We start from the raw sequence: 56,283 nt of genomic DNA on the forward strand, positions 1-56,283 counted from the left end.
ATTACAAGGCTCAAACTAATGATCTCAGGTAGTCCGTGATTGCCAGACAACCATTCGACATCTTTTAGACAATACATCACGAGAAGAGCCATCACTGCGGGTGGAAGATAGCGCCCTAGAAATAGGACGACAGGATGCTGCTGGTTGTGAAAAAGAACAAATGGAAGTGCTCTGGTTGCAAAGGTAGCAGCGGCCATCGTTGCGATAAATCCAATTAAGTACATTATGTCCATGGCTTCAGCCTATATTTCATTAGCAGTAAAGCCAAACTTAAACTAAGTGATACGAGCAGCATGTTTTGCGGTGTTGCTAGCCAAAGTGCTAGTGCGCCACTAACAAGAGCGATTGCAAAAGGTGCGAATGATTTCACTGATTTATACTGTTCGATCACCAGTACCATAAACAAGGCTGTTAAGGTGAATTCAAGGCCTTGTGTGTTGAAGCTAAGTTGCTCGCCAATAAGAACGCCGAGTGTACAGCCTATCACCCAATAGCTTTGATTAAGCGCCGTGATAATTAATTGCAGATCACTGATACTTTGCTGTGTAACGTCTTTATCGCCTTTCATTGAGGTTAACAGGGAATAGGTCTCGTCTGTCAGGCCAAAAATTAAATACCATCGCCGCCAACCTTTTACTTTGAATTCCTGTAGCAGAGATAGCCCATAAAAAACATGTCGAGAGTTCAGAAGCAGTGTTGTAACAGTGACTTCAATCAATCCCGCTCCCGCTGCAAGCAAGCCAACAGCCATGAACTGTGCAGCTCCAGCAAAAATAACAATGCCCATAATGCTTGCGAAGTACCAGGGGTATCCAAGCTCCGAAAACAATACGCCGAAGGCCATGCCCATAGGGACGTAGCCAAACATAACGGGAAAGGTTTGCCTCACGGCAATTTTAAGTTGTGGTGTCATAGCTCAGTGTAGATATGCGCATAACGATTTGCTGCATGTTGAATACTAAACCCATCAATAAATGAAGGCGCTTGTTGTGCTATTTTTCGCTGCAGTGTTGTATCCGTTTTGATGCGTAATATGGCATTGGCCAGTTGTTCAGGTTCAGCTATATCTACGAGTAATCCATTTACTTCTTCGTGAATCGCGTCGGGTATCCCGCCTGCACGGCTCCCGATAACAGGCGTTCCTGCCAAGGTCGCTTCAAGTAGTACTGAACCCATGCCCTCTGTATGAGATGGCAGAACCACGATATCTGCAAGGGCAAACCACGTTCCCATATCATTTTGGCGACCAACAAATTCTACATTGAGTGCGCCATCCGCTTGTGCTTCAAGATAATGGAGTTCCGGACCGTCACCTAACAGACAAAAGTGTATATCTGTTTGTTTTCGTAGACGCTTTGCCGCCGCGATAGTGATATCAAAGCCTTTGTGCTTATAGAGTTTGGCAGCTTGAATAACGATGAATTTGTCTTTGTATTTGCTCTGAAGTGCTGCGAGAGCATGCTCATCAATTGGGTAAGCAACAGGCGAATCATTCACGACGTTGGTGCGCGCGTCGGGAAATTGTCTGGAGACGATGTTTTCAACGGCATGACTTACACAGACAATATTTGATGCTAGTCGGTAAGCAAGGCTTGATATCCATTTATCTTTGAATTTATTGTCGATTCTTCTTGTGACGATGTATGGCGTGCCAAATATTAGCTTTTGAATGAGTGCCCAGTAAATGGCTTGTCCTTCATGTACATGCATGACGTGCATATTGCTAGTGGCATCTTTGCTATGCCCAGTCAGGTAATGGCTTACCTCTATAACTGAGCATTCCAATGCTTTACATGCATTCGAAAAGGGGGAGTTTTTTTTAGCGACAACGTTAACGTGATAGCCAAGGCGAAGATGCTCTTTGATTAGCAAAATTGTCTGGCTTTCGCCCCCGCTGAAGCCGCGAGCAAGATTAACGTGGCAGATGTTCAAGCGCTTTTTCCATAAGTGTTGGTAAAGCGCGTAGTGTACTCAGACTTTTGAATAGACCCAAGTTTGATTTCGACCGCCTTCCTTACTTGCATAAAGTGCGTGGTCTGCTTGCTCTAACCAAGCTTTGTAATCCATAAGGTTGGGATCGGCCTGACTAATACCGAGGCTGATCGTAAATTTGATTTCTTGTCCGTCATGCGTCACGACACATTTTTCGGCTGATTTTCTTAAGCGTTCACAAAAATAAACGGCTGAATCTGAATCAGTATTTTGAAGAATAACTCCAAATTCTTCGCCGCCATATCGACCAGCGATATCTGTTTTTCTTAAATTGTCACGTACGAGCGAAGAGACCTTACGAATCACAGCATCTCCGGCTTGATGTCCGTAGGTGTCATTCACCTTTTTGAAGTGATCGATATCTAGCATGACAACGGAACATTCAGTTTTATAACGTGTGTAACGGGCGTACTCTCGAACAAGGCATTCTTCCCAATAGCCACGATTGTAGAGTTCTGTCAGTCGATCTGTGCGGCTAAGCATCTGTAATTCATCGTTGGCTTTTTCAAGAGCTTTACGGTTCGCTACGATGTCGGTGACATCGTAAATAATGATTACAGCTTGATTGACGCTTCCGTCCAAAGAAACTAGCGGTGATATGGTGATGTTTTGGTACATGAATTTCTCAGTACCGGTAATTGGTCGATAATTAGGGAACTGAAATAGATAAGGACGTTGTTCCCATGTCATAAATGAACGGTTTTTTAACGCAAATACCGTGTTCACTTTTTGTCTTAGCCAATCTTCTGGAAGATCTTTAAATTCTTCGAACAGGTTTTTATTGCGTAGCTTGTCAGAGCTGACTCCGCTGTGGCTCTCCATAAAGCTGTTCCAGACTTTTACATTGAACTGTTCATCAATAACAACTAAGCCGACATCCACGGTTTGGACCATGTCCATCAACCAATGGAATTCTTTCATTTGTTCGAGTGCTGCTTCCATATTCTTAATTCAGTAGGTAGTTGATTTGCTCATACAGTTTATCGAGCGAATCTTCAGTGAAGAGCAATAGCAGGTCACATGAGATGTTGTGGTTTTCGATGCTGTAATTAATTTCAATAGCCAGCGTTTGCTTCCATTGGTTTGAATTCTTGCCAATCAGTTCGTTGACTTGAACGTGCTGACCCAGCACTACCGGATGTCCTTGGCTAAAGATGAGATCGATTTGTTCAGCCAGACCATTAATGCAGGCTCCGCTTAATATGCCGGCCATTTCCATTAGCAATTCAAGTTCTGCCTTACTATCGATCTCGCCCTGAAAATTCAGAAGGCTTGCCATGTCCTTAAAGCAAGAGTCGTTGAAGATGAGCAGCGACTCTCCAGAAATGCCTGAACCAATAAAGCCTTGGCATACAGCCGAATAGCTGGATGTCTCTTCGGTATGAGCCAGAGCCATTTCCAGTTCGCCAACATCAATGATGTTAACGTTAGGAATAGGTAATTTTACAAATACGTTCAAATAGCGAGCAAGAAGATCCGCGGCTTGCCCCATTGCGACGTTGCTAGCCTCTTGCATGTATTCGCGATAATCGATGCTAGTGATGCTGTTGATTGCATCTTTGACGTTCGGATTTGCGGATGCTTCATTGGCTGTACGATAAAGCCCAAAATCTTCCAATAGGCTGATTAATTGCCCTTGGTCTATTGGCTTTTTGAGAAAATCGATCGCTCCCAAGCGCTTTACGCGAGCATTGGCCTCAGGCTGAATATCGCCCGATACAACAATGCTCATGCAAGGCAGGTCTAGCGATGAAATCATCTCGAGTGTTTCATAGCCATCCATGACGGGCATATTTAGATCGATAAACATGACGTCTGCTTCACCCGCTTTTACGAGCTTCAGCGCCTCTGCTCCGTGCTCTGCAAACTTCACCTCAATATCCCAGTCCTCAGGGAGTGAAGCTGCCATTTGCTTACGTGCGAGTTTTGAATCGTCACATATTAATACTTTTGTGGTCATCAGGCGTTTTTGTCCTTATTCATTTGCCTTTAGTTCAGTAAAGATCATGGTTTACGTCTCTTCAAGTGCGGATTAGAAAAGCAACACGTATACTGCGCATAAATTTGGAGGGTATATGAAAAATTGGCGAGATGTCGTGCAGGCACAAATGCTTTTTGCGGGTCGGTATGAGAAACAAATTGCTGCAATGAATAATGTAAGTAGCGCGGATCGTAAGCTTATTTACAATGGCTATTTGATGTCCTTAAGTACGGCATGGCAGGCATGGTTGAACGAGTGGTCTGAGCTTCTCTCTCCCAAGAACAAAGTGAATACTATCCAAAGTTGGTCAGAGTTTCTGTCGATCTACAGTAATGTAGCGTCTGTTAGCGCCTTCGTTGAACGAAGTCGCGGTCGCGAGAGCTGGGAAGCTGGTTTTATTGATCTAGATAACTTTGATCAGCGTGAGGTTCTTGTGTGTGTAGATGCTTGGGTGTTGGCTGACAAAAAAACTGCCGAGGCAGCTCAGAACGACGGGTTGATGGGTGATCTTTCCGTCACTCAAATTGACGTGCGAGCTCTCTCGTTAAAAATGGGTGTAGCAGACGCCTCGCAAATGTTCGGTGAGTTGAAGCGATTCATCTCTGATGTGCGAGAACAATACGCCGAGTATTAATTAAGGTCTTGTTTTTTAGGCGTCCTGCTTAAATACAAGCCGATGATGATCACGCTGCAGGCGATAAACTGCGTGTGGTTGAAATATTCCCCTAAAACTAGAAATGCAATGATAACAGTGAATACTGGAATCAAGTTGATGAAGGCAGAGGCTTGAGTAGCAGGTACTCGCGTCAGAGAATAATTGTATAAGCCATAGGCGCCGATCGAAACGATAATGCCAAGATACATCACGGCAACAACGCTCGTTGTACTAATGGTTTCAGGTAAAGGGACGTACATCGCAGGCCCAAGAAAGAAGATTGCTCCAACCCAAGATTGCAGAGCTGTGAGAAAGAGAGGGGAGTAACGACTCACTAAATGCTTCACAGCTAAGGTATACACGGCAGCGCAAACCATCGCTAACAATTCGTAAAAGTTACCTAACATCGGATTAGGGGCTGTCTCTGAGCTATCTCCAGCAACACTTAAAATAATCGCACCGACAATGGCGATGGCAAATCCTAACCAAGTTCGAATATGCAGACGTTCGTCGAGAACAAGGTAAGCGCCAATTGCAGTCAATAAAGGCAGAAGAGATGTTACAACGCCAGCTTGAGATGCTGTCGTGTTTTGAAGTGCTAATGATTCAAATATGAAATAGAGGCAGGGCTCCATTATCGCCATCATTAATAGTAGCTTCCAGTCACCTCGTTGATAGTTTAGACGCCCCATCCAACGCAGCATGAATACGAAAAAGACACTGGCCAATAACATTCTTCCAAATAACACTTGGGCAGGATGTAGCTCTTGAAATGTTATTTTAAGCGCTATGAATGAGCTAGCCCAAATCAACATGGCGAGAGTTAAGGTAAAGATCGCGATATTGGAAGACGGTTTAGTTGGCATATTCGGCCCAAATGTAAGCGTTAAAAACTATGGCGAGATTATAGGTAAGCTATTCAGGCCCTGAAGAAGAAATATTGTTATTTCTTTCAATTTAATAAATTTTATATTTAATGACGCTTTGATCCTCTCAGAGCATAGAGAGCCTATGTCTCCCTGTGATACCATTCATCGTTAATGAAAACAGATTTGTGGAGTAAGTGTGAGTACTGCAGATAGTTCTTTCTTAGAGATTGTTCAGCAAGACGATGGTGAATTTGTTTTAAAACGAATCGATGAAGAAGGCGCATTAGTAACGATCCAGTTTTCTGAGGAAGTTAGTGAGTACTTGCGTGAGCATTCTGTAGAAGTTGCAAAAGCGATGATCGGTGCCGGTGTTCAAACCGCAAGCGTAAAGTCAAAAGCTGCATACGAAGCGCAGCAAAAAGAAGAAGTCCCTTCAACAGTACATTAAACTCAACCCATTTTTTGAGCGCACAGTAAATTATCCATAGTGCGCTTTATCTCTATATGTAATATCTAGTTTGTCATGTTTTCTATCTACTTCTGACTAGAATTCCGTGACTATCACCCTCAATCGATGCGCGTTCAAGCTGTTCAAAAAACTCGTTGTTGATGCCTTTTGTCCATAAAATAGCTGCATGGCAGGTACCCATTGCTAAAGCTTTTTGACATAGCGCATCACCGGATATTTGCTTGTTTGATCGAAGAACGATTATTTCATTGAGATCTGTTTTTCGTTCAGATTTCCATCGATGCAGTAGTTCGCTAGGCGGATCTATTAATGCGAGCCAGCGTTGTTCTTGATTCAGCTTTGTAAGCATAGGCAATAGCATTTGAACACTATCTGCTTTTGACTTCGCGATAATAATCTCTGTTACGTTCGCTTCTTTTTTTGCGCTATTTGGAGCGTCTATTTCAATAAACGAAGTATTAAGTGCCTTGTCGTTAAAACCTAGATCTTGTTGGATGTATGCTTCATTCATTGGATTGTATCCTTTCTGATAACGCCAACGGCTAAACCTTCAATTGCGAGCTGCTGTTCTTTCAGATCAACAACGATTGGTTGAAATTCTTCATTCTCAGCATGCAGTTCTACAGTATGTTTGTTTTTGAAAAAGCGTTTTACGGTCACTTCATCTTCAATTCTCGCAACAACGACTTGGCCATTTTTAGCTTGCTCAGTTTTATGTACAGCTAATAAGTCGCCATCGAGTATCCCTATGTCCTTCATACTCATACCTCTTACGCGTAAGAGGTAGTCAGCTGAGGGATTGAAGAATTCGGGTTGCAGGGTGCAGTAATCTTCGATGTTCTCTTCACCTAGAATCGGATTACCTGCAGCTACTTGGCCAACAATAGGTAGGCCATCATTCGCCGACTCATCTTGAGGTAGTCGAATGCCGCGACTAGCACCTGGAACAATCTCGATAGCGCCTTTTTTTGCAAGTGCTTTGATGTGGTCTTCTGCAGCGTTCGGAGATCGAAAGCCGAGAGCATTTGCGATTTCTGCGCGTGTTGGTGGATAACCTGTTTCATCTACGTAGGTTTTTATCAGAGCGAGCACTTCGCTTTGTCGTTTGGTGAGTTTTTCCATGTCAATTACCGCAATTGGGTTATCTGTTTTTATATCCAGTATCTGTAAATGTATACAGTGTTATTTTGTTTGTAAAGTTTATGGATAAATCTTTTCCAAGACTTGCTCTATTCGCAGATCGCAATTGCGGGCAGAATTCGCCCAATAATAACAAGTTTGGTGGTGTCCATGATTTTGCGCAGAATTGCCTTCGTTTCAGCTTTTTTTCCTAGCGTTGCGTTTTCTTCTTTTGAAGCTGAATTAGGTGTCGAATGGCGAGGCTTTTCGGAATCTGGATTATATGGACAAGATAAGAGTCAAACCTCTGGGCGTTTAGAGCTGGGCTACGATGGAGAGGTCCTTGGCGGTGATTACGAAGTATTACTTTTTGGACGTTATGACAGGAATGACGACGAGCGCAGTCATGCTGATTTGAGAGAAGCTGCGTACACATACATAGGAAGCAATTGGTCGCTAAAAGCGGGCGTAAGCAAAGTGTTTTGGGGTGTTACTGAGTCGCTGCATCTAGTCGATATTGTAAACCAGACTGATGGTGTAGAGTCAGTCGATGGTGAGGATAAGCTTGGTCAACCGATGGTGCAGTTCTCTTCAGAATATGATTGGGGGACGATCGATTTGTTTTGGTTGCCCTATTTTAGAGAGCGTACTTTTAATGATATAGAAGGGCGTTTGAGTTTGCCCCTGCCAATTGAATTGGATCATGCACAGTACGAATCAGGCGCTGAAGAGAATCATCAAGACTTTGCCGCACGTTATTCGCATTACATCGACGATCTTGATTTCGCGATTTCTCATTTTTCTGGTACTGGGCGAACGCCAATATTGGCGCCGAATAACCCGATGGCGCCTTCTGCTTTTGTTCCATTTTATGAGCAGATCGATCAAACGGGTTTGGAACTCCAGTATATTTATGAATCATGGTTACTAAAGTTCGAAGGTATTTCAACGAAAGGAATCGATTCTCGTTACTCTGCCGCCGTCGCAGGATTTGAATACACGCAGGTTGGGATCTTTGATAGTTATGCAGATTTGGGTTGGATTGCTGAATATTTATACGATGATCGTAAGAGTGACAGTCGCATAACGTTTGAGCAAGACGTGTTTGTTGGATGGCGTTATGCGTTTAATGATGAAGACTCATCCGAAATACTATTGGGCGGTATTCTTGATCACAAAACTCATGAACGTATCTACTCACTTGAGGCAAGCCAGCGCCTCACAAGCGATGTAAAGCTTTTTGTAAATGCTTGGGTCTTTGACGGGAAACCTCATTTGACCACTGATCCAATGGATATCCTTAATGCAGCGACCGACTCCTCGCAGAAAATGAGATTTTTGCAAAGTGAGGATCATGTGCAATTTGAACTCGTGAAATACTTCTAAAAAAAAGTGCTTGGTAGGAGGCTTTTGAAGCAAAGGTTTCACATTTTTCAGGAAAGGTCATAAACTTCGCCTATAAGTGAAAAATAATGTAAACGATGAACTTACTGTTATGTGTCTTAGCGATAACATAGTGCGAGGTGTCAAGTGATAGATGTATTAGTGGTTGATGACCACGATCTTATTCGCGCAGGGATCGCACGTATGTTGCAGGATGACGTATCCATAAATGTGATTGGTGAATCTGACTCAGGTGAAAACGCCATCGACTCAGCTCAATCACATAAGCCAGATGTTGTGCTTATGGATATCAAAATGCCCGGTATAGGGGGCATTGAAGCCACGCGACTTATTAAGAAAGTCAGTGATGACATCAAGGTTGTCGTCGTCTCTGCATTGACAGATTCCCCTTCAGCACAAAGAGTCCTTGATTCTGGGGCTTCCGCTTATGTATCGAAGAATAGCCACATCAGTGAAATGATTAAAGCCGTAAAGAAAGTGCATGCGGGTGAGCGTTACATTAGCCCTGATATCGCACAAAATATGGCTTTAAATGAATCCAGCAATGATCCGTTTAGTGAACTATCCTCTCGTGAAAAGCAGATTGCTGAGATGATTATGGAGTGTCGTAAGGTTCAAGAAATTTCGGACGTGTTGTGTTTGAGCCCTAAAACGGTTAACTCCTACCGTTATCGCGTATTTGAGAAACTTGGCGTTACCAGTGATGTAGGTCTAACGCTCATGGCAGTAAAGCACGGATTGCTAGAAGTCGATGCCACAGAGTAGTCAAAGCGCAATCGCGCAGCCATTTGACGCTAAGAACTTCCTTAAAAACTTATCAACTGCCCCAGGTGTCTATCGAATGTTCGATGGTGCTGGGCAGATCCTCTATGTTGGCAAGGCCAAGAATCTAAAAAAACGCGTTTCTAGTTACTTTCTTAAGAATGATCATGCGCCTAAGACTCGCGCGCTGGTCTCAAAAATTCAAAATATTGAAGTCACTATTACGAATAGTGAAACAGAAGCTTTGATCTTAGAGCAAAATTTGATCAAAAAGCTGAAACCTCCCTACAACATTTTGCTGCGGGACGATAAGTCTTATCCGTATATCTATTTGGCGACCGATAAAGAATTTCCTTCACTGAGTCTTAAACGCGTTAGGACGAAAGGCAAAGTGGGGCAGTATTTTGGGCCTTTTCCGAATGCGCATGCTGTCCGTGAGAGCCTAGGGCTTCTAGAGAAAATATTTAAAGTTAGGCAGTGCCAAGAATCGTTCTATAAAAACCGATCACGTCCTTGTCTGCAATATCAAATCAAACGCTGCAAAGCGCCTTGTGTTGGATTAGTTGATAAAGATGAATATTTGCAAGACGTTCATCATGTCACGATGTTTTTGCAAGGCAAGAATCCAGAACTTCTTCGACAGTTAATAGATGAAATGGAGACCGCTTCTGAGGACTTGAGGTTTGAAAAGGCGGCAGAACTGCGAGATCAGATTCAGCACCTTCGCCATGCGCAAGAGAGCCAGAGTGTTGAATCAGGAAGTGCAGATCTAGATGTGGTTGCACTGTCTGATGGCCCTGGTGTTTCGGTTTTTTCGATGCTTTTCGTCAGAAAGGGCCGAATTTTAGGGCACAAAAACTATACCCCTAAAATGCTCTTAGACGAGAGCAAAGAAGAGCGGCTTCAGTCATTTATAGAGCAGTATTATGTGGGTTCTGGTGCCGAGAAAGACTTGCCTTGCGAAGTTATTTTGCCCTTTAAATGCGCGGATGAGACGATGATGAGCGAAGCCGTTCAAAATGTTGTCGGGAAAAACATTCGGTTTGCGCACAAAGTGAAGACGATTCGAGCTCAGTGGCAAAAGTTGGCACAGACAAATGCTGACAGCGCCTTAAAAACCTATTTATCCAACAAAGAAAATGTTTTTCATCGTGTTGATGCTCTAAGAGCGCTTTTAGAATTGCCAGACATGCCAAAGCGTATGGAATGTTTTGATATTAGCCATAGTTCTGGGGAAAAAACTGTAGCGTCTTGCGTTGTGTTTAACGATCAGGGGCCGCTAAAGTCAGATTATCGCACCTTCAATATAGAAGGGATTGAGCCTGGAGATGATTATGCAGCGATGAAGCAAGCTTTGTCGCGGCGATATCGAAAGGTGAATGAAGAGCCTAGTAAGCGTCCGGATATCATTTTTATAGATGGTGGCAAAGGGCAGTTGAACATGGCAATAGACGTGTTAAATGAACTGAATGCCAGCGACATTTTATTGCTTGGTATCGCCAAAGGAGCAACACGTAAACCAGGTTTTGAAACCTTATTTATTCCTGATGGGCAGGGCGGCCTTAAAACGATACAATGCGCGTCAGATGAACCTAGTTTGCATCTGATGCAGCATATTCGCGATGAAGCCCACCGATTCGCAATAACAGGTCATCGCAAGCGAAGAGATAAGAGCCGCAGGCAGTCTCAGCTTGAAGGGATTGATGGCGTTGGCCCAACGAGACGGCGCTCACTGATCAAATACTTTGGCAGTGTGCAAGGGATTAAAACAGCATCGATTGAAGAAATAGCCAAAGTGGATGGCATTAGTAGCAGTCTAGCGGAGCATATATACCTTAGTCTGCACGGTGATTGAGTAGAGAAAAAATGAATTTGCCGAATATCCTTACGCTATCGCGTATTGTTTTGATTCCCGTTTTCGTGATCGCTTTTTACCTTCCTTATGATTGGAACTATTACGCCTGCGCAGCATTATTTTGGATTGCTGGCGTCACCGATTGGTTTGATGGCTATCTAGCACGTAAGTGGAATCAAATGACGCCATTTGGAGCGTTTTTGGATCCGGTTGCAGACAAACTGATGGTGACGATTTCACTTGCCGTGATTATTGAAGAGTTTGGCGTATGGTGGATAACGATTCCTGCAATTATCATTGTAGGGAGAGAGGTTGTCGTTTCTGCTCTCCGAGAGTGGATGGCGCAACAAGGTAAACACGATAATGTGAAAGTTGGATATATAGGCAAAGTGAAAACAATGTGCCAAATGAGTGCGATTTTCTTTTTGCTGATTGGTGCAAAAATTGAAGCTTCATTCTGGTTTGGTTACGGTTTGATCGTTATCGCAGCAGTCTTAACTTTGTGGTCAATGGTTCAATATTTAGCCGCTTCTTGGGGAGCATTATTCGCAAACGAAAAGTAATTAAAATTAAGTGCTTAAAGGTGCTTGACTCCTTAATTTGATTCGTTAATATATGCGCCTCTTCGCAAGGCAACAGCCTAAACGCGATAAAAGTTTTACGCGGGAATAGCTCAGTTGGTAGAGCACGACCTTGCCAAGGTCGGGGTCGCGAGTTCGAATCTCGTTTCCCGCTCCAAATAAAAATGCCTCGGAAACCCCGAGGCGTTTTTGTTAAAAGGGCACTATAATACACGTGCTTTTTTAAGTAGCGCGACTACAAAGCGCTAAGTACGATTGCACGACCTAAGGTAAAAAATGCTCTGGATGCAGCAATCCTTGCTCATCGAAAGCACTTAAACACCTTACAAAATGTGGCGCGTTAGCAAAGCGCTGAGTACGATTGTACGACCCAAGGTGAAAAGTGCACTGGATGTAGCAATCCTTGTTCATCGAAAGCACTTAAACACCTTACAAAATGTGGCGCGATAGCAAAGCGGTTATGCACTGGATTGCAAATCCACGTAGGCCGGTTCGACTCCGGCTCGCGCCTCCACTCTTGATGTATAAGAGTTGGTAGCCCCCCTGCCCGGGTGGCGAAATTGGTAGACGCAACAGACTTAAAATCTGTCGTCCTTCGGGACGTGCCGGTTCGATTCCGGCCCCGGGCACCATTTTTCTTTTGTTTCCTTTTAGTTGTTATTCTGTATGCTCTGCGATTGCGGTTTGATTGGAAGCATTTCTGTTTTATGTTCCGTACAATTTCTCTTACTTCGATTGCATTACTAGCATTTGCTGGAAATTCAGTCTTATGTCGCATGGCTTTTACCCCAGCATCGTCGGCCGATATTGATCCAGCTAGCTTTACCGCAGTGCGCCTGATTTCCGCTGTGATAGTGTTGTTTCTTATTTTATCTTTTAGTTCAAACAAACGTGAGAGAAAAGCCGAGGGCAATGGTCTCGCGGGCGCGATGTTGTTTGTCTACGCAGCGGCATTTTCTTTTGCTTATACCTTGTTGGATACCGGTACGGGCGCGTTGATTTTGTTTGGTAGTGTGCAACTTTCAATGATTCTGATCGCCTACTTTCGTGGTGAGCGCTTATCGGGTTCCGAAATTTCCGGATTTTTGATCGCTTTTGCAGGCTTAATTTACCTTATTCTTCCAGGGGCGGGAGCACCGTCCTTATTTGGTTCTATTTTGATGAGTATTTCCGGCGCGGCATGGGGCGTGTATTCATTGCGTGGTAAGAATTCGACAGATGCTCTATCTGATACATTCTTCAACTTTTTACGCACTCTCCCCCTCGTCGCAGTGTTGCTAATTAGTGGTGTTATTTTTGGCTCTTTGCAACTTAGCGCTGAGGGGCTGCTCCTAGCAGCTCTTTCTGGGGGGATCGCCTCAGGTCTGGGTTATACGATATGGTTTTTGGCTGCAAAGCGTTTGAACACCAGTCAGTCGGCTGCGGTTCAGTTACTGGTTCCGGTTATTGCTGCTTTTTTTGGACTAAGTTTATTAGATGAGGCAATTACTCAGCGTCTTGTTTTATCTTCGTTATTGATCTTAGGTGGAGTATTACTTGTCGTGATCACACGAGGTTTAGCTGCTTCACATTAACCATTTGTCTTTCGGATTTGCAGGTTAAGTCTCGAGTCTGGTTTAAGCTTCATTCGTACGTTTTTATTAGTAAGGTATGTTTATGTCTCGTGTCGAACTCGATTATCCAAGTCCTACTCACTTTTCTAGACAACTTGCTGTGCGCATTAGTGACATCAATTACGGAAACCATTTAGGGCATGATGGGATGATCACCATGCTTCACGAAGCGCGTGTTTTGTTCTTTCGTTCATTTGGGTACGAAGAGTGGGACGTTGATGGTGTGGGGACGCTTCTTGCTGATCTGGCTATTACGTATAAAAACGAAGCTTTTTATGGAGACTTGCTCAATATAGATATCTCAGTACAAGACATTGGAACTAAAAGCTGTCAGCTCTATTACAAAATGACGCGTGTTTGTGATGAACAGAGCGCTCCGCGCCAATTGATTTCAATCGCAAAAACTGGCGTTGTGTTCTTTGACTTTAACTTACGCAAAACTGCTTTGGTCCCTGATGCTTTTAAGGCTTGTCTTGATGAGTGCTTGAAGTGATCAGTAAAACAAGCTAGTTGTAACGCATGCGACTAATAGTTGATAGGGCAGTGAAAAAGTATTTCTGTTTCAACTCCAAGTCTCCACAATAATTGAGAACTCAGTGAGTTCAATCGTCAAGATTCTTCGCTAGTTAGTACTTACTCATATATATCAGTTTTAAACTCTGATGCCGCCATCTACATCGATAATACGACCGCTCAAGTAATCATTTTCGAAAATATAGGCTGCCGTATGCGCGATTTCATCAACCCGCCCCATACGACCTAACGGAATTAAATTCGCGACTTTATTGAAGGCTTCTTCAGGCATGAGATCCGTCATTTCGGTTTCAACAAAACCCGGTGCGATTCCGGCAGAACGAATGCCATAGCGGGCTAATTCTTTAGCCCATGTTACAGTCATTGCCGCGACACCTGCTTTAGCTGCACTGTAATTTGTTTGACCAAAATTACCGGCTCGACTTACGCTTGAAATATTAATAATGACGCCACCAGAGCCTTGCTCAACCATGCTTGCAGCAGCTTCGCGTCCACATAAAAATACACCGGTGAGATTCACGTCGATCACTGCTTGCCACTGGGATAATGGTAATTTCTGAACCTCGTCATCATTAGTTTTGACCATCAAGCCATCTTTGAGAATGCCTGCATTGTTTATCAAACCATCTAAGTGCCCAAAATCTTCTTTTATCTGCGAGAATGTCTGCACAACCTCATGCTCTTGAGCCACGTTACATGCATAGCCTTTTGCATTCGGTAGTTCTTTTACTGCGTTATTAGTTGCTTCTATATCCAGATCAATTAGCGCAATGAGTGCGCCTTTTTCTGATAGTAGTTTTGCCATCGCGAAGCCTAGTCCGCGTGCCGCACCGGTGACGGCAATTACTTTATTCTTTATATCCATAGTTCTTAATCGATCGAATTTAAATTGGTGATGGTATGTTACTACAGCGAGCATATTGTACGCCTTGATTTTTATATACCTATAAGTCGATCTGATAGCTCATCGTAAGTTTGTCGTCCGAAGAGGAGAGGCAGAATTGTCCTTGATTAGGGCCGTCAGATCTTATGAATTCTTGGGGAAGAATGATAAAAGCTGAAACACTGAGATAAGCCGATCCAAGCATTTACGCTTTTTCTTAGGGAGATATTTTCTTGACCAGCGCTCGCTAGACAGATTGACCCGGTTGTAATTGCTTGTCGATAATTTGGTTAAATTATTGTTTTTGTTTGAGCTCTAAGCTTCCCAATCTATAGTTTATGTACTTTACTTAAGACGTCGTAATTTTAGTGTGCAAAAGCGTATTTGCCTTAGGTTGAGAATGAACTGGGAGTTAAGTAATGATTAGGGTTTGTCGCACGAGCATAGTTATCAGTTTGTTTATCAGTTTGGTTGGCTGTTCGGGTGGAGATGAAAAAAAACCAACTGCACCACCTCCTAAAGTCGGTGTAATCACTATTGCTTCGGAGGATGTTAATCCGACCAGAGAGTTTACAGGCAAAACAGAAGCCTCCGAAGACGTTACGATACAAGCTCGTGTAGAAGGGTATTTAGTATCTCAGGCTGTGAATGATGGCTCTCAGGTCCAAAAGGGTGACTTATTATTCGAGTTAGACCGACAAAATTATGAGGCAGCTTTGGCCCAAGCAAAAGCGAAAGTTGCACAAGCAAGTGCAGCTAATGATGAGGCACAAATAAACTATAAACGAGGAGAGGAACTGATCGTTAAAGCGGTGATTAGTCAGTCACAAATGGATGAGTTAACGAGTAAAAAACTTCAAGCTGAAGCTTCAATTAAGGCGGCAAATGCCGATCTCAAGAATGCCGAACTAAATCTTGGATATACTAAAATTTATGCTCCGACAGACGGCATGATTAGCCAGTCTGAAGTCAGTATTGGTGATCTCGTTACACCCAGTTCTACGCTTACCTCTCTAGTCAAAATCAAACCGATTTATGTCTCAATTAACGTGAGCGAGACAGAATTTGTAAATTACCGTAGTGAGAGAGAGAAAAGTTTAGCCGAGGGTGGTGATGGGCTTGTATCGTATGCTCAGATAAAACTGCGTTCAGGCGATGTTTATCCTGAAAAGGGGCGTTTTGAATTTGTTGATAATCGTGTCAACCCAAATACTGGAACAATCAAAATCCGTGCTGTTTTCGATAACCTAGACGGAATGTTGATATCAGGGCAGCACGTTACTTTACTGGTAAAGCGCGTCCAAACTCAGAGTCAAATCGTTATTCCGCAGAAATCTATTCAAGAAGATCAACTTGGTAAATATGTTCTTATGCTAGATGAAGACTCTGTCGTAAGAAAAAGGCCAATACAGGTCGGCATGCGATTAGGTGTAGGGCAAGTTATAGAGTCAGGAGTAGAAGTTGGTGAACAATTGATTGTTGACGGTCTTCAGAAAGTTCGCGTTGGAAGTAAGGCGGAAGCATCTCAATCCGTGGTACCTAAATAGATCTTAGCAGGAGCGTAGCGATGTTCAGTGAGTTTTTTATTCATCGGCCGAAGTTTGCTTTTGTTATTTCAATTGTTCTGGCTTTATCTGGTTTCATTGCTCTTCAACTTTTACCGGTGGCCCAGTTCCCTTCAATTACTCCGCCTGTTGTTCAAGTTAGTGCGGTATACCCTGGGGCTAATGAAAGCGTCTTAATGGAAACTGTTGCCGTGCCGATTGAAGATGAAGTCAATGGCGTTGAGGATATGTTGTATATGTCATCAAATTCGGCGAATGATGGCACCTATAATTTAAAGATAGTTTTTGAGGTAGGTACTGATCCTGACCTTGCTCAAATTAATGTTCAGAATCGAGTGAATAGAGCGACATCCTCTTTACCGTCTGACGTAACTCGCCTAGGTGTAACGGTTGATAAAATGTCTACTGACATGGTGTTGGTAGCCAGTGTTTTCTCTCCCGATAATCAGTACGACAGACTGTTTCTATCGAACTATGCGTCGATAAACGTTAAGAACGAGCTCGCACGTGTTCCTGGTGTCAGTGATGTGACCATATTTGGTCAGCAAGATTACAGTATGCGTATGTGGCTTAAACCTGATCAAATGGCAGCCTTGGGAATCACTGTTACAGATATTCGCAATGCGGTTAGCGAACAAAATATGCAAGTTGCAGCAGGTAACGTGGGGGCCGCACCTTCTCCTGAAGAACAGCAATTTCAGTATACATTAAGCACAAAAGGGCGTTTAAATTCAGTTGAAGAGTTTGAAAATATTATCTTGCGCTCAAATGAAGACGGTTCATCCGTTTACATGCGAGATGTATCCTCCGTTGAACTCGGTGCATCGAGCTATGTCTCAGAGGGTCTTTATAACGCTGCGCCTGCTGCGTTGCTCGCAGTTTATCGGGCACCTGGTGCAAATGCGCTTGAAATTAAAGAAGGTGTTCAAAATGTTCTTGATAACTTAAGTTCACGTTTCCCTGAGGGCATTGAGGCTACTATCCCTTATGACACTACCACTTTTATCGTAAGCTCTATCGATGAGGTATTCGATACGCTGTACGAAGCAATCTTTCTCGTTTTAGTCGTTGTATTTTTGTTCTTACAAAATTGGCGCGCTGTCGTTATTCCTATGGTCGCTATACCTGTATCTTTGATTGGTACTTTTGCAGTGATGCTTTATATGGGGTTTTCGATCAATACCATTAGTTTGTTTGGAATGATTTTGGCAGTTGGGATTGTGGTCGATGATGCGATTATCGTGGTCGAGAATGTAGAACGACATCTGCATGATGGATTGTCTCCTGTTGATGCGACGGTTTTGTCGATGAAAGAAGTGACTGGGCCAATTATCGCTACCACTCTTGTATTGATGGCAGTCTTTATCCCGGTTTCACTCATGCCGGGTATTTCTGGACAAATGTACAATCAGTTTGCGATCACAATTGTAGTTTCTGTTATTATTTCTGCCATTAATGCCTTAACCTTAAGTCCAGCGCTTTGCGCCTTGATGCTTAGACCAGCAGCTGAACATGGTGAAAAACATAAAGCGTTAGTCTTCCGAAAATTCGATCAGTATTTTGATAAATTGACTGATGGCTATCATGCGATTGTTGCAAAAAGTATTCGTCGGCTAATGATTGTTGGTGTCATATTAGTTTTTGTCGTTCTCAGTATGGGGCAATCGATTAATATTGTTGCTAAAGGTTTCGTGCCAGATGAGGATGTAGGCAGTTTTGCGATGGATGTTCAGCTGCCTGCCGGAGCATCCTTGAATCGTACTTTAGAAGTATTCGATCAAATACATGAGATCATTGAGTCTGAAGAAGAGGTGGTAGATTTTATTACTGTGCCTGGCTTCAGTATGTTAACCGGTGCTGCATCCTCGAATGCAGGCTTAGGGTTTGTGATGTTGAAAGACTGGGCAGAACGAAAGCAACCCAGTCAACATCAAGATGCTGTGATGCAGCGCTTACAGACTAAATTTAATGCGGTTTCTGCTGCTAATATTCGCGCGTTTTCGATGCCGCCAATACCTGGCTTGGGAGCAACATCCGGCTTGGAATATGTTCTGAAAAATCTGGAGGGCAAATCGTCCGCAGATTTTGGTGAGGCTGTTCGAAGTTTTATCATTGCAGCTAACCAAACACCCGAAATTGCTTTTGCATTCACAACATATCAAGCCAATATTCCACAGATATTTATCGATCTTGATCGCGAAAAAGCGAAGAATCTTGGTATCCCCTTGTCGGATATTTTCTTAACACTACAAACTCAATTGGGAGCCTTGTACGTTAATGATTTTAGTAAGTTCGGGCAAACTTATCAGGTCAAGATGCAAGCTGACGATGCGAGCCGAAACGAAGTCGATGATATAGGCCGCTTGCAAGTTCGCACAGAAAAAGGGGAAATGGTGCCTCTTAGCACATTAATCACAACGCGGACTTTTGTTGGGCCTGATGTGTCTTCTCGTTATAACTTATTTGGTGCGGTCACAGTCAACTTAATGCCAGCTCCGGGGTACAGCTCTGGAGATGTTATGCGAGCAGCTGAGAGCTTGGCTTCGTCCGCTTTGCCGAATGGTTATGAGGGACAGTGGACAGGCTCTGCATTGCAACAAATCATGGCCGGAGGTCTTGCGCCAATTTTGTTTGGTATGGCTTTGATCTTTGTTTATCTGTTTCTTGTCGCACAGTATGAGAGTTGGGCGATTCCAATCTCAGTTATGTTAGCTGCGCCAATTGCTATTCTTGGTGGGTTCATAGCCTTGTTGATTACTGGGCAACCTTTTGACTTATATGGTCAGGTGGGCATGGTGTTATTAATCGGGTTCTCTGTGAAAAACGCGATCTTGATTGTCGAGTTTGAGAAATTTAAACGTGATGACGAAAAGCTATCGATTCTCAAAGCCGCTACAGAAGGAGCGTTGTTGCGTTTTCGTGCAGTGGTCATGACCGCACTTGCGTTTACGATGGGAGTTATTCCTCTAGCAATCGCGTCGGGTGCAGGCGCAGAGAGTCGTCACTCGATTGGCTATGTAGTCATGGGTGGAATGATCGCGAACGCTGTGTTTGCCACCATGCTGATTCCAGCGTTCTATGTAATGCTCCAAAAACTACGTGAAAAAGTGAAAGGCCCACAAGAGACGATTGATGGCGATGTTGATACTGAATCTGTTCTAGCAAAACAATAATTGAATAGGTGATTAAGAGGACGCGTTATGCGTCCTTTTTTATTGGTTTATACACTCACTAATCATCTATCTGAACTCGGCTGGTGAATATGATAAAGGGAATGCGTAGGAGGATCTGTTAATAAAGTACTTATCACCGGCGATACAGATGGCATTTGGCTCGAGGCCGTCAAGCTGTTTATTCAAAAGCAAGAGCTTGGTATTGAGCTGCTGATTCATGGTCGAAGTCCAGAGAAGCTAGAAGCTGCGAGCAATCTTCTTCTATCTCTTAACCCTGATACGAACGTATCGGTCTATAAGGCCGATTTGTCGAGTGTGTCGGCGACTAAGGATTTTGCTCAAGCTGTATTAAACAGCCATAGCTATCTTGATGTGCTCATTAACAATGCCGATATATTAAAAACATTAGATACGCGAACGGAGGATGATTTTGATGTGCGTTTTGCTGTGAATACCTCTGCCCCTTTTGTTTTAACGCACTGCTTGCTTCCAATCATCTAAAACAATGGCCGCATTGTTAATTTGTCCTCAGCGGCACAGTCCCCTATCGATGAATCTCTCCTGTGTGGTCGCTCACAGACTAGTAATGCCATGCAAGCTTAGGTGCAGAGCAAGCTTGCTATCACGATGTGGTCTCGTGCTCTCGCTGATCAATTAGGTCAGAGTGGGCCTACTGTTATTGCGTTAAACCCCGGGTCGTTATTAGCAAGCAAAATGGTCTAGCCAGGTTTTGGGGATTGCAGGGAATGACATGAGTATTGGGGCAGAAATCATTGTTCGCTCAGTGCTTGATGAAACTTTTGCCGTAAAAAGTGGTCAGTATTTCGATAATGATATTGGTGATTTCGGTCCACCGCATGTTGATGCACAAGACAAAGACGCGTGTGTAAAGCTGTATCAGTTATTAAAAGACATGCTGATTGATTAGCGGCATCGATTTTGCCAAATGTGTCTTAAATATTGTTTGGTGCTGATTGGAATACTAGACCTGGCTTATTAGTGTTGGTAAGTTGCTCCAATGAGAAAGATTGTGGTTGTTTTGTCAGTGTTGTTTTTGGTGTTTGCCAATGTGGTGAGCGCAGCTACATCATGCTGCTTTGAAGAGGCTGACAATCAATCTATCGCTATGCATGACATGGATATGTCGCAACCATCCATGTCAGAAGACTGCCATGAAGAACAGTTTTCATCACCATCCGATAGTGACTCTTCTGCGGGATTAGATGATTCTTACGGAGGACATGACTGCCAATGTGAAACCTGTCCTCAAACGAATAACTCTATAGAGCTTATTTCATTCGAACTTAACCTTCAGGCTCAGCCTAATACTGTTGATAGCATCAGCAGTCCTTTCCAGCGCATTAGCGTGATTGACAAACCCCCGAAAGCCTAACTCCGAAACAAATTGATCATCGAAGTATTTCTTACTTCGGTTTATATATTTATTTGGAGTGAAACAATGAATGTTTCTTTTGATCGCTTATGTGCCTTGTTTGCACTGAGCGTTGCGGTAGGGCTTGCCGAAGCACGGCCAGTTTCCTATCCAGGCGGCATCACATTGATGCAAAACAATGATGCGGATGTGAGTAGTTTACATCTTCATTATTCACCAACGGCGCGTGAGTCGATTGGTTATCGGGGAGAGTATTGGCGTGCTGAACAATGGCAGTTTCATGGCGCGCAATACAACCGCCTTTTAAAACGGTGGAATCGACCCACATCTCAAGCCAACTTTTATTTCAAAGGTGCGCTTGGGTGGGCCATTAGTGATTTAGACGAACTGAACAATAAGCAGCAGCCTGCAGGTTTTGTGGGACTTGCTGCTGATTGGGAAGATCGTCGTTATTTCGTGTCATACGAAAATCGTTATACCGAGGCCGGTTCAATAAAAAGTGCGTATACCCAAAAAGCACGAATAGGCTTTGCGCCTTACATTGGCAATTACGGCGATTTACATACTTGGTTCATGGTGCAAGTTGACCATACACCAACGAAGGATGACCAAACCTCAGTTACGCCTTTATTCCGTTTTTTCAAAAATGAATACCTTGCAGAGATTGGTGTGAACGACCAAGGCCAAGGCTTATTCAACTTAATTATTCGATACTAGGAGTTTTATGATGAAACAGTTGATCTTTATTTCTTTGTTGATGATTGGTTTAACAAGCAATGGCTACTCTGCCGGTGAACAACACATGAATCACAACACAGGGCATCATCATACGCATGACGGGCTAAGCATAGAAAAGCAAACGGCGAGCGCGGAAGGGGCGGCTTGTGAGAATACCATTGATATTACCGTGAATGGTCTAGTTTGCGATTTCTGCGCTCGGGCCGTAGAAAAGGTGTTTGGAGAGCAAGAGGGCGTGACCGGTGTCGATGTCGATTTGAATGCAGGTAAAGTCGTGGTAGCGACTGAAGCCGGTGTTGAGATAGATGATGAAACTGTGACGACCTTGATCCAAGATTCAGGCTATAACCTCGTGGGTATCGCGAGAGGGTGCTCATAATGGATGGCCAAGAAGACGTCTCAAATGATGTTTCAAACTATGGCATTAAAGACACGATCGCTCCGACGCTAAGCTTGTTTACCTCGCTTGCCACCTTGGTGTGTTGTGCATTACCTGCTTTGTTTGTGATGCTTGGTGCAGGGGCGGCCCTAGCAGGTTTAGTTTCAACAGCACCATGGTTGATCGCGCTTTCAAAATACAAAGCATGGACCTTCGGTGTTTCTGGCGTAATGATTTTGTTTGCAGGGTCAATGCGTTGGAATGCGCGAAATGCCCCTTGTCCCATTGATCCGGAGCAGGCGAGAGCATGTATGCGATTGCGACGCGTTAGTGCTTGGATGTACTGGTCTTCTGTGGTGGTTTGGGCAATAGGGTTTTTCTTTGCCTTTCTGGCTGTAGAGATATTCTATTAGCGCTCGTATGCAGAGTAAGAACTTAAAATGCAATATTAGTTATTAAATTTTCGATACTTTCTTGCAAATTCTATTTGTCGAGCTTTACTTTGTGCGATTTAGACAAACTTAGATATACGGAGATTAGATGAGTTGGTTGAAACGTAGTATTCGAAATAAATTGATGGCAATCATCGCGATAAGCTCATTAGCGATTTTTTGTGCTTCCCTTGCTTCTTTTAGCTCCGCTTTAAAAGGGGTCAATAGCTTCAATAATTTGATAACGAAGGATATTGCGAGCGAACGACTTATAACTTACATGCTAATTGAATTCAAAACTCAAGTGCAGGAATGGAAGAATACACTATTGCGTGGTGCGGATGATAATCAGAGAACTAAATATTGGCAGCGTTTTCAAGATCGTGAGAATGATGTGCAACAGAATGGTGAAGCCTTGCTAAGAATATTGGAAGAGGGTGAAGCGCGCGACTTAGTCTCGAGTTTTTTAAAATCACATCAACAAATGGGAACGGCTTACCGTAAAGGATTTGATGCATTTGTCGATGCTGGCTTTGAACATACTGCTGGAGATAAAGCAGTTGCGGGTATTGATCGTGAACCCGCGAAGTTATTGAGTCAAGCTGCAAGTATTATCGAACAGCATGCTCTAGAGAAAAGCACTGCAGTCTCGGAAACATCGAGTTCTAGACTATATGTTATTAATATCGCGTTACTCGTTTTGATTTTGATGTTTTCGATTGTCTCAATATTTGTGATTAATAAAGCCATAATCGAACCGTGTCAAACGCTTATTAATGTAATCTCAAATATTAGTAAGGGAAATTTAGATAACGACATTGATACCACACGCGAAGATGAGCTAGGTAATCTTTCAAAGGCATCAAATTCGATGCAAAATTTTCTGCATGATATTTCACTTAGTTTGAAAGAGTCTGATAGTGCCATGCGCAGTGCAGCAGAGAAACTTGGAGATTCGTCTCAATTTTTGGTGGATAAGATTTCAATAGCTAATGATTCAACAGATCATATTGCCTCGGCAATGACGGAGATGAGCTCGACAGCGCAGGAGGTCGCTGGCCATTCTGCATCTGCGGCCAATATTGCGCAAGAAGCTGATTTTGCTGCTAAAGAGGGCGTTCAAACGATGAACGAAGCACAAGTTTCGATTAATAAATTATCTCATCAAATATCGGAAACGGTGTTGGTCGTTCATAGTTTGGAAGAGGATTCTGCTAACGTTGGGCACGTGCTCAGTGTTATACGTGGCATCGCAGAGCAAACAAATCTCCTCGCTCTAAATGCAGCGATTGAAGCGGCGCGAGCCGGAGAGCAAGGAAGAGGGTTCGCGGTGGTTGCAGATGAAGTTCGATCACTTGCTCAGAAAACGCAGCAATCGACGACTGAAATTGAAGACATCATTGAAAGCGTTCAGACGGGGGCTAAGAATACTGCTGCGGTAATGAATGCTAGCTCTGAGGTGACTGCCAGTAGTGCTGACTTATTTAATAAGGCGAGTCGGCAACTCGATGTTATTAGCGACAGCATTTCGCGGATCAGTGGTTTGAATCTGCAAGTGGCCACGGCAGCTGAAGAGCAAACTAATGTGTCTGAGGATATCGCGAGAACCATTGTTGAAATGTCTGATCTCGTCGAAGCAAGTACGCAGTCGGCGAACCAAAGTTATGAGCTCTCTAAAGACTTAGATATGAAGGCGCAAAGCCTTGGGCGGATATCTTCAGCATTTAAACGAGTTTGATTTCAGTTTCTAACACTTTCTAAATTCTCAACTAAACTAGCCGAACTTTTTGGGCGTACAACAAACATCAAATATACCGGAGAATGCCATGCCACGTTTGGTTGAGTCGGAAGAGACTCTTAGAACAATAAAACAAAAAGCTTTGCGAAACTCGAAATCTCAAAATACCTATGGAAAACGAGCATCATTCAATGTAGGACCTATTGTTGTAAGTTTTGAGGAACGTTGCCAGATAGATCGACATCTGCAGACTCAAACAAAGCACTGAGCCTAATTGGTAGGCAACCTAGTATAATACGTAACATCGGTTGTATAAGTGCAATATCTTCACACTATACCCATGATGCTGAAATGTATTTGGCCGCCAATGCTAGACTAAACATTCCTTCTTGTTTGACGCAAGTAAGCCCTTGCAATTGCATAGCTCTTCTTCGTTTTTTGGTTGACGGTCAAGGCTACAATGTACAGCTTTTGAGCAGCGTAAATTAACCAGGGTAAGATTTGCATTACTTAGCATTGGCGGTCTTTATCGACATGCCAGTACGGTAGTTTAAAGGTTTCGTCAGGACCTCAAGCTCAATGTGAGCGGTAACGCACACATTGACATTCAAGCGATCGATCACTCACCCAAAAACCATGGTGTTTTCTTGGACAAGCGCAGAATACAAGACAAGTAGCGACTACCTTTCATTTAGCGCGGCATATTGTCGAAACAGTCGCCATAAGAACTACCTAGCCGCGATATCATATTTGAATGGTTTAGTGATCTTCTCACGAAACTTTAAGTACTTTTAAACTTACTGTTTACTGCCTCTAACTGTTTTACATGGAGATCCAATTCTTCGATCATCGAATTGCTGTTTGATATTTGGTCATTGGTCTCGAAGGCCGACGTAACTATTTCGTTTAAGCTTCGACTGATGTCAGCAGTGACCGTACTTTGCTCATTGGCAGAGCCCGCAATAACTTGGTTCATGTCATTGATCTTGTTAATGGCTTGTTCCACTCGTTCGATTAATTCAAGACCTTGGTGTGTGTTTTCAACACAGGTTTTGACTAGAGATTGACTCGCTTCAATCGTACTAACAGCTTTGCCGCTTCCTTTCTGCAAACGTTCAATCATACGATCAATTTCTTCTGTCGATTTCTGCGTGCGCATAGCTAGCGATCGGACCTCATCCGCAACTACTGCGAAACCTCGACCTTGCTCACCCGCTCGAGCCGCTTCAATAGCTGCATTGAGAGCAAGAAGATTTGTTTGTTCTGCAATACCACGAATCACATCAAGCAAAGACCCAATTTCAGTGGTTTCTTGATCGAGAGATAAAATGGTTTGCGAAGCTTCGGCAATTTGTTGGTTTAAGTTGAGGATGTTGGTTTCTGTCACTGAACTTGAGTCGCGACATAACTGCGAATTTTGATGTGCAAGAGATGCTGCATCAGCTGCTTGATTTGCGTTATGAGATACTTCTCTTGCGGATGCTGTCAATTCTTCAACCGCGCTCGCAATCATATCGGTTTGTTGTTGCTGTGTCGAAGATAGTGACTGCAAATTCGTGCTTAGCGTTAGTAATTCGCTCGTTGTATTGTGTGCTTTTGTTGAGCTTTGTGCCACTTGATCTACTAGTTCACAGACCGTTTCGGTGTAGTGATCAAAATCTTGCAGGAGCTTGTTGCTACGACTGGTACGAATCGAAAGGTCAATTTTATCTTCCTTTACGATCGCGCGTGTTGTGGTGCTAAGTTCTATAGATGCGAGGAATTCTTTTTTAAGATCGATAGACATCCATACGATGACAGCGGACTCTATAACAACGTATGCTGCGTGGAGAAATATCACGCTAATGCCAAGTTCTGTGCTGGGTAATACCCAAACATTTACTCCGCCTGATTGCAGATAGAAAAAGCTAAGGTGGTGTGTGGCTATTGTTGCAGCCGCTGCGAGAACCGGGGCCCAGTCTCGATAGTAGAGCAGCAAGGCGATTAACACGAACACACTAAAGTGAAATTCCAGCATGCCGTGTGCTTGCTGAATATGTAGTGACGTCATAATCATAAACGCCGTGCCAATGAAAAGGCGAGTGACTAATGCTCCGGGCGCAAAGTGTCTGATAAGCAGTGCAGTACCAAAAGTACCACCGCCGATAAACATAGCTTCAACCCATGAGTTGTATAATGGAGCAATCGCAAACGAAATGGTAAATAATAAGCTCATGATAGCGAGCATTACTTTATCCGCTTTCATGTAGTGTTCACGCAGCAACGTCTCGTTCATCGAGCTTTCTTGTTTTGAATACATCATAACTTAGACTATCTGTTTACCTGTTTATCTGTTTATCTGTTTATCTGTTTATCTGTTTATCTGTTTATTTGTTTATCTGTTTATCTGTTTATTTGTTTATTTGTTTATCTATTGAATTATTCCAAGGACAAAAACACCCATTACCTAGCACGTTAAATTGTGGCTGTTTATACCCTTCGTACCATTGTTCTAGACGTGACATGACAAGATCCTCTCCTTGTCCGCATACGTCACCCGAAGAATAGGGACCGTGATAGAGAATTTCGCCCTCTGGTGAAAAGACACTGACAGATGGACTTGATATAGCCCAAAGATTTAAGCCTGATTTTAGCATTGTGCTGTCATTTGATATCATTTCAATATGATTTACATTAGTTAATTCGCGCTTTAACTCACGCATGTGTGGTTTAGCAAAGCGTGTGCAACTGCATTGTTCATCGATATAGTGTACAAGTGTGATTTTTCCTGTTTTATATTCAGGCGTCTGTCTGATGTCTGGAGCATTTTTATGTAAAAATGCACGATAATCAGATGAAAATAGGTGCCATAGTCCGAGGCTAGCGACCAGTAACCACGTGCATGCGAGCGCCCAGATTAGGGGCATGAAGGCGTCTTTTTGGATCTTGTTATCGTTTTTAGACATTAATATCGACTTCGCTCAAAGTTCTATGACTCTTGAATTTGAGAGACGTCCCATATTCTTATCATATTTAGTTCGTGGTCAAGTACTAATACGCAGCTACCAAGGAAGTTGATGATCCTTTGTATGCCAAAATGTTGCCGGGTTCGTGATATTTAGCGCTTCAATTCGGCTTGCGAGTTGTTCTGCAGCTTGATCGGGAGTGACATTACCCATATCGCCAATCATATTCGTTCCGACTAAACCGGGATGCAATATTGCAACCGCAATGTTTTTGTCAGCGAGGTCATGAGCAATCGAAACTGCAGCGGCGTTCAAAGCGCATTTAGACATGCGGTAGCCATATCTTCCACCGCTAGTGTTATCTTCAATAGACCCCATACGGCTGGTGATAAAAGCTATTTTTCCACCATCGGTCATATTGCGCTGAAGAGCTTCTGTAACGCGAAGAGGGCCAGTGTATTCACCTCAAATTGGTACTGAATAGTTTCGTAGTTTAAGTTTGCGATCTTTTCATCACGCAAGATGCCAGCATTGTTGATCAGAAGGTGGATCTTGGTGTCACCTAATGATTGTTTTAAAGCTGCGATTGAAGAGGGGAGGGTAATGTCGATGTCTTGAACGATTTTGACATCAAGGGCGCTTAGCGCAGGTGAGGGCGTTCGATAGACCGCGATCACGGCCCACCCTAGAGAAACATAGTGTTTGCATAGCGACAGACAAATACCGCGATTGGCACCTGTTACAACGACGACTTGATTCATACTTTACTCAGTAAATTTTCTTTGTTTGATTTTGTTGCAAAACTTATGCTAAGCCTGCCAACAATAAAAACTTTGCTACGCTTGCAGCACAATTAATGGCGAAGGATTTGGAGTCATGAGTGTGTTTATTAGTGTTTTGGGTATTCTAGTTTTACTAGGGATTGGCTTTCTTTTGTCTACTAATCGCGGTGCGGTAAATCCTAGAACTGTTTTTGGAGCGCTTGCGATCCAGATAGTCTTGGGAGCATTGATCTTATATGTGCCGATTGGTCGAGAAATATTAAATACCATTACAGCTGGAATTGCTCACGTCATTAATTATGCGAATGAAGGGATTGGCTTTTTGTTTGGAGGTCTGGTTAGCGACAAAATGTTTGAAGTCTTTGGTGGAGGCGGATTTGTCTTTGCATTTCGTGTGTTGCCGATTGTCGTGTTCTTCTCATCATTAGTTGCTGTGCTGTATTACCTTGGAGTAATGCAGAAAGTGATTCAGTTTTTAGGTGGTGGCTTACGCGAGGTATTAGGGACTAGTAAAACAGAATCTTTATCTGCGACTGCAAATATTTTTGTGAGCCAAACTGAAGCCCCGCTTGTTGTTAAACCTTATATAGCCGGGATGACGCGATCAGAGTTGTTTGCGGTGATGGTCGGCGGCTTAGCCTCGATTGCAGGCTCGGTGATGGTAGGGTATGCCTCGATGGGCGTCGAGTTAAAGTATCTCATTGCGGCAAGCTTCATGGCTGCTCCGGGTGGTTTGTTGATGGCGAAGTTAATTGTGCCAGAAACTGAAACCCCTGAGGAAAATGTGGATGTTGTTGAAGAAGGAAATGATGCCCCAGCCAATGCCATTGATGCCGCTGCAACGGGCGCTTCAAATGGTTTAAAACTCGCTGTGAATATCGGAGCAATGCTGATTGCATTCATCAGCTTGATCGCTTTGTTTAATGGCCTTGTTGGCGGAATAGGAGGCTGGTTCGGATACGGACATTTAACCATTCAAGAAATTCTAGGTTGGGTGTTTGCGCCGATTGCTTGGTTAATTGGAGTGCCGAGCGTCGATATTCAGGCCGTTGGTTCGTTAATTGGTCAAAAACTGATTCTTAATGAATTTGTCGCATATAGCCAATTTTTACCGCATCAAGAGACCATGCAGCCTATTTCGCAAGCGATCACAATATTTGCTTTATGTGGGTTTGCTAATTTTGCCTCAATCGCTGTGCTGCTTGGTGGTTTGGGAATTTTGGCGCCATCTCGTCGTCAAGAAGTCGCGCAATTAGGTATTCGAGCTGTGGCGGCGGCTACCTTGGCAAACTTGATGAGCGCGACCATTGCTGGTTTATTTATCGGGCTTAGTTTGGCTTAGTGATTTTATAAAGGATAAGTGATGAGCGACTCAAGGCCTTTACTGGTTGGTGTAGCAGGCGCTTCTGCCTCAGGAAAAAGTTTGTTAGCGAAAAACTTGAAAGAGAGTTTTCCTAGCGAGTATATACAAGTGATTTCTGAAGACAATTACTATCGCGACCAGTCACATATGAGTATGCAAGAGCGCGAGCAAACCAACTATGACCACCCTAATGCGATTGAACATGATTTATTAAAAGAGCATGTCGCGCAGCTTCGAGAGGGCTTATCGGTTGAAGTGCCTTGTTATGATTTTTCTCAACACACCAGAAGTGCCGATTCGATAGTAATTGAACCCACACCAATTGTTGTAGTGGAAGGAATTTTATTGTTCACGCACACCGACCTCTGTGAGGTGCTAGATCTTAAATTTTTTGTCGATACGCCATTAGATATTTGTTTGTTGAGGCGTATTCAACGAGACACTATTGAGCGAGGTCGATCCGTAGAGTCGGTCATTCACCAGTACAAAAAGACGGTTCGCCCGGGCTATGTGAACTTTATTGCACCAACCAAACAGCAAGCTGACGTCATTATCCCTCGTGGAGGTAAAAACTCAGTCGCGATTGATCTTATTCAAACTAAGTTTAGAGTGCATTGCCGAAAACATTAGGTCTAACTAGTTTTATCCTTTGTTTTGGAAATGCAGTTTTAGATTTTGAAGTGTGTGAAAAGGCTGGTCGATCACGAAAGCATTAGAGAGCCAGGCGGGGATTTTTCCTGTAGGGTTCGCTTCAGTTTCATAGCTGAGTTTTATTTTCTTATCACTGATTGTTTGTAGCTGCCAACGCCCAAAAAGCTCCGTTACTCGCACACGCTTTTTATGCCTTGGTACCGTTTTTACATCGTCGAGCGCTTGTACATAGATGTCTGCAGATCGCTTTTGATGATCTCTTTCAATCTTTATATCTAGTACGTAATCTCTGTCATTCACGGGCCATGGCGCGCTAGTCACTTGGTAAACGACGTAATGGTCTGGGCTGTGTAGTGTCAGTAGTCGGCTTTCGCTGCAATCATGGAGCCAGTCTGTTGCAAGTGCGGGCTGACTTAAATAAGCCATGGCCTCATCGATGGATGTGTCGAGTTCGACTTCACCTTTAAACATTTTGAAATTCTCAAAACGCGAGTCGCGTGTATATATCTGAATACCTTCTTTGTCTTTTACTAGTTCCCATCCAAAACTAGGGCTAGCAAGTGCGAGTACTGATAAGAGCACGATCGCACAATGCGTAATGATATGTATAAAACGGACTTCTAAAATGTTGCGGGGCATACTAGGCACGGTAAGCGAATATCCTTATTTGCTTTAACGATGAGTGAATCAGCAAGTTTGCTTAGTATGCGTAGATCTTGCTCAGTAGTCTGTGACGTAGAGCGATGTGAGCGTCAAAAGATATGGGTGTCACAAGATGTAGGTGTCAGCCCCCGCTTATTTACCCTGAACGATGCTCCTAAGGTTTTTTAGTGTATTGAAAGGCTGGTCTACAACAAATGCATTCGCTAACTACGCAGGAATATCTCCAGCAGGGTCAGCAGAGGTTTCACAGATGATGTGCAGCAAAGTGGGTGTTTCTCGTGTCAGCGTCCGGCCTCCAGTTAGCTCCGTCACGCGCACGCAGTCTTGGTCGGGCACATCAGGTTCCACAAGTGCTGAAAACCTAACGACGGCCTTGTTTGAGTTTGTTTGCGAAACCTTCATTTTCAGAACGAAGTTGCGATTTGTGATGGGCCAAGGCGCGCTTGTCTCTTGATAGACAATAATCTCGTTTTCAGAGACTTGCTCAATTATCTGGCTCTTTATGTATTCGTGTAGCCAATCATCTATGCTCTCTAAATTTTTTATCACCATTAATACGTCAGATAGTTGGGCAGTAATGTGCTTTTCACCACGGAATGCTTTGAAGTCTGAGCCTTCGATTTCATTTGTGAAAATCTTGATTCCATCGTTGCTCTTCTCTAGCTCCCAAGCATGAATTGAGGATATTGAGAACAATAGCCATGAGATAAGAGTAAGTATTTGCATTTTGAGCCTTTTATTTCGAACAAAAAAAGGGAGTCAAAAGACTCCCCAAGCTTGCCATCATATAAGCCTAGAACGTATATGAGATACCTAACATGTAAATAGATGGATCGATATCAACATCAACGCTTGCTTTGACTTTACCAGCGTTACTATCGGTAGTGATCTCAGCCTTGGTGTCGATGTCTATCCAGTAGTAAGAGCCATTCAAATCAATGCTGTCAGTCAATACATAATCAAAGCCGGCATGAATATCAACGCCGGTGCTGTCTTCCAATTCAATTTTTGTATTGCTTACGCTTGTAATACCCTCCGGGCCACCTTCGGCTGCCGCAGCGAGTGTTTCGAAAGTTGCCGCGTTACATAATGCCGGTGTTACTTTCCTTCAAAGAACGCTGTGTAGTTTAGACTCATGCCAACATAGGGTTGGAATTTTGAGCCGCTGTCCATGAGGTGGTAATTCAATGTCACCGTTGGTGATAAGTGTTTTGTCGAAGCGATGTCGGCATTTATAGCAAGGCTAATGTCATGCTCAAAAGGTGTGACGCCAAGCACTTCAATGGCTAATGTGTCGCTAAACATATAGATTACGCTTAAGCCTAGTTGGGTATCGCTATCTACATCTACATCTACATTGCCTATGCCAGTATTGCCAAATGCTGGCGTATCGAGCCGATTAAGCCGCTAGACGCATTAGAAGATACTTTTGCAGCGCCGCCACGAACAATAATGTCGCTTTCTTGATAGGCGAATGAATTTCCTGAAAAACCAAAGGATGCGACTGCTAGGGAAAGAATACTTTTCTTGAACATAATCTTTCTCGATCTTTGTTGTAGATAAATTAATCCGTGAACTTGGAATCAAGTGTACAAACTTTCTGGTTGGTTTGACTTGATCTAGCTCAATTTGGCTCGCCATCATCAGTTGGTACATAGCAAAGTGCTCAGCTAGTTTACGTAGGTCAATTTAGACCAAAATTGCTATGTAGGCCGAAATAATCAGCTCAATTATCACTTTGGGAGTGGCTCTTTGATGTCGTGTTTCTTAAGCTTCTGCGCAACAATAAATAACTGAAAGCGAGTAGGCATTGAACGACGCACAAAAGGCTTTAGCGCAGTGGCGTGAACAAGGAAGATTTTTTGAATTTGAAGGGCATCAGGTGTTTTATCAGGATTCACAGGATGCCAATAAACCAGTTTTAGTAATGTTGCATGGCTTTCCAACATCGAGTTGGGACTGGCAAGAAATATGGCCAAGGTTAACGCAGTATTTTCGCGTGATTACCTTCGACTTCTTAGGATTTGGTTTTTCAGACAAACCTAACTTGCCGAAATATTCGATCATGATGCAGGCTAGTATTGCTGAAGCTCTCGTGAATGCGTGTGGTGTTGCGGATTACCATTTACTTGCACATGATTATGGTAATACCGTTGCGCAGGAACTTTTGGCTCGCAATCAAGAGAATCCAGATGCCAAGAAATTGTCTTGTGTATTCTTGAATGGCGGATTATTTCCAGAAGTACATCGCCCTTTATTAACGCAAAAATTGCTGCGTAGTCCGTTTGGGAAGTTTTTCGCTCGTATGGCGAGCCTTAGAAGTTTTGTCAGTAGCTTTAACACGATCTGCGCGGTGAAATTGCCTAGAGATTTATTGCAAGAACATTTCAACTTGTTAGCGCGTGAGAACGGTCGCCATTGCATGGTTAAGCTAGTGGGGTATATGGATGAGCGTGCGCTTCACCGAGAGCGCTGGGTTGGCAGTGTAGTCAATAGTGCAATTCCACTACGCTTTATCAATGGCGTTGAGGATCCTATTTCTGGCCTGCATATGGCGGCACGTTTTGAGGAACTTGTGCCAAATCCAGATGTGATCAAATTGAGTGGTATCGGGCATTACCCTCAGAACGAAGCGCCAGAGGATGTGCTGCGTGCAGCAATTTCGTTTTGGCAGAGTAATAATGTCATTGAATGACGGATCGAACACTGGTGTAATCGACGCTCAAATTTGAAAGGAGTGATATGTGTTTAAAACGCTACTAAGTTTTCGTGCCGGATTACTGATTGTGATTGCTTCTCTACTAAGCGCATGTGTTACGACTTATCAAGCTGCTGATGGTGGTCCTGCAGGTTTTAGAGATCTGCAAATCGATAAAATGAGCTATTACGTTGAATACACCGAGGCTGCGAGCGTTTCATGGGAGCAGATAGAACAATTTGCATTGAAGCGCTGTGCTGAAATTGCGAAAGAGCGTGGCTACTTGGTGTTTGATGCTGAGTTGTTGGACCGCAAGTCTGTGTTTCTCGAAAGTAGTGTTGATGAAATTCAAATCCACTCGATGGGTAATCTAGCCAACGAGCCTCCTGTTCATCATACCTATAAAGCCGGTGCTACGATCGAAGGGAAGCGTGTCACGTTCAAGCTTACGCTCATTGATGAGTAAGGCATGCAAATGTTTCGAGGGCTAATATGCCTGTTGTTTTGTTGGGGTATTAGTGGCTGTTCTTCTGATTCTGATTTGGAGCGAACTTCACTGCAATTTACATGTCTAGAGACACAAGAAAGTTGTTCGGTAAGTCTTTCTAACGCGAAGAACTCTGATCAATCCACGAAGCCAGAAGAGTTTGTTTTAAGGTTAATGCAGTCAGAATTGCCAGCCCTTAAACCTTTAGATTTTTATTTTTTCAGTTCTCATTCCTCTATTGATAAAGATTTTGTTGTGGAAAAGGCATGGATCGCAGGGCGAGACATGTTTATGGGAGAACATGATTTCACCATCACTATGCAGGACGAGGTCGCGCAGTTGCAGGGCATGATTCCGGTATGCGTGACGGGTGATAGCATGATCTGGCGTTTGCATATACAGGCTCTAGTAGGTGGGTCTGCCTATACTTTTTTTGCAGATTTTCATTCAAGGTCGGATTCACATAATTAGGAAATAACATGTCAAAAGCACAGGGTATTGTTTTTAGTTTGTCGCTGATTATTTTGGGTGTTTTGAGCTTTCAGTTGTATCAGCAAAGTGCGCACAAAGAACCTGAGGATGTGAAGGCCGCTTATTTGACTGCTGGTGATTTTATGCTGGAAAGCGGGGGAGAAACTTTCTCCAGCAAGACACTTCGAGGCCAGCCTTACATTTTATATTTTGGTTTTACGTCTTGTCCGGATGTCTGTCCTCTGGGTTTGACCGTTATTAGAGATGCGCTTAACAGCTCTGATCAGTTAAATGATATTCCCGCTGTGTTTGTGAGTGTCGATCCGGAGCGAGATACGAGTGAAGTGTTAGGATCTTATGTGTCCTTTTTCCATCCAAATATCATTCCTGTTCGAGGCGATTTAGTGACGACACAAGAGCTCGCTAAACGATATGGGACATATTTTATCAAAGCGCCTTTATCGACTGGTGCGAGTGACGACCCGACCCAGTACACGATTGATCATACTGCCTATTATTTCGTGGTTGATGGTCAGGGTAAGCTAGTTAGGGTATTAGAACATAACGCCAAACCTGAGGAATTATCTCAGGCTCTACTGAAGTTGCTTAGCTAAGCAACTTCAGTCTGCGGCAACGCCATGGTCTCAGTTTTGCAATTTATCAGCATGAGTGGTGCTTGATCTTCATTTCGAAGAAAACCTTCTATGTGGTAATCCTCGGTTCGCTCTTTCATAAGGCCTTGAGCGGAAGCGTCTAGGCTAAAGTTCGACCAATCGTAGTTTACGATGTCTTTGATGTTGTCGAGCCTAAGCGCTGAAATCCTACCTTCGTCATGTTCAACAAATAAGATAATCGGGCGGATGCTATTTTCTGCGCGCTCTTTTGCTTGTTGAATATGATTGTGGAATGTTTTGAGCGAGTTTTCGTTGATACGATTGAGTAAAAGCGAGGCTTGATCAGATTGTTTGTTCATATGAGATAGTTGATCGAAGGCGCGATGCAATTCTTTAGCTGGTTCAGCAAGTGCGTTGATCACTTCCATGAGTTCTATATTTGAGTTTTTATAGGACTCTGCCCACTTAATAAACTCACTTGCTAGTTTTGGCATAATCGGACGCGCCACATGCTCTTCGTCATGTATGCTATTTTCGATCTGTTCAAACCATTGATTGTAGGCACTTTCGTATTCAACCAAACTGTCAATCAGAGATAGCATGCGAGCTTGATGGTCTTCAGCGCCGATCAACTTATTAAAGTCATACAATTCGACGGTTGAATTTTGATAGGTAATCACTTCGTGATTAAAGCTGTTGAGTTCGTCGAGTTGAATGTTGCGCTTCACATCTTTTTCGATATAGAGCACTTGCTGCAGTGGGATGGCGAATGCAGCGTCTTTTGTCGAAAAGGTAATTACTGACAACTTGCTGTCTTTAAACAACGCGTAGGCGCTTTCCTCACTCATAGCATCTCTCCCAGTCAACGGAACGTGGTTTTTAAGTGGAGCTAAGTATAGTCGAGGCTTTAGAAGTCTCCAGAAAACGCTAACTGGGTATTTTTTGTAGGTTTTTCACTTGGGAACATGGCCTTGTTTGGATGCTGTATCTGCCATAAACCGCTGACTGTGGCGATGGATATTCCTTGTTCCCCCAATCTTGGGAGTGCCGATTTTAAGTAGGTGATCGTGACAGGGTAAGGGTGGCCAATCGCAATGGCAGCTCCTTTACGCTTTGCAATCTTTATTAATTTCTCAAACTGGCTTGCTACGTATTGCGGTGTTTGCTCGTGGTCTAAGAACACGTCACGCACTAGCGTTGGGATACCAAATTCGATTGCCGTTTTCGCCGCGACCGAATCCGCAGAGGTTTTACTATCCAAAAAATAATAAGGGTGCTGAGCTAAGGACTCCATGACCCATGACATAGATTGCTTGTTAGTAGTGAGAGCGCTACCAGTATGATTATTCATGCCTTTGATATAAGGAATACTTTCAAGACTTGAGTTAAGCGTGGTTTGCGTCAAGGTCTTATCCATATTGGCAGTTAATCCGCCTCGTCCGAGAGAAAACTTTCGAGTGTTCTCCATCGGCGCGTGCAGCATGATCTCTTTGCCTTGGCTGTAGCCGCGAATAGCTAAAGTCTTCGTATACTGACGGTGTGGTAAAAATGCGAGCGTGAGCGGGTAGGGAAGATCCGTGAGCGTTTTACCGCGTTTAAGGTGATGACCTAGATCGTCGATGACAATTGCAATAGTTGCTTGAGGGACAGATTCGGCTTGCGCAAGGAGGCTGAGACTTAGTCCTAGTACGATGAATGAGATTTGTCTGAGAGTGTTAAGCATATCTTCATAACAAAGCCCAAGCGGAGCTTGGGCTTTTATTAGCGGTAACTCGAATTTAGATATCTATTTTTAGGATATCAATGGCTTTCAACAGACTGAGTGCTTCTTGTAACTGGAAGTCTTTTTCGAGACGTTCTTTCATATTGCTATCATCACCGTTTTCTTCATCTTGAGTTCCAGCGTTATCGGAATCGTTACCGTTGCTCAAGTGGCCTTCTAAGTCGGCTTCACGGTAGAAGTCAGGCTTTTGCTCATCGCCTAATTTGGCGCGATTTACGACAATGTCTGGCACGATGCCTTGTGCTTGGATAGATCTTCCGTTTGGCGTGAAGTAGCGAGCTGTTGTTAGTTTTAATGCATGATCTTCGTCTAACTGCAGTACATTTTGAACAGAGCCTTTACCGAAGCTTTGAGTTCCCATGATCACTGCACGTTTATGATCTTGGAGCGCGCCAGCTAAAATTTCTGAAGCAGATGCTGAACCGGTATCAATCAGCACGATAATAGGTAGTCCATTTAGTGCATCCCCTTCGGTGGCACTAAAGCTAAGGTCCGCAATTTCAGAGCGACCCTTTGTATAGACAATAAGGCCTTCTTCTAATAGCTCATCAGCAATTTTTACCGCCGCCTGCAATACACCACCGGGGTTGTTTCGAAGGTCGATGATTAGGCCGCTTAGCTCAGGATTTTCTTCTTTGAGTTTCTCGAGACGATTTGCGAATTGATCGCCTGAATTGGCTTGGAATTGCGCAATGCGCAAGTAGCCATATTTTTCATCAAGAATGAGAGAACGAACACTTGGCGTCTTGATTTCAGCGCGCGTTAGCGTCATTTCGATAGGCTCTCGCGTGCCCGAACGTACTAATTTAATTTTGATTTTTGTGCCGATTTCGCCACGCATCTTTTCAACAGCTTGGCTGAGGCTCATGCCTTTGACTGGCTTGTCGTCTAGTTCAATGATCAAGTCGCCAGCTTCAATTCCACCAAGATGAGCAGGTGTTTCGTCGATGGGAGCGATAACTTTGACGAAGCCATTCTCCATACCTACTTCAATTCCTAATCCACCAAAGGAGCCAGAAGTGTTTTGCTTTAGGTCATCGTATGCGACAGGCTCTAGATAAGAAGAGTGTGGGTCTAGACCGTTTAGCATTCCTCGGATGGCGTGCTTGATGAGCGTCTGGTCATCAATTTCTTCAACGTAAGCGGCTTTGATCTTTCCGAATACGTCAGCGAATTTTCTGAGATCATTCAGTGGGAGCGGGTCTGGTTGAGCATTCTCAGAATTGTCGCCTTCAGCAACGGCTTCAGAGGGGGCGCCAGATTCAGTGTTCGTTGTATTTTCAGGACTAGAGGTATCGTCTGCGAATGATACAGCGCTGTATGCTGTAAACGTGATAATTAAAGCTCTGAGTAAATTCAAATTCATTCCTGACTTCCTGATGTTATTTGCTTAGCCATTTACGTGGATCTTGCGGCTTACCATTCTTTCGTATTTCGAAGTATAAACTAGGGCGCTCTCGACCACCGCTATTGCCTGCATGCGCGATAACTTCGCCTGGGTTAACCCAGTCACCTACGCTTCGATGCAAGCTCTTATTGTTTCCATAAAGGCTTAGATAGTTATCGCCGTGATCTAAAATAATGAGCAGGCCGAAGCCTCTTAACCAGTCTGAGAATACGACACGACCGTAATGGACCGCTTTTACTCCAGCATCTTCCTTTGCTTGAATTCGTATGCCATTAGATCGTAACTTACCTTGTGCAAGGCGAGCCCCAAAACGCTCTAGAACTCTACCACGGCTTGGCCAAGGAAGTTTAGATTTTTGCTTGATAAACGGCGTTGAAGCCTCAGGAAGTTTTAGTTCTGATATGCTTTTCTCAACTTGGACAAGTAGTTCTTCGAGTTGTTTTTGACTTTCTTTGAGTGAAGTAAGTTCACCTGACTTAGTTTTGATTTCTTTATTGAGTTGCGAAAGCGTGACGTTTCTTCGGTTTGTCTGGTCTTTCAGCTCTGCTAGCTGTTTTTCAAGTGTTTTTCGGTTCGTATTAAGTAGTGTTTGTTTGCGAAGCACTAAGGCTTGGCTTTCTTCTAAAGCTTGGACGTCTTTTTCATATTGATTGATTGTTGCGCTGCGAGCATCTTGCAGATAATCAAAGTAAGCGAGAAATCGCGCAGAGCTTTGAGGGTCATCTTGGTCGAGTAGGGCTTTCAACTTTGGTTGTCGCCCCTCTAAATAAAGCGCTTGCAACTCTTCGATAATAAAACCTTGTTGCGCTTTTATATTCTGTTTTTGTTTTTTGATATCTATTTTAAGTGCGTCTAGCTCTTTTAATAAGCTATTGATTTCTGTTTTGTTTTTGCTGATTTTCAGGTTTGTACGAGAAATTGTTTTTTCTTGCTCTTTGAGCTGCTGAATGAGTGATGATTTATTCTTGTTTGCTTTGTTCAGCCAATTGGTGATCGTGGATATGTTTGATTTCAGCTGCTCGAGTTTTTCTTCAGATTCTTCTTGAGATGCTGCTGATGCACTGAAAGATAAAGCAGTTAGGCAAAGTGTCATAGCGAGAAACACTGCGATAAGCATGTTATGCCGGCAGGATTCAGATAAAAGAGCAACCACTATTGTATTTCTCGCCTTTTATATCCAAGTAATAACAAGATGCGTAACAATAAAACGCATCTTGTTATCGTGTGGTTTTTATTTGATTAGACTTGATCCTGTCATTTCATCAGGAATTTCGAGATCCATCAACTCTAACAGTGTTGGGGCAACATCGCTTAGCTTACCGCCTTCTTTTAGCGAAAGCGCGCGATCACCCAAATAAACAAGAGGTACTGGTGTTGTAGTGTGCGAGGTATGGGCTTGACCAGAAGACGGATCAGTCATTTGCTCTGCATTACCATGATCTGCCGTTACTAAGGCTTGGCCATTCACTTCTGCAAGCGCGGCGCTAACTTTACTTAGACAGGTATCGAGGCACTCTGCTGCTTTGACTGCTGCATCGTATTTGCCAGTATGGCCGACCATGTCCCCGTTAGCGTAATTACACACAACCAAATCGTATTCGCCAGACTTAATGGCAGCAACAAGTTTGTCTGTGACTTCTGGGGCGCTCATTTCAGGTTTTAGGTCATAGGTTGCTACATCGGGGCTTGCGATAAGCTCGCGTGTCTCTCCATCAAACAAGGCTTCGCGACCGCCACTAAAGAAGAATGTAACGTGGGCATACTTTTCCGTCTCGGCAATGCGAAGCTGAGTTTTTCCAAGCGTTTGCATGTATTCGCCCAAGCAATTAGGAAGGGCGCTCGGTGGGTAAGCGCATGAAGTTTTGATGTCAGCGGCATACTCGGTCAACATAACAAAGTCAGATAGACTAGGAATTGCTTTGCGCTCAAAGCCATCGAAATTTGGTTCGACAAATGCGCGAGTGATCTCTCGAGCTCGGTCTGCTCTAAAATTCATAAACAGCACGGCATCTTTGTCTCGGATTTGTACTTGCTCGTCATCTGGGGCTTGGATAACGGTAGCCGCGACGAATTCGTCATTCTCATCACGTGCATATGCTTCGTGTAGGCCCGCTACAGGGGAAGCACTTGTGTATTGTCCTTCCGTGAGGGTAAGCAGGTTGTATGCCGACTCAACTCGATCCCATCGGTTGTCGCGGTCCATTGCATAGTAGCGGCCGACGATGCTGGCAACGCGACCGATACCTTTTTCTCTGAGCAAGTTTTCTAATTTTTCTAATGAAGGTTCTGCGCTGCGTGGGGGCATGTCACGGCCATCAAGAAATGCATGAACATACACCTTCTTGGCTCCACGGCGCTCAGCGAGCTCAACTGCCGCAATGATATGGTCTTCATGGCTATGAACCCCGCCTGGCGATAGCAAACCAAGTAAATGAACGGCTGCGTCTGCATTGACCGCCTTATCGATAGCGGTGCATAGTGCTGCATTCTCAAAGAACGCTTGATCTTCAATGTCTTTGGTAATACGCGTGAAGTTTTGGTAGACAATACGTCCTGCACCCAGATTCATATGGCCAACCTCGGAATTGCCCATCTGCCCGTCAGGTAATCCAACCGCCATGCCTGATGTGGCAATCAGAGTACTTGGTTTGGAGTTCCACATGTCATCCCAAAATGGAGTTTTAGCGTTTTGAATTGCGTTAAAATTGCTCTCCTCTCGGTAGCCCCAGCCATCAAGAATGATTAGTGCAGTGGTGCGTTTTGCCATAATGCTTCGGTCTCAAAGTTTAAGAGTTCAAAATTGGGCGCGATTTTACCGTTTCTTTTGCTTCTTGGCGACTTATTCCCGAGAGTCTCTGTCTCGTACTTGATGGCTTGTGTATAATGCGCGCCGAAATATTTAAAAGGGAAAGCTAATGGATCGTTTGTTTGAATTTATCGGTAACCACTGGGAGCTAGTCAGCATCTTCTTTGGTTTGCTGTTCGCGTTGTGGTGGACCGAAAAAGCAAAGGCTGGTCAGAGCTTAAGTCCGCTAGCCGTTACACAACTTTTGAATAAAGATGAAGCGGTTATTGTTGATGTTCGTGACAAGAAAGACTTTAACGAAGGGCGTATTACCGGATCTATCCATGTGCCATTCACAAGTTTTAAAGACCGCACCAGCGAGCTAGAAACTTACAAAGACAAGCAAATTATTATTGCTGATAAAATGGGGCAACATTCGGGAACTGCCGGGAAGCTTTTAAGAGCTGCGGGTTTTGAAAATGTGGCTCGATTACAGGGTGGCATTGCTGAGTGGAAAGCGAGCAACATGCCACTTGTTAAAAAGTAGTGTATCGCCGCACATATTAGATTTATGAGATTGCAGTGTTATGGCTAAAAACGTCGTTATTTACAGCTCAAATTATTGTCCATTTTGTGTGAGAGCCAAGTCTTTGTTAAAGAAGAAAGGCGTGTCATACAAGGAATTAGTGGTTGATGGTGATCCTTCTCTGCGTCAAGAAATGATGCGATTGAGTCGTCAGCACACTGTGCCACAAATATGGATTGGTAATACGCATGTGGGTGGGTGTGATGACCTGTATGCGCTAGAGCGAGCGGGTAAGCTCGATCCTCTGCTTACTTGATATGAAAAAATATGTGTTTAGGCCCGAAAAAGAGAGCTGTGCACTCGTTATCTAGCGATACAGTGCTTAGTATGCAGGTACTGAGCGATGCTCTATCTAAAAAGAATATAGATTTAAGGTAAAAAAGATGTCTGAAAACGAAACTCCAGTAGAAAATGCCGAACAAGAAGCAAATCAACAACCGCAAGCTGGTTTTGCGATGGAAAAAGTATATGTAAAAGATGCTTCTTTTGAGTCGCCAAACTCTCCAATTGTTTTCACTAAGGCATGGCAGCCAAAAGTAAAAATGGATCTGAATACCAAGCACACAGTGATCGAATCGGAAGTGCACGAGGTTGCAGTCACGATTACTTTGACTGTATCGGTTGAGGATATGACGGCGTATATTGTTGAAGTTCAACAAGCCGGTATTTTCAGAATCGTCGGTTTAGAAGGTGTTCAGTACCACCATGCAGTAGGTGCTGTATGCCCTAACTTGTTGTTCCCATATCTTCGCGAAAGTATTGATAATATCGTTGTTAAAGGTGGTTTCCAGCCAGTGATGTTAGCGCCGATCAATTTTGATGCGATGTTTGCGCAGGCAATGGCAAAGAAACAGCAGCAGGAGCAAGAAGCAGCAAGTGCTGAAGCAGCTGAATCAACAGTTCAGTAAGACTGCGTGACTGCAATCCATAAAAAACCGCTAAGCATTTATTGTTTAGCGGTTTTTTATGAGCGAAAAAATCTATGCAGATCTAACTTCCAGCCTGAAAGCTAAGCTGGCGCCAGGCTTCATACACGACAATCGCAACTGAATTAGACAGGTTTAAGCTGCGACTTCCTTCCAACATTGGAATTCGAATACAAAAGTCCGTTCCTAGTCCCTCTCGAACATCACTAGGTAATCCACGAGTTTCAGGGCCAAACAAAAAGAAGTCGTTTTCTTGGTAAGAAATTTCCGTGTGTGGGCGACTTCCTTTTGTTGTCATGCCGAATATTCTTGCTCCAGAATGTTTAGCCTTGAATTCTTGATATGAGGCGTAGGTCAAGACATCCGCAAATTCGTGGTAATCCAGTCCTGCACGACGCAATTTTTTCGTATCGAGATCGAAACCAAGTGGTTCTATGAGATGCAATCGGCAGCCTGTGTTGGCTGCCAAACGAATAATATTCCCTGTGTTTGGTGGAATTTCGGGCTCATATAAAACGATATTGAACATTAGTTGCGCTCAACCGCTAACGAAACACCCATGCCGCCACCGATGCACAATGTTGCTAAACCTTTGTTTGCGTCTTGTTTGATCATTTCATGGAGTAATGTGACAAGAACGCGACAACCTGATGCGCCGATAGGGTGGCCTAGAGCGATCGCTCCGCCATTAACGTTAACCTTGGTTTCATCCCATCCCATGCCTTGGTTGACGGACAAGGCTTGTACTGCAAATGCTTCGTTTGCTTCTATGAGATCAAGGTCGTTGATTGTCCAACCTGCTTTCTCAAGGCAACGCTGACTGGCAGGAATTGGGCCTGTACCCATTATTTCAGGTTGTACTCCGGCATTAGCGTAAGCTTTTACTGTGGCTAAAACGGGTAGGTTTAGTTCTTTGGCTTTCTCTTCGCTACATACAATGACTGCCGCTGCGCCGTCATTGAGTGATGAGGCATTCGCGGCTGTGACGGTGCCATCTTTTTTAAATGCCGGACGCATTTTAGCGATGCTTTCTATTGTTGCACCTAGTCGAATGTTTTCGTCTTTATCAAATATGATAGGGTCGCCGCGGCGCTGAGGAATGCTAATGGCAATAATTTCATCACTAAATTTGCCATCTGCTTGTGCTTGTTCTGCTTTGTTCTGCGAGCCTAGAGCAAAGGCATCTTGCGCCTCTCGATCGATTTCATATTTTTCTGCAATGTTTTCCGCGGTAATGCCCATGTGATAATCGTTGAAAGCATCCCATAAGCCATCGGTAATCATCGTGTCGACCATATTCCAAGGCCCCATACGCTGTCCGTTGCGGCTATTTGGAAGTGCATGTGGAGCATTGCTCATGCTCTCTTGCCCGCCGGCGATAATAATGTCTGCGTCACCAAGCTGAATGGCTTGTACTGCCATTTGTACTGCCTTTAAACCGGATCCACACACCTTGTTAATGGTGAGCGCAGGTGTTTGCACTGATAATCCAGCCTTAATTGCTGTTTGTCTTGCTGGGTTTTGTCCGCAGCCGGCGGTGAGTACTTGTCCTAAAATTACTTCATCCACTTGATCGATGTTAACGCCGGTCTTTTCTAGTAAACCAGAAACAACTTGTGTTCCAATCTCAACGGCACTCAAGGAAGAAAGAGAACCACCGAATGAAGCGATGGCGCTGCGCCCCGCCGCTACGATAACTGCATTTCGCATAACAAACTCCAGAATAAATGAATGGGCGGATTATAGATTCAGGGAATAGGGGCGTCTATATAGCTGGCTTTTCAACGAGAGAAATTGCCTCAATACGTGCTTTTTCGATCATTCCTCCAAGCTCTTTTCCTTTATATCCTTGTTCAAGGAGGGGTTGGGGTTTGATTGATGTCGCTGCCGCCAACGCAGAACGAAAGTAGTCAGCTTGCGGATAGGCGATCGATTCAAATCCTGTTCGGCCGCGACTATCTGAAATACAAACTAGTAATAAATCTTCAAGTTGTTGAGGTTTTCTAAAAGCATCGCAAGCAGAGAGTACTTTGAGAATGGTGCTTGCTTTCAGTTCAAACGCTCTGTGGATATGGGTATGGTATTGGCTAGCAATGAGCGACAGTGATTCTGCGTAGCGATTAGTGCATAACTTTTTGCATAGTTGTTTGATCGGCTTGAGCCCTAGTTGTTCGTGCCCGTGATGCTTAGGCCATTGCTTTGAGTCGGTTTTTGCCTTCCCTAAATCATGCACTAGAGCAGCAAATCGTACATCTGTGGAGTGCGTCAGTTGAGCAGATGCTTGCAAGCTCATTAATGCGTGTATGCCGCAGTCTATTTCAGGATGATGTTTTGCTGGTTGAGGTATTCCGAATAAGGCATCAAGCTCAGGCATGACTATTTTCAGCGCATTGCATTGGCGCAAGACTTCAAAATATATGTGTGGGGAATCCTCAGCAAGTGCCCGCTGTGTTTCCTGCCATACGCGCTCGGGTGTGAGTGTCTCGAGTTCGCCGCTACCACTGATCTGAGACATTAAAGTGATAGTTTCAGGGGCTACAGAGAATCCTAGGGGATAGAAGCGCGCAGCAAATCGAGCGACGCGTAAAACGCGTAAAGGATCTTCGGAAAACGCAGAAGATACATGCCTCAATGTTTTTTTCTCGAGATCCTGCTGCCCATTATACGGATCGATGACATTGCCATAGGCATCTTCGGCCATAGCGTTAATCGTTAAGTCGCGTCTCTCTAGATCTTGCTCAAGCGTTACCTCAGGGCTGAAGTCGCAGATAAACCCTTTGTAGCCTTCACCGTGTTTACGTTCAGTACGGGCAAGTGCATATTCTTGTTTAGAGATAGGATGGATAAAAACAGGGAAGTCTGCGCCGACTTGCTGAAATCCCTGTTCCACCATTTGTTCTGGTGTTAAGCCGACAACCACCCAGTCTAGATCTTTGCTTTTAAGGTTGAGGAGGCGGTCTCGGACGGCTCCGCCTACGATGAAATAAGAGTCTGCAGGAAGCAGATTAGAATTTGAATGTGATGACATGTCGCTAGCTTAGCTAAAAGGCGTAGCCAAGACCAACTGTTCCGCCAATTTCTACTTCATTAATCATTGCGGCGGCTTCAATACTGAATCCATGTGGTTGATACAAAAAACCACCCGTTAGAATAGCTTTGTCTTTGGCGGCTTCCGATGTTTGTGCCATGTTGATGCGCATGCCCGCACGGAGGTGAAAGTCGTCTCTTAAAAAATATTCTCCACCGAAACTTAGAAAGCGGGTTAATCCTTCGAAGTCATAGACCTCGTTTTCTGAAAGATCGATATCCATAGTAAGCATGTAGTTTTGGCGGTAATGCGCCACGCCAAACTGATAGAGTGCTTGCACAGCACGAGCTGTGCCGGGATAAGGGCCTGTGCGGCTCGCATTTTCAGGTCTGTATGGTGTGAAATCGGTCGGGATCATGTTCATACCAACAAAAGAGAAAATCCATTCGCCGTCGAGTATCGGACCTGAAAGGCCTAGCTCTTCGCGCATAAAGGATTCGGTCATTAACATTGAGAACCCTAAATCAACATTCCATTCTAAGAAATCACGACTTACCTGTTTGTCTGGTGGGTTGCGTGGGTTATATGTGTTAATACTTTCCGCACGATGTGAACCCCTTATTTCGACTAGCTTGGGCGTGAAGCCCCAAGATATTGGCATGTTGTAAGAAATTACATTTGTGGTGGCTACGGTAACACCGAACTCACTAATGTCGACATAGGTGTTGTCGACGGTTGAGGTTAGTCTTTCTTCGAGAGTACCTACTGCTGGCGCTCCGCCGTTAAGACCATTTATTAGTGTAGCAAACTGCTCTTCATCTTTATTCAAAATGGTCGTCATTTCACGTATGTCACGTCGTGTATAAAAGTTGATCGTAACTGGGCGAGTATCGACTAGTAAATTGAAGACAGTCGTCTCGTCTTTTCGGTAGCCCTCAAGATTCATTTGACGAATAACGTCTCTTACTTCCGCTGCATCAGATGAGGACGGATTAGCTAGCCGGTCATAGTCCTGAACAATATTACTATCTTGGAAGTTATTTAAGGATTCCTCCCAATCGGTGTTATACAGTTCACGAGCACCCATTGATGCACTGAGATATAAGCGATCGGGTTTAGAGCCTCTGTTAAAAGCGATCAAGGCAGGGTTGTGAAGGGATGCGTTGAATTTAGTCGCTGCTGCAGCGCCAGTTCCACCCATTGCCATGGATCTTGGGTCAAGTAAGGTCCTATAGCCAGCAATTGTTTGAGCACTCATGCAGAGGAATATGAATGTTATTAGGCCTCTGAAACTGCTAGTTCGCATTATTGGTCACTTCCTACATTTTTAAATTCGCACAACCTAAGGATTGTAACGAATTGCAAGCGCTTGCAAAGGCATATACGTCACGAAACCATACTCTTTTCTTCGATACTTGAATGCTTGAGGCGTTGGTATTTAAGCGGCAATCGTTTGCCAAAAAGCGCTGGCATAGAAATTGGTTAGATCTTAGCAATTAAATGATTTTGTCGTCTTGCTAGTAGGTAGTTCGGATGCGTAGGTTTGCCTTATCTCAATATGTTTTAGCTTTTTTGCTTACTCTACAGTCTGCCGTTTCTTTTGCGCAGTGGTTCGAGTCGACAGGAGAGGCTTCACTTTCTGACGTGAGCTATGTTGAGGCGCGAGAAGCGGCCAGACAAGATGCACTCGCTAAAGCGATGCGCGCCTTTATCGAACGCAAAGAGCACAATTCACTTGTGAATGGGCGAGTAGAAGCGAGTAGTGATAGTTTGGCAAGCAAAATTCGAGTACTAGAAGAACGTATTAAGCACGAACACGTTGCAGGTGATTATCTTAGTATTCAGTATGCTGTTGATCTTGATGCCTCGTCAGAGTGTCTGAACTCTGATGCGGGCCGATTCAAAAAATCAGTGGCTGTACTTGGCTTTAATTTACAAGTCCCAGATCAGGCAAGTATTGGCCGGTTAAACGGTGTTGAGCAAGGCTTGTCTAGCGCGCTGTCTAGCGCCTTGTCTCAAGTAGATTCCTTGTCTGTGCTCCAGCAAGCTGATGTTGGCGCCTATCGCCCTATGATCAATGCACCGACTCAAGTTACAGAACAGCGCTTACTCAGTCATGCGATGCAAGAAGCGAAAAAACTTAATGTTCAGTTCGTAGTTTCTGGAGTGGTTCGTGATATGGGTTTAGTTAATCCAAAGGCTTATGAAACCTCGGTGTGGAGAAAAAGTATCAAGTTCTTTGCTCAAGCAGACGAGCGACGTCGATTCTCGGTTGATCTGTTTGTTCATGATGGATTGACGGGCGAGCTTGTATGGCGAGAAAACTTCGCGACGCAAGGAGATTGGTCTCCAGATTTATCTGATGAAATAGGCTTTGCTACACAAGCTTTTTGGAAAACATCATACGGATTGCATATCTCTAACTTACTCGAGTCAATGAGCTTCGCGTTAGATGAGCAGTTGCGTTGTCAGCCTTTTATGACACGCATTGCTCGTGTTGATGGAAAAACAATTCATTTTTCTTCTGGCGCAAGCGTAGGATTGCGACCAGGCGATAAGCTTAGTGTTTATCGAAGTTTCAATTTTTACGATGCCTTGCAGCAAAAGGGACTGGAGCTAACCAATACAAAAGCTGTATTGACGGTCTCTCAGGTTCATCCAAATTTTGCTAGTGGTAAGATTGGGCTAGATCCGGGCCGTTTGAATATTCAGCAAGATGACGTTCTGATTGTTTGGTAAGGACTAAAGCCAGCGTCCGAAGAGCAATAGTATTAGACTTCCCGCAACTCGTTTCCATAAAGGCTGTTTGGCAAGACTACTCAATGTTTGTTTGGTCGTGTACGAACAATCATGATGAAAATCATCGAGTAGTTGTTGTTTGGCTTCTTTGGTTTGAAGTATGTAGTCGACTTCGAGATCGTGCCGAAAGCTTCGATGATTCATATTGCTGGAACCAATACTCGCCCATTCATCAATCATGATTGTTTTGGCGTGAAGCATGACAGGCTGATATTCATAAATATGAGCCCCTGATTGCAAAAGGCTTTTGTAAAAGTACGCCGATACCCAAGGCATAAAAATAACGTCCGAATGTTCCGGCACAATAATTTGAACGTTTACGCCTCTTTGTGCTGCAGAAGTCAATGCTTTTAACAGCGCTGGTTCAGGCACAAAGTATGCGTTAGTGATAAAGATATGATGTTGCGCGTGATTGATCAGACGAAGTAATAAACGATGGTGATGTTTGCGCAGGATACGGTTGTAGTTGAGTAAGAAATTGGATTTTAGCGCAGTTTTAGTAATGATGCGTTTCACCTTCTGCTTTGAATAATTCCAACTCGCATCAAACGCTTGCTCAAGCGCACTTAGATTTCCCCCAGATATTTTTATAGCGGTATCGCGCCAATGAGCGCCACCATGCTCATTGTGTAAATGGTTGACGCTGATATTGATGCTGCCTATGAAAGCGAAGTGCTTATCGATGATGACCGTTTTGCGATGGTTTCGTTTGTTAATGGAGAGTAAAAGATATAAGAGTTTTCGTATGCCATGGGTCTTTATTACGGCGTAGCGCCATTGTTCTAGTTTCCATGGCAACGGGCGATGAATACGTACTTGCACACCGTGCTGAGTAAGATCATCCGCAATTGCTTTAAACTTGTCGTCAATGCCAATTCCATCGGTGAGTAAACGTACTGTCACGCCGCGCCCTGCAGCAGATTTCAGGATTTCGGCAACACGTAGTCCGAGAGTATTGTTCTCATAGATATAAACTTCCATGTCAATGCAGTACTTGGCGTCATTGATGCTATCTTTGAGCGCAAAAAAATAACTTTCTGCATCATTGAACAGTTGTTCTTGAGGAGGAGTATCAATAGAAGATCGTGAAGGGTGTTTTGAAGGCTTCGAAGAATGCGGAATTAGTGTCATCAAAGCCTCTTTTGCTGAATGGTTTAGCTGTTTTCTGCGGCTGCCTTCTTGATTAATTCAAGCATAGCACGTAAACCATTGCCTCGAGTTGGACTGATATGCCGCATTAAGTCTATTTTTTCAAATGCAGCTTCCACATCGAGATCAATAATTTCCTGCGGTGTTTTCGCATTCAAGGTAACGAGAACAATTGCAGCGAGACCTTTCACGATAATCGCGTCGCTATCGATCATTAAATAAAGCTTGTTCGTGTCTGCATCAAATTTATGAATTAGCCAAACTTGGCTTTGACAGCCATGAACGTAGTTATCTTCAGTTCGTTCAGACTCCGGGAATTCAGGAAGGGATTTTCCAAGATCGATGATGTAGCCATAGCGTTCTTCCCAATCATCTAGGAACTCAAAGGCATCATAGATATCTTCAATGGTGGTTTCGCTACCCAGAGGATTGGATTTAAAGCTTTCTAAAGAAGGCGAGGTCATGTTTGTTCCTTTAGCTTACAGCAGGCCGAGTTCCAGTTTCGCTTCGTCTGAAAGCATCTCATTGTTCCATGGTGGTTCAAAGACTAAATCTATCTCAACCTTAGCCACATTTGGCACACGTTCTACGTAAAATCGAACATCGTTTACGATGACAGGGCCCATGCCGCATCCAGGTGCAGTCAAGGTCATTGTAATATCTACATCAAATTTGTCTGCAATATCAGTGCTCTTTTTTACTTCGCAGCCATAGATCAGGCCAAGTTCGACAACGTTGACTGGAATTTCTGGGTCATATACCTGATGTAAAGCTGCCCATACTTGCTCTTCGCTAACAGATCCATCGGCAGGTGCTTCGACTTCTTCGTATTCAACGGTTTTGCCCAGTGCATCCGCATCCCTTCCTTCAATTCGAGCAAGATTACCATTCACTGATACGGTGAATGTTCCACCTAAAGATTGGGTAATGGTGACGAATGAGTCCTTTGGAATAACGATCTCTGTGCCTGCCGGAACAATACGAGCGTCTACATCTCGATTTGTTACGACGACTTCGCGTTCTGCCATGCCTACGCTTCCTCAGTCACTGAAAAACTTTCACCACAACCGCACTCGCCAGTCACATTTGGGTTTTTAAATTGAAACATGCTGTTTAGACCAACGGTTACGAAGTCGATTTCTGTACCATTAAGCACGGCTAGATCTTTTGCTGGGACAACAATGCTCACGCCTTGTTGTTGAAATTCCACATCACCATCTTTTGCTTCTTTTACCAGCTCAGTTTCATACATGAATCCAGAACAGCCGCTAGTCTGCAGATACAGGCGGAAAGATAGATCGCCTCCTGCTTTCGCTACTTCTTGTGCGATGTGCTGAGCAGCCTTTTCTGATACAGAAATAGACTGGCTTGGTTCGAACGTTGAAACAGTCATATAAATGTCTTCCTAGAGTATGCGTTCTTACGCGAACATGCGTTGTATTTTCGCGAGCGCAGCGAATAACTGATCGACTTCTTCGTGCGTGTTATAAAACGCGAATGATGCGCGAGCACAGCCCGGAAGTCCGAATTTTTCCATTAGAGGCATAGCACAGTGGTGGCCAGTACGAATGCCGATGCCTTGTTGATCAAGCAACATACCAATGTCGCTTGGATGTAATCCTTCAATTTTGAAAGACATAACCGGCACCTTGTTTTCAGCAGTACCAATCATCGACATGCCTGGAATGGTCTCGATTAGTTTTATCGCATGAGCCATTAAGGCGGCTTCATGCGCGTCTAGCGCTTCGCGATCGAGCGATTGAATGTAGTCAATGGCAGTGCCTAAGCCTACCGCTTCACCAATCGCTGGTGTGCCAGCTTCAAACTTATAGGGGAGTTGATTGTAGGTTGTACCCTCAAAACTAACGCGCTCTATCATCTCACCGCCACCTTGGTAAGGAGGCATCGCTTCTAGCAAGTCGCGCTTTCCATATAGAACACCAATACCTGTCGGGCCGAAAATTTTATGCGATGAAAATGCATAAAAATCGCAATCTAAATCCTGAACATCAACAGCAAAATGAGGTGTTGCTTGTGCACCATCTAAAACGGTTAATGCATTCACAGATTTTGCTTTGGCAATGATTTCATTTGCTGGATTAATGGTTCCAAGCACATTTGATACATGGGTAAAGCAAAGAAGCTTTGTGTTTGGATTCAAAAGCTCGTCGAGTTGATCAATGAGCAACTCACCATGCTCATTGATCTCCCAAACTTTAATGACCGCACCCGTACGTTCTGCCAACATTTGCCATGGAACGATATTCGCGTGATGCTCCATTCGTGTCACAATGATTTCGTCACCCGCTTCGATTTGGGGTGTTAGACCATGCGCGACCAGATTCATGGCCTCAGTCGTACCTTTGGTCCAAATAATCTGTTCGCGAGCTGGGGCGTTCAAATACGACTTAACTTTATCTCGAGCACCTTCAAAAGCTGCTGTTGCACGATCGCCTAGGGTATGCGCGCCGCGATGCACATTTGCATTATCTGAATGATAATACGCTGTCATTGCGTCGATCACTTGCTGCGGTTTTTGAGAGCTAGCTGCGCTATCGAGGTATACCAGTGGCTTACCGTTTACATCTTGGTTGAGAATAGGGAAGTCTGCGCGTGCCTTTAACGCGATCTCTTGTATCTCTTGTGCCGTCATTGCGCTCATTTAATTCGTTTTCCCGCCTAATCTTTAAAGCTAAGAAGTTCTGATAAAGTTTGCTCCCACTGTTCAGCAAGCGAAGCAATCGGAACTGCGCGTACCAATTCAAGAACAAATCCGAGCGTCAACATTTGACGCGCTTGCTCATCACTCAGACCGCGAGTTTTTAGGTAGTACACTTCTTTTTCATCTAGTTGGCCGATGGTTGCGCCGTGTGCACATTTAACATCGTCAGCGTAGATTTCTAACTCTGGTTTCGTATCGATTTCTGCAGAGTTCGATAACAACAAGTTGCGATTGTTCATTTCGCCCAGTGTTTTTTGGGCGTCTTTGTGAATATATATACGTCCATTAAACACAATGTGTGAATTGTCATCTGCAATACAACGATAGTTTTCTTCGCTGGTGCAGTTTGACGCAATGTGCTCAATTTCGGTGTGGTTGTCGTAGTGTTGTTTTTCCTTCGTGACGACCACGCCATTTAATTCACAATGCGAGCCTTTCTCTGTCATTAATACATGAAGGTCATGGCGTGCCATGGCTGACCCTAAGCAAAGAATATGGCTTTCAAAATTCGCATCACGTTTTAGAATTGCACGCGTGGTTCCGCCTATACGGAACGCACTGCCTAAAGGATTTTGACGCAAATAAGTAAGCTTTGCGTTGTCACCAATCAGCGCTGTTGTTTGGCTAGAGCAGAATGCTCCGTCTACATCAGCGATTGCATAGTTTTCAATGACTGTAGCTTGCGCACTTTGCTCCAGTTCGATATACACACGAGGTGTTGTAAGTCCCGCTTCATCTTGCACAAAGTTCAAAATGATCGGGCATTCAATCACGGCATTTTTAGCAATGCGAATGACTAGTCCATCATTGAAAAGAGCGGTATTGATTTGTTCAAGCTCTCCGCGCTCATATTCTGCAAGTTCAATGATTGCTGAGCAGTCTTCATCACTAAGTTGCGTAAAAGCTTGAAGAGTTAAGCCCGATTCTTCGATCTCGCTTAATGCCGCGGCGTCAATACCAGCAGCTGAGATGTCTATGTAGATAGCATTTTCGACAAATGCTGTGGTGCTTACTGTCTCAGAGTTGTTACTGAGAAGGCTTAGATCACCTAAACGCTTTGCAGAATACTTCCAATGCTCTGTTTTGCGCGTTGGCACAACAAGCGTAGATAGTTTCTCTTGTGCGTTTTTCTGTAATGTTTGAATTTGGCTTGGAAGAGCAGAGTTAAGCTGATGCGCTTCAACGACAGCCAAAGAGCTGAGTTGAGTCATCGCTTATGCCTCGCTTTCTGCGTTGTCTTCAAGACCTAACCAGCCGTAGCCTTTTTCTTCAAGCTCAAGTGCAAGCTCTTTGCCGCCTGATTTGATGATTTTACCGCCAGCCAAAACGTGAACATAATCTGGAACAATGTAATCAAGCAAGCGCTGGTAGTGCGTAACCATAACAACCGCTCGATCTGGAGAGCGAAGCGCGTTTACGCCATCAGCCACAACACGTAGTGCGTCGATATCTAGGCCTGAGTCAGTTTCATCAAGAATCGCTAGTGATGGCTCAAGCATCAGCATCTGCATGATCTCGTTACGCTTTTTCTCGCCGCCAGAGAAACCTTCGTTGACGCCACGTTTTAAGAAAGATGGGTCAAGATTTACCTGTTGGATCTTTGCTTTAGCTTGCTTCATGAATTCCGCTGCGTTGATCTCACCTTCGCCGCGATGTTGGCGAATGTTGTTGATCGCGGTGCGCAAGAACTGAAGGTTGCTGACGCCTGGAATTTCAACAGGGTATTGGAATGCTAGAAACACACCTTCACGCGCGCGGTCTTCAATCGACATGTCAAGGAGATCTTGGCCATTAAAAGTAACCGTGCCGCCGTTCACTTCATAAGCTTCGTTGCCTGCGAGTACCTGAGAAAGTGTACTTTTACCGCTCCCATTTGGGCCCATGATTGCGTGAACTTCGCCAGGCTTAACCTCAAGGTTCAAGCCTTTAAGGATTTGCTTTTCTTCAACTGATGCTTGTAAATCTTTAATGTCTAACATTCGTCTTTTCCATTCGTATGCGTCGCACAACTCGCCGCAAGATTTAATCTTTAATTAACCTACACTGCCTTCAAGGCTGACTTCTAATAGCTTGGTTGCCTCAACCGCGAATTCCATCGGAAGCTCTTTGAATACTTCCTTACAGAAACCGTTAACAATCATTGAAACGGCTTGCTCTGCATCAATGCCTCGTTGTTGGCAAAGGAACAGTTGGTCATCGCTGACTTTTGAGGTCGTCGCTTCGTGCTCGACGATCGCACTCTTATTTTTGTTTTCGATGTAAGGGAAGGTATGAGCGCCACACTTGTCGCCAATCAATAGAGAGTCACATTGCGCATAGTTTCTTGAACCTTCAGCGGTCGGCGCAATTTTGACTAAGCCGCGATAGCTGCTGTCACTTTTACCGGCAGAAATACCTTTCGAAATGATCGTACTCTTCGTGTTTTTACCAATATGGATCATCTTCGTGCCCGTATCGGCTTGCTGAGCGTTATTTGTTAGCGCAACAGAATAGAACTCACCAACACTGCCTTCGCCGCGTAATACACAGCTAGGGTATTTCCATGTGATGGCAGAGCCAGTTTCTACTTGCGTCCACGAAATTTTAGAGTTCTTGCCAATACATGCGCCGCGTTTGGTTACGAAGTTATAAATTCCACCTCGACCCTCTTCATCACCGGGATACCAGTTTTGAACCGTTGAATATTTGATTTCAGCGTCGTCCATTGCAACGAGTTCAACCACAGCTGCGTGAAGCTGGTTTTCATCACGCATTGGCGCGGTGCAGCCTTCAAGGTAGCTAACATGGCTACGTTCTTCAGCAATGATTAGTGTACGTTCGAACTGACCGGTTTTTGCTTCGTTAATTCGGAAGTAAGTCGATAGTTCTAGCGGACAGCGCACGCCTTTCGGGATGTAAACAAATGATCCGTCAGAAAATACAGCTGAGTTTAGTGCCGCGTAGTAGTTGTCTTTTTGAGGAACAACAGAACCCAGATACTTCTTGATGAGCTCAGGATGTTTATGAACCGCTTCTGAAATTGGGCAGAAAATAACGCCAGCTTCAGTTAGCTTGTCCTTGAATGTCGTGGTGACAGAAACACTATCAAATACAGCATCAACGGCAACACCAGCGAGTCGAGCGCGCTCGTGTAATGGAATGCCAAGCTTTTCATAGGTTTTCAAAAGCTCTGGATCAACTTCGTCGAGACTTTTCGGGCCATCATCTTTAGATTTTGGAGCAGAATAATAGGCAATGTCGTTGTAATCGATTTTAGGGAAGTTAACGTGAGCCCATTCTGGGTCTTCCATCTCTTGCCATACTTTATAAGCCTGAAGACGCCATTCAAGCATCCACTCCGGCTCATTTTTCTTGGCTGATAGGCGGCGGATAACGTCTTCGTTCAAACCAGGCTCAAAGGTCTCAGACTCGATTTCGGTGACGAAACCGTGCTCATATTCTCTTTTGATTAGCTCTTTAACTTCTTTGTCAGATTCAGACATTCTTGACAGTGCTCGTATTGCTAAATTGATTTCATGTAAGAAGCGGCTGTTTCAGCCACTTTTCGGGCGCGAGTATATAATAACCTACTAAAATAGTCAGGTATTAATTTACTTTGCTCATGCGATACTTCTTTCAGGCGCGCGATTTTATACTTTTGTGGAACAAATTGCAGACTTGTTACGTAAGTTTTCACATTCTAGCCTTAAACTGACAGACATATTGCGTTGCTCTGCTAGCCTAAATTGAATGGATTTTAATCGATAGGACGTACAGTGTTAGGCGAGAACAACTATAGTAGTTATACGTTTAGTCAAGATGTTCAGGTTTGTGGTCGCGATGCATATGCAATGAAAGCGACAATCGAACACCCTTTTGAGCGTGAATTTCTTCATGCTCAATCTCTGGCAAAAGAGCTTATGGACGTTATTTATGACGTCTATGCTGCATTTCGATGCGGCAGCTCTGTTAGTGTTTCTCAAGATATTCAACCAATTATAGAGCGATGCCAAGAGAGCATTTCTCGAAATTTGTATGCGTGGCTCGCACTGTGCCAAACAAAGCGTAAACAGTCTTATTTAATTGAGCATGCTTTTCGTACGACGGTGTTATCGATGAGTTTAGCTTCGGCATTGAAATGGGATAGTCGAGAAACCTTGAAATTAGGGCTATCTGCGTTATTGAGTGATGTCGGTAAAGTGATGATTCCCTCATCGATTCTCAATAAAGAAGGGGCATTAACGAGCGCGGAGTATGCAGTGATTCGAGTGCATCCTTTGGAGGGAAGAAAATTACTTCAGCAACTTAGT

The 56,283-nt window shown here is 43.9% G+C and carries 61 protein-coding genes, 3 tRNA genes and 1 pseudogene (1 of these 65 only partly in view); 31 read left to right on the plus strand and 34 right to left on the minus strand.

Going from position 1 to position 56,283, the window contains the following annotated elements; translation table 11 throughout:
* The 5 genes from A3762_RS07220 to A3762_RS07240 all read right to left on the minus strand — a co-directional run.
* On the minus strand, positions 1-233 hold a 233-nt coding region (locus A3762_RS07220), incomplete at its 3' end, for an AzlD domain-containing protein (RefSeq protein WP_156493320.1).
* On the minus strand, positions 224-913 hold the full coding sequence (locus A3762_RS07225) for an AzlC family ABC transporter permease (RefSeq protein WP_068476347.1): 690 nt from the start codon (positions 911-913) through the stop codon (positions 224-226). The genes A3762_RS07225 and A3762_RS07220, both read right to left, overlap by 10 nt.
* A complete protein-coding gene (locus A3762_RS07230) occupies positions 910-1,932 on the minus strand; it encodes a glycosyltransferase family 4 protein (RefSeq protein ID WP_068754699.1) in 1,023 nt (340 codons plus the stop codon). The genes A3762_RS07225 and A3762_RS07230 overlap by 4 nt, the downstream gene beginning before the upstream one ends.
* Positions 1,933-1,971: 39 nt before the next feature.
* Positions 1,972-2,934, minus strand: coding sequence for a sensor domain-containing diguanylate cyclase (locus A3762_RS07235; RefSeq protein ID WP_068476342.1), 963 nt, complete (start codon positions 2,932-2,934; stop codon positions 1,972-1,974).
* 4 nt (positions 2,935-2,938) lie between these two features.
* On the minus strand, positions 2,939-3,952 hold the full coding sequence (locus A3762_RS07240; protein ID WP_068476340.1) for a response regulator: 1,014 nt from the start codon (positions 3,950-3,952) through the stop codon (positions 2,939-2,941).
* Between the two features lie 115 nt (positions 3,953-4,067).
* Between A3762_RS07240 and A3762_RS07245 the strand changes: the two genes are divergently transcribed.
* The gene (locus tag A3762_RS07245; protein WP_068754701.1) at positions 4,068-4,607 is read left to right on the plus strand and encodes a hypothetical protein; all 540 of its coding nucleotides are present in this window, start codon (positions 4,068-4,070) and stop codon (positions 4,605-4,607) included.
* Here A3762_RS07245 and A3762_RS07250 read toward each other — a convergent pair.
* Positions 4,604-5,494: a DMT family transporter gene (locus tag A3762_RS07250; protein WP_068754703.1), complete on the minus strand. Its 891-nt coding sequence runs from the start codon at positions 5,492-5,494 to the stop codon at positions 4,604-4,606. The genes A3762_RS07245 and A3762_RS07250 overlap by 4 nt on opposite strands.
* A gap of 199 nt (positions 5,495-5,693) precedes the next feature.
* On the opposite strand from A3762_RS07250, the gene A3762_RS07255 reads away from it, so the two are divergent.
* The gene (locus tag A3762_RS07255; protein WP_068476333.1) at positions 5,694-5,945 is read left to right on the plus strand and encodes a hypothetical protein; all 252 of its coding nucleotides are present in this window, start codon (positions 5,694-5,696) and stop codon (positions 5,943-5,945) included.
* Between the two features lie 82 nt (positions 5,946-6,027).
* Here the strand turns inward: A3762_RS07255 and A3762_RS07260 are convergent, their stop codons facing one another.
* Positions 6,028-6,477 (minus strand): SulA-like leucine-rich domain-containing protein, encoded by a 450-nt coding sequence (locus tag A3762_RS07260; RefSeq protein ID WP_068476331.1) that lies wholly within the window; start codon positions 6,475-6,477, stop codon positions 6,028-6,030.
* Complete coding sequence (gene lexA, locus A3762_RS07265; RefSeq protein WP_068754705.1) at positions 6,474-7,088, minus strand: transcriptional repressor LexA; 615 nt, start codon at positions 7,086-7,088, stop codon at positions 6,474-6,476. Before lexA ends, A3762_RS07260 begins: the two co-directional genes overlap by 4 nt.
* Positions 7,089-7,256: 168 nt before the next feature.
* Between lexA and A3762_RS07270 the strand changes: the two genes are divergently transcribed.
* The 9 genes from A3762_RS07270 (at position 7,257) to A3762_RS07310 (ending at position 13,793) form a co-directional block, all read left to right on the plus strand.
* Positions 7,257-8,471, plus strand: coding sequence for a hypothetical protein (locus A3762_RS07270; protein ID WP_082868993.1), 1,215 nt, complete (start codon positions 7,257-7,259; stop codon positions 8,469-8,471).
* A 144-nt stretch (positions 8,472-8,615) separates the two neighbouring features.
* Entirely contained in the window at positions 8,616-9,254 is a 639-nt protein-coding gene (locus A3762_RS07275) for a response regulator (RefSeq protein ID WP_068476326.1), read from the plus strand.
* On the plus strand, positions 9,241-11,106 hold the full coding sequence (uvrC, locus tag A3762_RS07280) for an excinuclease ABC subunit UvrC (RefSeq protein WP_068476324.1): 1,866 nt from the start codon (positions 9,241-9,243) through the stop codon (positions 11,104-11,106). Before A3762_RS07275 ends, uvrC begins: the two co-directional genes overlap by 14 nt.
* An 11-nt stretch (positions 11,107-11,117) precedes the next feature.
* A complete protein-coding gene (gene pgsA, locus A3762_RS07285) occupies positions 11,118-11,669 on the plus strand; it encodes a CDP-diacylglycerol--glycerol-3-phosphate 3-phosphatidyltransferase (RefSeq protein ID WP_068476322.1) in 552 nt (183 codons plus the stop codon).
* 99 nt (positions 11,670-11,768) lie between these two features.
* Positions 11,769-11,844 (plus strand) — tRNA-Gly (locus A3762_RS07290).
* A 283-nt stretch (positions 11,845-12,127) separates the two neighbouring features.
* A tRNA-Cys gene (locus A3762_RS07295) sits at positions 12,128-12,201 on the plus strand.
* 31 nt (positions 12,202-12,232) lie between these two features.
* A tRNA-Leu gene (locus tag A3762_RS07300) sits at positions 12,233-12,319 on the plus strand.
* 75 nt (positions 12,320-12,394) lie between these two features.
* Positions 12,395-13,261 carry a DMT family transporter gene (locus tag A3762_RS07305; protein WP_082868994.1) on the plus strand — a complete coding sequence of 289 codons (867 nt, stop codon included), beginning with the start codon at positions 12,395-12,397 and terminating at the stop codon, positions 13,259-13,261.
* A gap of 82 nt (positions 13,262-13,343) precedes the next feature.
* On the plus strand, positions 13,344-13,793 hold the full coding sequence (locus A3762_RS07310) for a thioesterase family protein (RefSeq protein WP_068476320.1): 450 nt from the start codon (positions 13,344-13,346) through the stop codon (positions 13,791-13,793).
* A gap of 159 nt (positions 13,794-13,952) precedes the next feature.
* On the opposite strand, the gene A3762_RS07315 is transcribed toward A3762_RS07310, so the two are convergent.
* On the minus strand, positions 13,953-14,699 hold the full coding sequence (locus A3762_RS07315; RefSeq protein ID WP_068476629.1) for an SDR family oxidoreductase: 747 nt from the start codon (positions 14,697-14,699) through the stop codon (positions 13,953-13,955).
* 437 nt (positions 14,700-15,136) lie between these two features.
* Here A3762_RS07315 and A3762_RS07320 point away from each other — a divergent pair, with 437 nt between their 5' ends.
* The 9 genes from A3762_RS07320 (at position 15,137) to A3762_RS07355 (ending at position 24,134) form a co-directional block, all read left to right on the plus strand.
* Positions 15,137-16,264, plus strand: a complete 1,128-nt coding sequence (locus tag A3762_RS07320; protein ID WP_068754707.1) for an efflux RND transporter periplasmic adaptor subunit — start codon at positions 15,137-15,139, stop codon at positions 16,262-16,264.
* 20 nt (positions 16,265-16,284) lie between these two features.
* Positions 16,285-19,455 (plus strand): efflux RND transporter permease subunit, encoded by a 3,171-nt coding sequence (locus tag A3762_RS07325; RefSeq protein WP_068476316.1) that lies wholly within the window; start codon positions 16,285-16,287, stop codon positions 19,453-19,455.
* A gap of 132 nt (positions 19,456-19,587) precedes the next feature.
* The gene (locus A3762_RS27335) at positions 19,588-19,956 is read left to right on the plus strand and encodes an SDR family NAD(P)-dependent oxidoreductase (RefSeq protein ID WP_197469119.1); all 369 of its coding nucleotides are present in this window, start codon (positions 19,588-19,590) and stop codon (positions 19,954-19,956) included.
* 250 nt (positions 19,957-20,206) lie between these two features.
* A complete protein-coding gene (locus A3762_RS27340; protein ID WP_156502747.1) occupies positions 20,207-20,383 on the plus strand; it encodes a hypothetical protein in 177 nt (58 codons plus the stop codon).
* 90 nt (positions 20,384-20,473) lie between these two features.
* Positions 20,474-20,848 (plus strand): hypothetical protein, encoded by a 375-nt coding sequence (locus A3762_RS07335; protein ID WP_068475135.1) that lies wholly within the window; start codon positions 20,474-20,476, stop codon positions 20,846-20,848.
* Positions 20,849-20,914: 66 nt separating this feature from the next.
* A complete protein-coding gene (locus tag A3762_RS07340) occupies positions 20,915-21,565 on the plus strand; it encodes a hypothetical protein (protein WP_068476314.1) in 651 nt (216 codons plus the stop codon).
* Positions 21,566-21,575: 10 nt separating this feature from the next.
* A complete protein-coding gene (locus tag A3762_RS25730; RefSeq protein WP_197469116.1) occupies positions 21,576-21,965 on the plus strand; it encodes a heavy-metal-associated domain-containing protein in 390 nt (129 codons plus the stop codon).
* Positions 21,965-22,378 (plus strand): hypothetical protein, encoded by a 414-nt coding sequence (locus A3762_RS07350; protein ID WP_068476312.1) that lies wholly within the window; start codon positions 21,965-21,967, stop codon positions 22,376-22,378. Before A3762_RS25730 ends, A3762_RS07350 begins: the two co-directional genes overlap by 1 nt.
* 127 nt (positions 22,379-22,505) lie before the next feature.
* Positions 22,506-24,134, plus strand: a complete 1,629-nt coding sequence (locus A3762_RS07355) for a methyl-accepting chemotaxis protein (protein ID WP_068476309.1) — start codon at positions 22,506-22,508, stop codon at positions 24,132-24,134.
* 781 nt (positions 24,135-24,915) lie between these two features.
* Here A3762_RS07355 and A3762_RS07360 read toward each other — a convergent pair.
* The 3 genes and pseudogenes from A3762_RS07360 to A3762_RS28780 form a co-directional block, all read right to left on the minus strand.
* Entirely contained in the window at positions 24,916-26,409 is a 1,494-nt protein-coding gene (locus tag A3762_RS07360) for a methyl-accepting chemotaxis protein (RefSeq protein WP_068476624.1), read from the minus strand.
* Positions 26,410-26,524: 115 nt separating this feature from the next.
* Positions 26,525-27,040 (minus strand): DUF6436 domain-containing protein, encoded by a 516-nt coding sequence (locus tag A3762_RS07365; protein WP_156493321.1) that lies wholly within the window; start codon positions 27,038-27,040, stop codon positions 26,525-26,527.
* Between the two features lie 135 nt (positions 27,041-27,175).
* Positions 27,176-27,840: pseudogene (locus A3762_RS28780) on the minus strand (SDR family oxidoreductase).
* Between the two features lie 115 nt (positions 27,841-27,955).
* On the opposite strand from A3762_RS28780, the gene A3762_RS07375 reads away from it, so the two are divergent.
* Positions 27,956-29,203 carry a NupC/NupG family nucleoside CNT transporter gene (locus A3762_RS07375; protein WP_068754711.1) on the plus strand — a complete coding sequence of 416 codons (1,248 nt, stop codon included), beginning with the start codon at positions 27,956-27,958 and terminating at the stop codon, positions 29,201-29,203.
* Between the two features lie 21 nt (positions 29,204-29,224).
* Positions 29,225-29,854 carry a uridine kinase gene (udk, locus tag A3762_RS07380; RefSeq protein WP_068754712.1) on the plus strand — a complete coding sequence of 210 codons (630 nt, stop codon included), beginning with the start codon at positions 29,225-29,227 and terminating at the stop codon, positions 29,852-29,854.
* Between the two features lie 12 nt (positions 29,855-29,866).
* Here udk and A3762_RS07385 read toward each other — a convergent pair whose 3' ends face one another.
* The 5 genes from A3762_RS07385 to A3762_RS26390 form a co-directional block, all read right to left on the minus strand.
* The gene (locus tag A3762_RS07385; RefSeq protein ID WP_068754714.1) at positions 29,867-30,514 is read right to left on the minus strand and encodes an START domain-containing protein; all 648 of its coding nucleotides are present in this window, start codon (positions 30,512-30,514) and stop codon (positions 29,867-29,869) included.
* Between the two features lie 231 nt (positions 30,515-30,745).
* The gene (locus tag A3762_RS07390) at positions 30,746-31,264 is read right to left on the minus strand and encodes an START domain-containing protein (protein WP_068754716.1); all 519 of its coding nucleotides are present in this window, start codon (positions 31,262-31,264) and stop codon (positions 30,746-30,748) included.
* Positions 31,265-31,331: 67 nt separating this feature from the next.
* A complete protein-coding gene (locus A3762_RS28595; protein ID WP_082868999.1) occupies positions 31,332-31,568 on the minus strand; it encodes an OmpW family outer membrane protein in 237 nt (78 codons plus the stop codon).
* Positions 31,569-31,636: 68 nt separating this feature from the next.
* Positions 31,637-31,903 carry an OmpW family protein gene (locus tag A3762_RS28600; RefSeq protein WP_082869000.1) on the minus strand — a complete coding sequence of 89 codons (267 nt, stop codon included), beginning with the start codon at positions 31,901-31,903 and terminating at the stop codon, positions 31,637-31,639.
* The gene (locus A3762_RS26390; protein ID WP_156493322.1) at positions 31,900-32,073 is read right to left on the minus strand and encodes a hypothetical protein; all 174 of its coding nucleotides are present in this window, start codon (positions 32,071-32,073) and stop codon (positions 31,900-31,902) included. The genes A3762_RS28600 and A3762_RS26390 overlap by 4 nt, the downstream gene beginning before the upstream one ends.
* 275 nt (positions 32,074-32,348) lie before the next feature.
* Here A3762_RS26390 and A3762_RS07400 point away from each other — a divergent pair, with 275 nt between their 5' ends.
* From A3762_RS07400 to A3762_RS07415, 4 genes are all read left to right on the plus strand, one after another.
* Positions 32,349-33,233, plus strand: a complete 885-nt coding sequence (locus A3762_RS07400; protein ID WP_068754718.1) for an alpha/beta fold hydrolase — start codon at positions 32,349-32,351, stop codon at positions 33,231-33,233.
* A gap of 49 nt (positions 33,234-33,282) precedes the next feature.
* Entirely contained in the window at positions 33,283-33,702 is a 420-nt protein-coding gene (locus A3762_RS07405; protein WP_068754720.1) for a hypothetical protein, read from the plus strand.
* A gap of 195 nt (positions 33,703-33,897) precedes the next feature.
* Entirely contained in the window at positions 33,898-34,194 is a 297-nt protein-coding gene (locus A3762_RS28315) for a hypothetical protein (protein WP_231878759.1), read from the plus strand.
* An 8-nt stretch (positions 34,195-34,202) separates the two neighbouring features.
* On the plus strand, positions 34,203-34,808 hold the full coding sequence (locus tag A3762_RS07415) for an SCO family protein (protein ID WP_068754724.1): 606 nt from the start codon (positions 34,203-34,205) through the stop codon (positions 34,806-34,808).
* Here A3762_RS07415 and A3762_RS07420 read toward each other — a convergent pair.
* The 5 genes from A3762_RS07420 to gpmM all read right to left on the minus strand — a co-directional run bounded on the left by A3762_RS07420 (position 34,805) and on the right by gpmM (position 40,766).
* On the minus strand, positions 34,805-35,656 hold the full coding sequence (locus A3762_RS07420; RefSeq protein ID WP_068754726.1) for a hypothetical protein: 852 nt from the start codon (positions 35,654-35,656) through the stop codon (positions 34,805-34,807). The genes A3762_RS07415 and A3762_RS07420 overlap by 4 nt on opposite strands.
* A 59-nt stretch (positions 35,657-35,715) precedes the next feature.
* Positions 35,716-36,531 (minus strand): divergent polysaccharide deacetylase family protein, encoded by an 816-nt coding sequence (locus A3762_RS07425; RefSeq protein ID WP_068754731.1) that lies wholly within the window; start codon positions 36,529-36,531, stop codon positions 35,716-35,718.
* Between the two features lie 55 nt (positions 36,532-36,586).
* A complete protein-coding gene (locus tag A3762_RS07430) occupies positions 36,587-37,957 on the minus strand; it encodes a S41 family peptidase (protein ID WP_068754732.1) in 1,371 nt (456 codons plus the stop codon).
* Between the two features lie 16 nt (positions 37,958-37,973).
* The gene (locus tag A3762_RS07435; protein WP_068754754.1) at positions 37,974-39,092 is read right to left on the minus strand and encodes a murein hydrolase activator EnvC; all 1,119 of its coding nucleotides are present in this window, start codon (positions 39,090-39,092) and stop codon (positions 37,974-37,976) included.
* A gap of 138 nt (positions 39,093-39,230) precedes the next feature.
* Entirely contained in the window at positions 39,231-40,766 is a 1,536-nt protein-coding gene (gene gpmM, locus A3762_RS07440; protein ID WP_068754734.1) for a 2,3-bisphosphoglycerate-independent phosphoglycerate mutase, read from the minus strand.
* Positions 40,767-40,914: 148 nt separating this feature from the next.
* Between gpmM and A3762_RS07445 the strand changes: the two genes are divergently transcribed.
* The 3 genes from A3762_RS07445 (at position 40,915) to secB (ending at position 42,278) form a co-directional block, all read left to right on the plus strand.
* The gene (locus A3762_RS07445; RefSeq protein WP_068754735.1) at positions 40,915-41,331 is read left to right on the plus strand and encodes a rhodanese-like domain-containing protein; all 417 of its coding nucleotides are present in this window, start codon (positions 40,915-40,917) and stop codon (positions 41,329-41,331) included.
* Positions 41,332-41,371: 40 nt separating this feature from the next.
* A complete protein-coding gene (gene grxC, locus A3762_RS07450; protein WP_068754737.1) occupies positions 41,372-41,626 on the plus strand; it encodes a glutaredoxin 3 in 255 nt (84 codons plus the stop codon).
* A 127-nt stretch (positions 41,627-41,753) separates the two neighbouring features.
* Positions 41,754-42,278: a protein-export chaperone SecB gene (secB, locus tag A3762_RS07455; RefSeq protein WP_068476279.1), complete on the plus strand. Its 525-nt coding sequence runs from the start codon at positions 41,754-41,756 to the stop codon at positions 42,276-42,278.
* 82 nt (positions 42,279-42,360) lie between these two features.
* Here secB and trmL read toward each other — a convergent pair whose 3' ends face one another.
* Genes trmL through traF form a run of 4 tightly spaced genes read right to left on the minus strand, consistent with a single transcriptional unit; the run spans position 42,361 to position 46,582 of the window.
* Complete coding sequence (gene trmL / locus A3762_RS07460) at positions 42,361-42,825, minus strand: tRNA (uridine(34)/cytosine(34)/5-carboxymethylaminomethyluridine(34)-2'-O)-methyltransferase TrmL (protein ID WP_068754739.1); 465 nt, start codon at positions 42,823-42,825, stop codon at positions 42,361-42,363.
* Positions 42,825-44,006: an acetyl-CoA C-acetyltransferase gene (locus A3762_RS07465; protein WP_068754741.1), complete on the minus strand. Its 1,182-nt coding sequence runs from the start codon at positions 44,004-44,006 to the stop codon at positions 42,825-42,827. The genes trmL and A3762_RS07465 overlap by 1 nt, the downstream gene beginning before the upstream one ends.
* 55 nt (positions 44,007-44,061) lie before the next feature.
* Entirely contained in the window at positions 44,062-45,324 is a 1,263-nt protein-coding gene (locus A3762_RS07470; protein WP_068754743.1) for a multifunctional CCA addition/repair protein, read from the minus strand.
* A 13-nt stretch (positions 45,325-45,337) separates the two neighbouring features.
* Positions 45,338-46,582: a conjugal transfer protein TraF gene (gene traF / locus A3762_RS07475; protein ID WP_068754744.1), complete on the minus strand. Its 1,245-nt coding sequence runs from the start codon at positions 46,580-46,582 to the stop codon at positions 45,338-45,340.
* A gap of 275 nt (positions 46,583-46,857) precedes the next feature.
* Between traF and A3762_RS07480 the strand changes: the two genes are divergently transcribed.
* A complete protein-coding gene (locus A3762_RS07480; RefSeq protein WP_068754746.1) occupies positions 46,858-48,063 on the plus strand; it encodes a flagella assembly protein FlgT middle domain-containing protein in 1,206 nt (401 codons plus the stop codon).
* A gap of 3 nt (positions 48,064-48,066) precedes the next feature.
* Here A3762_RS07480 and A3762_RS07485 read toward each other — a convergent pair whose 3' ends face one another.
* Genes A3762_RS07485 through sufB form a run of 8 tightly spaced genes read right to left on the minus strand, consistent with a single transcriptional unit; the run spans position 48,067 to position 55,476 of the window.
* The gene (locus A3762_RS07485) at positions 48,067-49,254 is read right to left on the minus strand and encodes a phosphatidylserine/phosphatidylglycerophosphate/cardiolipin synthase family protein (RefSeq protein ID WP_082869003.1); all 1,188 of its coding nucleotides are present in this window, start codon (positions 49,252-49,254) and stop codon (positions 48,067-48,069) included.
* Positions 49,255-49,277: 23 nt separating this feature from the next.
* A complete protein-coding gene (locus A3762_RS07490) occupies positions 49,278-49,736 on the minus strand; it encodes a SufE family protein (protein ID WP_068476273.1) in 459 nt (152 codons plus the stop codon).
* 15 nt (positions 49,737-49,751) lie between these two features.
* Entirely contained in the window at positions 49,752-50,300 is a 549-nt protein-coding gene (gene sufT, locus A3762_RS07495; RefSeq protein WP_068501746.1) for a putative Fe-S cluster assembly protein SufT, read from the minus strand.
* 2 nt (positions 50,301-50,302) lie between these two features.
* Positions 50,303-50,665: an iron-sulfur cluster assembly accessory protein gene (locus A3762_RS07500; protein WP_068476271.1), complete on the minus strand. Its 363-nt coding sequence runs from the start codon at positions 50,663-50,665 to the stop codon at positions 50,303-50,305.
* Positions 50,666-50,692: 27 nt separating this feature from the next.
* Positions 50,693-51,934 carry an aminotransferase class V-fold PLP-dependent enzyme gene (locus tag A3762_RS07505; RefSeq protein ID WP_068754748.1) on the minus strand — a complete coding sequence of 414 codons (1,242 nt, stop codon included), beginning with the start codon at positions 51,932-51,934 and terminating at the stop codon, positions 50,693-50,695.
* Positions 51,935-51,951: 17 nt separating this feature from the next.
* Positions 51,952-53,205 carry a Fe-S cluster assembly protein SufD gene (gene sufD / locus A3762_RS07510; RefSeq protein WP_068754750.1) on the minus strand — a complete coding sequence of 418 codons (1,254 nt, stop codon included), beginning with the start codon at positions 53,203-53,205 and terminating at the stop codon, positions 51,952-51,954.
* Between the two features lie 3 nt (positions 53,206-53,208).
* Positions 53,209-53,973: a Fe-S cluster assembly ATPase SufC gene (gene sufC / locus A3762_RS07515; protein ID WP_068476268.1), complete on the minus strand. Its 765-nt coding sequence runs from the start codon at positions 53,971-53,973 to the stop codon at positions 53,209-53,211.
* Between the two features lie 54 nt (positions 53,974-54,027).
* On the minus strand, positions 54,028-55,476 hold the full coding sequence (sufB, locus tag A3762_RS07520) for a Fe-S cluster assembly protein SufB (RefSeq protein WP_068754753.1): 1,449 nt from the start codon (positions 55,474-55,476) through the stop codon (positions 54,028-54,030).
* Between the two features lie 273 nt (positions 55,477-55,749).
* Between sufB and A3762_RS07525 the strand changes: the two genes are divergently transcribed.
* Positions 55,750-56,283: the 5' portion of an HD-GYP domain-containing protein gene (locus tag A3762_RS07525; RefSeq protein ID WP_068500669.1), read on the plus strand. Its footprint extends 492 nt past the window's final position; 534 of the gene's 1,026 nt are visible here — the first part of the coding sequence; its start codon is at positions 55,750-55,752; the stop codon falls past the right edge of the window.

The organism is Oleiphilus sp. HI0125 (assembly GCF_001635355.1).

Excerpts from the sequence above, each read along its gene's own strand:
- A3762_RS07390 (WP_068754716.1), bottom strand. The coding sequence starts at position 31,264 with ATGCAAATACTTACTCTTATCTCATGGCTATTGTTCTCAATATCCTCA.
- A3762_RS07315 (WP_068476629.1), bottom strand. The coding sequence starts at position 14,699 with ATGGATATAAAGAATAAAGTAATTGCCGTCACCGGTGCGGCACGCGGA.
- sufT (WP_068501746.1), bottom strand. The coding sequence starts at position 50,300 with ATGGCAGAACGCGAAGTCGTCGTAACAAATCGAGATGTAGACGCTCGT.
- A3762_RS07270 (WP_082868993.1), top strand. The coding sequence starts at position 7,257 with ATGATTTTGCGCAGAATTGCCTTCGTTTCAGCTTTTTTTCCTAGCGTT.
- A3762_RS07500 (WP_068476271.1), bottom strand. The coding sequence starts at position 50,665 with ATGACTGTTTCAACGTTCGAACCAAGCCAGTCTATTTCTGTATCAGAA.
- A3762_RS07320 (WP_068754707.1), top strand. The coding sequence starts at position 15,137 with ATGATTAGGGTTTGTCGCACGAGCATAGTTATCAGTTTGTTTATCAGT.
- A3762_RS25730 (WP_197469116.1), top strand. The coding sequence starts at position 21,576 with ATGAAACAGTTGATCTTTATTTCTTTGTTGATGATTGGTTTAACAAGC.
- A3762_RS07385 (WP_068754714.1), bottom strand. The coding sequence starts at position 30,514 with ATGCCCCGCAACATTTTAGAAGTCCGTTTTATACATATCATTACGCAT.
- sufB (WP_068754753.1), bottom strand. The coding sequence starts at position 55,476 with ATGTCTGAATCTGACAAAGAAGTTAAAGAGCTAATCAAAAGAGAATAT.
- A3762_RS28315 (WP_231878759.1), top strand. The coding sequence starts at position 33,898 with ATGCAGTCAGAATTGCCAGCCCTTAAACCTTTAGATTTTTATTTTTTC.
- A3762_RS07360 (WP_068476624.1), bottom strand. The coding sequence starts at position 26,409 with ATGAACGAGACGTTGCTGCGTGAACACTACATGAAAGCGGATAAAGTA.
- udk (WP_068754712.1), top strand. The coding sequence starts at position 29,225 with ATGAGCGACTCAAGGCCTTTACTGGTTGGTGTAGCAGGCGCTTCTGCC.
- pgsA (WP_068476322.1), top strand. The coding sequence starts at position 11,118 with ATGAATTTGCCGAATATCCTTACGCTATCGCGTATTGTTTTGATTCCC.
- sufC (WP_068476268.1), bottom strand. The coding sequence starts at position 53,973 with ATGTTAGACATTAAAGATTTACAAGCATCAGTTGAAGAAAAGCAAATC.
- A3762_RS07445 (WP_068754735.1), top strand. The coding sequence starts at position 40,915 with ATGGATCGTTTGTTTGAATTTATCGGTAACCACTGGGAGCTAGTCAGC.
- lexA (WP_068754705.1), bottom strand. The coding sequence starts at position 7,088 with ATGGAAAAACTCACCAAACGACAAAGCGAAGTGCTCGCTCTGATAAAA.
- A3762_RS07420 (WP_068754726.1), bottom strand. The coding sequence starts at position 35,656 with ATGAGTGAGGAAAGCGCCTACGCGTTGTTTAAAGACAGCAAGTTGTCA.
- A3762_RS07415 (WP_068754724.1), top strand. The coding sequence starts at position 34,203 with ATGTCAAAAGCACAGGGTATTGTTTTTAGTTTGTCGCTGATTATTTTG.
- A3762_RS07430 (WP_068754732.1), bottom strand. The coding sequence starts at position 37,957 with ATGAATTTGAATTTACTCAGAGCTTTAATTATCACGTTTACAGCATAC.
- A3762_RS07310 (WP_068476320.1), top strand. The coding sequence starts at position 13,344 with ATGTCTCGTGTCGAACTCGATTATCCAAGTCCTACTCACTTTTCTAGA.
- A3762_RS07250 (WP_068754703.1), bottom strand. The coding sequence starts at position 5,494 with ATGCCAACTAAACCGTCTTCCAATATCGCGATCTTTACCTTAACTCTC.
- A3762_RS07225 (WP_068476347.1), bottom strand. The coding sequence starts at position 913 with ATGACACCACAACTTAAAATTGCCGTGAGGCAAACCTTTCCCGTTATG.
- A3762_RS07375 (WP_068754711.1), top strand. The coding sequence starts at position 27,956 with ATGAGTGTGTTTATTAGTGTTTTGGGTATTCTAGTTTTACTAGGGATT.
- uvrC (WP_068476324.1), top strand. The coding sequence starts at position 9,241 with ATGCCACAGAGTAGTCAAAGCGCAATCGCGCAGCCATTTGACGCTAAG.
- A3762_RS07470 (WP_068754743.1), bottom strand. The coding sequence starts at position 45,324 with ATGTCATCACATTCAAATTCTAATCTGCTTCCTGCAGACTCTTATTTC.
- A3762_RS07505 (WP_068754748.1), bottom strand. The coding sequence starts at position 51,934 with ATGAGCGCAATGACGGCACAAGAGATACAAGAGATCGCGTTAAAGGCA.
- A3762_RS07485 (WP_082869003.1), bottom strand. The coding sequence starts at position 49,254 with ATGACACTAATTCCGCATTCTTCGAAGCCTTCAAAACACCCTTCACGA.
- A3762_RS07235 (WP_068476342.1), bottom strand. The coding sequence starts at position 2,934 with ATGGAAGCAGCACTCGAACAAATGAAAGAATTCCATTGGTTGATGGAC.
- gpmM (WP_068754734.1), bottom strand. The coding sequence starts at position 40,766 with ATGGCAAAACGCACCACTGCACTAATCATTCTTGATGGCTGGGGCTAC.
- A3762_RS07490 (WP_068476273.1), bottom strand. The coding sequence starts at position 49,736 with ATGACCTCGCCTTCTTTAGAAAGCTTTAAATCCAATCCTCTGGGTAGC.
- traF (WP_068754744.1), bottom strand. The coding sequence starts at position 46,582 with ATGAGTGCTCAAACAATTGCTGGCTATAGGACCTTACTTGACCCAAGA.
- A3762_RS07355 (WP_068476309.1), top strand. The coding sequence starts at position 22,506 with ATGAGTTGGTTGAAACGTAGTATTCGAAATAAATTGATGGCAATCATC.
- A3762_RS07435 (WP_068754754.1), bottom strand. The coding sequence starts at position 39,092 with ATGACACTTTGCCTAACTGCTTTATCTTTCAGTGCATCAGCAGCATCT.
- trmL (WP_068754739.1), bottom strand. The coding sequence starts at position 42,825 with ATGTTCAATATCGTTTTATATGAGCCCGAAATTCCACCAAACACAGGG.
- sufD (WP_068754750.1), bottom strand. The coding sequence starts at position 53,205 with ATGACTCAACTCAGCTCTTTGGCTGTCGTTGAAGCGCATCAGCTTAAC.
- A3762_RS27340 (WP_156502747.1), top strand. The coding sequence starts at position 20,207 with ATGAGTATTGGGGCAGAAATCATTGTTCGCTCAGTGCTTGATGAAACT.
- A3762_RS07350 (WP_068476312.1), top strand. The coding sequence starts at position 21,965 with ATGGATGGCCAAGAAGACGTCTCAAATGATGTTTCAAACTATGGCATT.
- A3762_RS07480 (WP_068754746.1), top strand. The coding sequence starts at position 46,858 with ATGCGTAGGTTTGCCTTATCTCAATATGTTTTAGCTTTTTTGCTTACT.
- A3762_RS07325 (WP_068476316.1), top strand. The coding sequence starts at position 16,285 with ATGTTCAGTGAGTTTTTTATTCATCGGCCGAAGTTTGCTTTTGTTATT.
- A3762_RS26390 (WP_156493322.1), bottom strand. The coding sequence starts at position 32,073 with ATGTTCAAGAAAAGTATTCTTTCCCTAGCAGTCGCATCCTTTGGTTTT.
- A3762_RS07245 (WP_068754701.1), top strand. The coding sequence starts at position 4,068 with ATGAAAAATTGGCGAGATGTCGTGCAGGCACAAATGCTTTTTGCGGGT.
- A3762_RS07335 (WP_068475135.1), top strand. The coding sequence starts at position 20,474 with ATGAGAAAGATTGTGGTTGTTTTGTCAGTGTTGTTTTTGGTGTTTGCC.
- A3762_RS07305 (WP_082868994.1), top strand. The coding sequence starts at position 12,395 with ATGTTCCGTACAATTTCTCTTACTTCGATTGCATTACTAGCATTTGCT.
- A3762_RS07425 (WP_068754731.1), bottom strand. The coding sequence starts at position 36,531 with ATGCTTAACACTCTCAGACAAATCTCATTCATCGTACTAGGACTAAGT.
- A3762_RS07240 (WP_068476340.1), bottom strand. The coding sequence starts at position 3,952 with ATGACCACAAAAGTATTAATATGTGACGATTCAAAACTCGCACGTAAG.
- A3762_RS07365 (WP_156493321.1), bottom strand. The coding sequence starts at position 27,040 with ATGCCCCTAATCTGGGCGCTCGCATGCACGTGGTTACTGGTCGCTAGC.
- grxC (WP_068754737.1), top strand. The coding sequence starts at position 41,372 with ATGGCTAAAAACGTCGTTATTTACAGCTCAAATTATTGTCCATTTTGT.
- A3762_RS07340 (WP_068476314.1), top strand. The coding sequence starts at position 20,915 with ATGAATGTTTCTTTTGATCGCTTATGTGCCTTGTTTGCACTGAGCGTT.
- secB (WP_068476279.1), top strand. The coding sequence starts at position 41,754 with ATGTCTGAAAACGAAACTCCAGTAGAAAATGCCGAACAAGAAGCAAAT.
- A3762_RS07465 (WP_068754741.1), bottom strand. The coding sequence starts at position 44,006 with ATGCGAAATGCAGTTATCGTAGCGGCGGGGCGCAGCGCCATCGCTTCA.
- A3762_RS07260 (WP_068476331.1), bottom strand. The coding sequence starts at position 6,477 with ATGAATGAAGCATACATCCAACAAGATCTAGGTTTTAACGACAAGGCA.